The organism is Citrobacter sp. RHBSTW-00881, assembly GCF_013728515.1.
GTDB classification, from domain to species: domain Bacteria; phylum Pseudomonadota; class Gammaproteobacteria; order Enterobacterales; family Enterobacteriaceae; genus Citrobacter; species Citrobacter braakii.
Window position 1 is genome coordinate 4,720,946 of sequence record NZ_CP056269.1, and the last position, 57,671, is coordinate 4,778,616.

Annotated in this window: 49 protein-coding genes, 5 tRNA genes, 3 rRNA genes and 1 pseudogene (2 of these 58 running past the window's edge); 26 read left to right on the forward strand and 32 right to left on the reverse strand. The window is 51.5% G+C overall.

Annotation, left to right across the window (positions count from 1 at the left end):
* The 8 genes from hflK to nnr all read right to left on the reverse strand — a co-directional run.
* Positions 1-407, reverse strand: the 5' portion of a protein-coding gene (gene hflK / locus HV311_RS22725) for an FtsH protease activity modulator HflK (RefSeq protein ID WP_016151416.1). 847 nt of this gene lie to the left of the window's left edge; 407 of the gene's 1,254 nt are visible here — the first part of the coding sequence; it begins with the start codon at positions 405-407; the stop codon falls past the left edge of the window.
* A 189-nt stretch (positions 408-596) separates the two neighbouring features.
* Entirely contained in the window at positions 597-1,877 is a 1,281-nt protein-coding gene (gene hflX / locus HV311_RS22730; RefSeq protein WP_016151415.1) for a ribosome rescue GTPase HflX, read from the reverse strand.
* A gap of 74 nt (positions 1,878-1,951) precedes the next feature.
* Entirely contained in the window at positions 1,952-2,260 is a 309-nt protein-coding gene (hfq, locus tag HV311_RS22735) for an RNA chaperone Hfq (RefSeq protein WP_003025584.1), read from the reverse strand.
* Between the two features lie 84 nt (positions 2,261-2,344).
* Positions 2,345-3,295, reverse strand: coding sequence for a tRNA (adenosine(37)-N6)-dimethylallyltransferase MiaA (gene miaA, locus HV311_RS22740; RefSeq protein ID WP_016151413.1), 951 nt, complete (start codon positions 3,293-3,295; stop codon positions 2,345-2,347).
* The gene (gene mutL / locus HV311_RS22745) at positions 3,288-5,150 is read right to left on the reverse strand and encodes a DNA mismatch repair endonuclease MutL (protein WP_191220502.1); all 1,863 of its coding nucleotides are present in this window, start codon (positions 5,148-5,150) and stop codon (positions 3,288-3,290) included. The genes miaA and mutL overlap by 8 nt, the downstream gene beginning before the upstream one ends.
* 9 nt (positions 5,151-5,159) lie before the next feature.
* On the reverse strand, positions 5,160-6,491 hold the full coding sequence (gene amiB / locus HV311_RS22750; protein WP_065554875.1) for an N-acetylmuramoyl-L-alanine amidase AmiB: 1,332 nt from the start codon (positions 6,489-6,491) through the stop codon (positions 5,160-5,162).
* Between the two features lie 16 nt (positions 6,492-6,507).
* A complete protein-coding gene (gene tsaE / locus HV311_RS22755; protein WP_016151410.1) occupies positions 6,508-6,969 on the reverse strand; it encodes a tRNA (adenosine(37)-N6)-threonylcarbamoyltransferase complex ATPase subunit type 1 TsaE in 462 nt (153 codons plus the stop codon).
* Positions 6,941-8,488, reverse strand: a complete 1,548-nt coding sequence (gene nnr, locus HV311_RS22760) for a bifunctional ADP-dependent NAD(P)H-hydrate dehydratase/NAD(P)H-hydrate epimerase (RefSeq protein WP_191220503.1) — start codon at positions 8,486-8,488, stop codon at positions 6,941-6,943. The genes tsaE and nnr overlap by 29 nt, the downstream gene beginning before the upstream one ends.
* Here nnr and queG point away from each other — a divergent pair.
* A complete protein-coding gene (queG, locus tag HV311_RS22765; protein ID WP_191220504.1) occupies positions 8,487-9,626 on the forward strand; it encodes a tRNA epoxyqueuosine(34) reductase QueG in 1,140 nt (379 codons plus the stop codon). The genes nnr and queG overlap by 2 nt on opposite strands.
* A 269-nt stretch (positions 9,627-9,895) precedes the next feature.
* Here the strand turns inward: queG and HV311_RS22770 are convergent.
* The 4 genes from HV311_RS22770 to orn form a co-directional block, all read right to left on the reverse strand.
* Positions 9,896-9,971, reverse strand: a tRNA-Gly gene (locus tag HV311_RS22770).
* Between the two features lie 43 nt (positions 9,972-10,014).
* Positions 10,015-10,090, reverse strand: a tRNA-Gly gene (locus HV311_RS22775).
* Positions 10,091-10,246: 156 nt separating this feature from the next.
* Positions 10,247-10,322 (reverse strand) — tRNA-Gly (locus HV311_RS22780).
* Positions 10,323-10,562: 240 nt separating this feature from the next.
* Positions 10,563-11,108 (reverse strand): oligoribonuclease, encoded by a 546-nt coding sequence (gene orn / locus HV311_RS22785; protein ID WP_016151407.1) that lies wholly within the window; start codon positions 11,106-11,108, stop codon positions 10,563-10,565.
* Between the two features lie 105 nt (positions 11,109-11,213).
* Between orn and rsgA the strand changes: the two genes are divergently transcribed.
* The 3 genes from rsgA to mscM all read left to right on the forward strand — a co-directional run bounded on the left by rsgA (position 11,214) and on the right by mscM (position 16,659).
* Complete coding sequence (rsgA, locus tag HV311_RS22790; RefSeq protein ID WP_019078196.1) at positions 11,214-12,266, forward strand: small ribosomal subunit biogenesis GTPase RsgA; 1,053 nt, start codon at positions 11,214-11,216, stop codon at positions 12,264-12,266.
* A gap of 92 nt (positions 12,267-12,358) precedes the next feature.
* Positions 12,359-13,327 (forward strand): archaetidylserine decarboxylase, encoded by a 969-nt coding sequence (gene asd / locus HV311_RS22795; protein WP_016155504.1) that lies wholly within the window; start codon positions 12,359-12,361, stop codon positions 13,325-13,327.
* A 17-nt stretch (positions 13,328-13,344) separates the two neighbouring features.
* Complete coding sequence (mscM, locus tag HV311_RS22800) at positions 13,345-16,659, forward strand: miniconductance mechanosensitive channel MscM (protein WP_191220505.1); 3,315 nt, start codon at positions 13,345-13,347, stop codon at positions 16,657-16,659.
* 50 nt (positions 16,660-16,709) lie between these two features.
* Here mscM and HV311_RS22805 read toward each other — a convergent pair whose 3' ends face one another.
* The 4 genes from HV311_RS22805 to epmA form a co-directional block, all read right to left on the reverse strand.
* Positions 16,710-17,024, reverse strand: a complete 315-nt coding sequence (locus tag HV311_RS22805; protein WP_191220506.1) for a YjeO family protein — start codon at positions 17,022-17,024, stop codon at positions 16,710-16,712.
* Entirely contained in the window at positions 17,024-17,740 is a 717-nt protein-coding gene (locus tag HV311_RS22810) for a hypothetical protein (RefSeq protein ID WP_191220507.1), read from the reverse strand. Before HV311_RS22810 ends, HV311_RS22805 begins: the two co-directional genes overlap by 1 nt.
* 301 nt (positions 17,741-18,041) lie before the next feature.
* On the reverse strand, positions 18,042-19,544 hold the full coding sequence (gene yjeM / locus HV311_RS22815; RefSeq protein ID WP_191220508.1) for a glutamate/gamma-aminobutyrate family transporter YjeM: 1,503 nt from the start codon (positions 19,542-19,544) through the stop codon (positions 18,042-18,044).
* A gap of 214 nt (positions 19,545-19,758) precedes the next feature.
* On the reverse strand, positions 19,759-20,736 hold the full coding sequence (epmA, locus tag HV311_RS22820; RefSeq protein WP_181598645.1) for an elongation factor P--(R)-beta-lysine ligase: 978 nt from the start codon (positions 20,734-20,736) through the stop codon (positions 19,759-19,761).
* Positions 20,737-21,060: 324 nt separating this feature from the next.
* Between epmA and frdA the strand changes: the two genes are divergently transcribed.
* From frdA to frdD, 4 genes are read left to right on the forward strand one after another with little or no spacing between them, the layout of a single operon-like run.
* The gene (gene frdA / locus HV311_RS22825; protein ID WP_016151402.1) at positions 21,061-22,851 is read left to right on the forward strand and encodes a fumarate reductase (quinol) flavoprotein subunit; all 1,791 of its coding nucleotides are present in this window, start codon (positions 21,061-21,063) and stop codon (positions 22,849-22,851) included.
* Complete coding sequence (gene frdB / locus HV311_RS22830) at positions 22,844-23,578, forward strand: fumarate reductase iron-sulfur protein (protein ID WP_016155500.1); 735 nt, start codon at positions 22,844-22,846, stop codon at positions 23,576-23,578. Before frdA ends, frdB begins: the two co-directional genes overlap by 8 nt.
* Positions 23,579-23,588: 10 nt before the next feature.
* Positions 23,589-23,984, forward strand: a complete 396-nt coding sequence (gene frdC / locus HV311_RS22835) for a fumarate reductase subunit FrdC (protein ID WP_016151401.1) — start codon at positions 23,589-23,591, stop codon at positions 23,982-23,984.
* Positions 23,985-23,994: 10 nt separating this feature from the next.
* Positions 23,995-24,351 (forward strand): fumarate reductase subunit FrdD, encoded by a 357-nt coding sequence (frdD, locus tag HV311_RS22840; RefSeq protein ID WP_003025535.1) that lies wholly within the window; start codon positions 23,995-23,997, stop codon positions 24,349-24,351.
* 44 nt (positions 24,352-24,395) lie between these two features.
* On the opposite strand, the gene ampR is transcribed toward frdD, so the two are convergent.
* Positions 24,396-25,268 (reverse strand): LysR family transcriptional regulator AmpR, encoded by an 873-nt coding sequence (gene ampR, locus HV311_RS22845; RefSeq protein WP_191220509.1) that lies wholly within the window; start codon positions 25,266-25,268, stop codon positions 24,396-24,398.
* 131 nt (positions 25,269-25,399) lie between these two features.
* On the opposite strand from ampR, the gene blaCMY reads away from it, so the two are divergent.
* Complete coding sequence (gene blaCMY / locus HV311_RS22850; RefSeq protein ID WP_191220510.1) at positions 25,400-26,545, forward strand: CMY-2 family class C beta-lactamase; 1,146 nt, start codon at positions 25,400-25,402, stop codon at positions 26,543-26,545.
* Positions 26,546-26,638: 93 nt separating this feature from the next.
* On the forward strand, positions 26,639-27,172 hold the full coding sequence (locus HV311_RS22855; RefSeq protein ID WP_016151398.1) for a lipocalin family protein: 534 nt from the start codon (positions 26,639-26,641) through the stop codon (positions 27,170-27,172).
* Here the strand turns inward: HV311_RS22855 and sugE are convergent.
* Positions 27,169-27,486, reverse strand: coding sequence for a quaternary ammonium compound efflux SMR transporter SugE (sugE, locus tag HV311_RS22860; protein WP_016151397.1), 318 nt, complete (start codon positions 27,484-27,486; stop codon positions 27,169-27,171). The genes HV311_RS22855 and sugE overlap by 4 nt on opposite strands.
* 256 nt (positions 27,487-27,742) lie before the next feature.
* Here sugE and HV311_RS22865 point away from each other — a divergent pair, with 256 nt between their 5' ends.
* Positions 27,743-28,342 (forward strand): helix-turn-helix transcriptional regulator, encoded by a 600-nt coding sequence (locus tag HV311_RS22865; protein WP_046275848.1) that lies wholly within the window; start codon positions 27,743-27,745, stop codon positions 28,340-28,342.
* A 30-nt stretch (positions 28,343-28,372) separates the two neighbouring features.
* On the opposite strand, the gene ecnB is transcribed toward HV311_RS22865, so the two are convergent.
* From ecnB to efp, 3 genes are all read right to left on the reverse strand, one after another.
* Positions 28,373-28,519 carry a lipoprotein toxin entericidin B gene (gene ecnB / locus HV311_RS22870; protein ID WP_016151395.1) on the reverse strand — a complete coding sequence of 49 codons (147 nt, stop codon included), beginning with the start codon at positions 28,517-28,519 and terminating at the stop codon, positions 28,373-28,375.
* A 107-nt stretch (positions 28,520-28,626) separates the two neighbouring features.
* Positions 28,627-28,761 carry a lipoprotein antitoxin entericidin A gene (ecnA, locus tag HV311_RS22875; RefSeq protein WP_016151394.1) on the reverse strand — a complete coding sequence of 45 codons (135 nt, stop codon included), beginning with the start codon at positions 28,759-28,761 and terminating at the stop codon, positions 28,627-28,629.
* 57 nt (positions 28,762-28,818) lie between these two features.
* Positions 28,819-29,385, reverse strand: a complete 567-nt coding sequence (efp, locus tag HV311_RS22880; protein ID WP_003025478.1) for an elongation factor P — start codon at positions 29,383-29,385, stop codon at positions 28,819-28,821.
* Positions 29,386-29,426: 41 nt separating this feature from the next.
* Here efp and epmB point away from each other — a divergent pair, with 41 nt between their 5' ends.
* Positions 29,427-30,455, forward strand: coding sequence for an EF-P beta-lysylation protein EpmB (epmB, locus tag HV311_RS22885; RefSeq protein ID WP_047358982.1), 1,029 nt, complete (start codon positions 29,427-29,429; stop codon positions 30,453-30,455).
* Between the two features lie 183 nt (positions 30,456-30,638).
* Positions 30,639-31,502, forward strand: coding sequence for a YjeJ family protein (gene yjeJ / locus HV311_RS22890; protein ID WP_191220511.1), 864 nt, complete (start codon positions 30,639-30,641; stop codon positions 31,500-31,502).
* An 86-nt stretch (positions 31,503-31,588) separates the two neighbouring features.
* Here the strand turns inward: yjeJ and HV311_RS22895 are convergent, their stop codons facing one another.
* From HV311_RS22895 to HV311_RS22905, 3 genes are all read right to left on the reverse strand, one after another.
* On the reverse strand, positions 31,589-31,942 hold the full coding sequence (locus HV311_RS22895) for a DUF4156 domain-containing protein (protein WP_016151391.1): 354 nt from the start codon (positions 31,940-31,942) through the stop codon (positions 31,589-31,591).
* A 251-nt stretch (positions 31,943-32,193) separates the two neighbouring features.
* Positions 32,194-33,840 (reverse strand): chaperonin GroEL, encoded by a 1,647-nt coding sequence (gene groL, locus HV311_RS22900; RefSeq protein ID WP_003025464.1) that lies wholly within the window; start codon positions 33,838-33,840, stop codon positions 32,194-32,196.
* A 43-nt stretch (positions 33,841-33,883) separates the two neighbouring features.
* The gene (locus HV311_RS22905) at positions 33,884-34,177 is read right to left on the reverse strand and encodes a co-chaperone GroES (protein WP_000027827.1); all 294 of its coding nucleotides are present in this window, start codon (positions 34,175-34,177) and stop codon (positions 33,884-33,886) included.
* A 275-nt stretch (positions 34,178-34,452) separates the two neighbouring features.
* Between HV311_RS22905 and yjeH the strand changes: the two genes are divergently transcribed.
* The gene (gene yjeH / locus HV311_RS22910; protein WP_095715376.1) at positions 34,453-35,718 is read left to right on the forward strand and encodes an L-methionine/branched-chain amino acid transporter; all 1,266 of its coding nucleotides are present in this window, start codon (positions 34,453-34,455) and stop codon (positions 35,716-35,718) included.
* 48 nt (positions 35,719-35,766) lie between these two features.
* Here yjeH and HV311_RS22915 read toward each other — a convergent pair whose 3' ends face one another.
* On the reverse strand, positions 35,767-36,243 hold the full coding sequence (locus HV311_RS22915; protein ID WP_016151389.1) for an FxsA family protein: 477 nt from the start codon (positions 36,241-36,243) through the stop codon (positions 35,767-35,769).
* Between the two features lie 338 nt (positions 36,244-36,581).
* Here HV311_RS22915 and aspA point away from each other — a divergent pair, with 338 nt between their 5' ends.
* From aspA to HV311_RS22945, 6 genes are all read left to right on the forward strand, one after another.
* Positions 36,582-38,018 carry an aspartate ammonia-lyase gene (gene aspA, locus HV311_RS22920; RefSeq protein WP_016151388.1) on the forward strand — a complete coding sequence of 479 codons (1,437 nt, stop codon included), beginning with the start codon at positions 36,582-36,584 and terminating at the stop codon, positions 38,016-38,018.
* 115 nt (positions 38,019-38,133) lie between these two features.
* Positions 38,134-39,435, forward strand: coding sequence for an anaerobic C4-dicarboxylate transporter DcuA (gene dcuA / locus HV311_RS22925; RefSeq protein WP_191220512.1), 1,302 nt, complete (start codon positions 38,134-38,136; stop codon positions 39,433-39,435).
* Between the two features lie 131 nt (positions 39,436-39,566).
* Positions 39,567-39,914: a divalent cation tolerance protein CutA gene (gene cutA / locus HV311_RS22930; RefSeq protein WP_003025447.1), complete on the forward strand. Its 348-nt coding sequence runs from the start codon at positions 39,567-39,569 to the stop codon at positions 39,912-39,914.
* Positions 39,890-41,599 (forward strand): protein-disulfide reductase DsbD, encoded by a 1,710-nt coding sequence (locus HV311_RS22935; protein WP_191220513.1) that lies wholly within the window; start codon positions 39,890-39,892, stop codon positions 41,597-41,599. The genes cutA and HV311_RS22935 overlap by 25 nt, the downstream gene beginning before the upstream one ends.
* A 36-nt stretch (positions 41,600-41,635) precedes the next feature.
* A complete protein-coding gene (locus HV311_RS22940; protein WP_191220514.1) occupies positions 41,636-42,211 on the forward strand; it encodes a transcriptional regulator in 576 nt (191 codons plus the stop codon).
* 309 nt (positions 42,212-42,520) lie between these two features.
* Positions 42,521-42,596: transfer RNA gene (locus HV311_RS22945), tRNA-Phe, on the forward strand.
* A gap of 578 nt (positions 42,597-43,174) precedes the next feature.
* Here HV311_RS22945 and rrf read toward each other — a convergent pair.
* From rrf to HV311_RS22965, 4 genes are all read right to left on the reverse strand, one after another.
* Positions 43,175-43,290: ribosomal RNA gene (gene rrf, locus HV311_RS22950) — 5S ribosomal RNA — on the reverse strand.
* Positions 43,291-43,385: 95 nt separating this feature from the next.
* Positions 43,386-46,292 (reverse strand): 23S ribosomal RNA (locus HV311_RS22955).
* A gap of 220 nt (positions 46,293-46,512) precedes the next feature.
* A tRNA-Glu gene (locus HV311_RS22960) sits at positions 46,513-46,588 on the reverse strand.
* A gap of 85 nt (positions 46,589-46,673) precedes the next feature.
* Positions 46,674-48,215, reverse strand: a 16S ribosomal RNA gene (locus HV311_RS22965).
* The 16S, 23S and 5S rRNA genes sit together here with 1 tRNA gene alongside, the layout of an rRNA operon.
* A 597-nt stretch (positions 48,216-48,812) precedes the next feature.
* Between HV311_RS22965 and HV311_RS22970 the strand changes: the two genes are divergently transcribed.
* From HV311_RS22970 to HV311_RS22995, 6 genes are all read left to right on the forward strand, one after another.
* Positions 48,813-50,444: a sensor histidine kinase gene (locus tag HV311_RS22970; RefSeq protein WP_016155492.1), complete on the forward strand. Its 1,632-nt coding sequence runs from the start codon at positions 48,813-48,815 to the stop codon at positions 50,442-50,444.
* On the forward strand, positions 50,441-51,160 hold the full coding sequence (gene dcuR, locus HV311_RS22975; RefSeq protein WP_016155419.1) for a two-component system response regulator DcuR: 720 nt from the start codon (positions 50,441-50,443) through the stop codon (positions 51,158-51,160). Before HV311_RS22970 ends, dcuR begins: the two co-directional genes overlap by 4 nt.
* Positions 51,161-51,457: 297 nt before the next feature.
* Positions 51,458-51,760 carry a hypothetical protein gene (locus HV311_RS22980; RefSeq protein ID WP_131341598.1) on the forward strand — a complete coding sequence of 101 codons (303 nt, stop codon included), beginning with the start codon at positions 51,458-51,460 and terminating at the stop codon, positions 51,758-51,760.
* Between the two features lie 118 nt (positions 51,761-51,878).
* The gene (gene dcuB, locus HV311_RS22985; RefSeq protein ID WP_003031873.1) at positions 51,879-53,219 is read left to right on the forward strand and encodes an anaerobic C4-dicarboxylate transporter DcuB; all 1,341 of its coding nucleotides are present in this window, start codon (positions 51,879-51,881) and stop codon (positions 53,217-53,219) included.
* Positions 53,220-53,315: 96 nt separating this feature from the next.
* Positions 53,316-54,962: a class I fumarate hydratase FumA gene (fumA, locus tag HV311_RS22990; protein WP_016155418.1), complete on the forward strand. Its 1,647-nt coding sequence runs from the start codon at positions 53,316-53,318 to the stop codon at positions 54,960-54,962.
* 147 nt (positions 54,963-55,109) lie between these two features.
* A complete protein-coding gene (locus HV311_RS22995) occupies positions 55,110-55,727 on the forward strand; it encodes a DUF2238 domain-containing protein (RefSeq protein ID WP_019077832.1) in 618 nt (205 codons plus the stop codon).
* Positions 55,728-55,753: 26 nt separating this feature from the next.
* On the opposite strand, the gene HV311_RS23000 is transcribed toward HV311_RS22995, so the two are convergent.
* The 3 genes and pseudogenes from HV311_RS23000 to melA all read right to left on the reverse strand — a co-directional run.
* Positions 55,754-56,008: a SemiSWEET transporter gene (locus HV311_RS23000; protein WP_016155416.1), complete on the reverse strand. Its 255-nt coding sequence runs from the start codon at positions 56,006-56,008 to the stop codon at positions 55,754-55,756.
* A 2-nt stretch (positions 56,009-56,010) separates the two neighbouring features.
* Positions 56,011-57,441, reverse strand: coding sequence for a melibiose:sodium transporter MelB (gene melB / locus HV311_RS23005; protein WP_191220515.1), 1,431 nt, complete (start codon positions 57,439-57,441; stop codon positions 56,011-56,013).
* Between the two features lie 92 nt (positions 57,442-57,533).
* A pseudogene (melA, locus tag HV311_RS23010) lies at positions 57,534-57,671 on the reverse strand (alpha-galactosidase) (it continues 1,218 nt past the right edge of the window).

The following is a 57,671-nucleotide window of genomic DNA, read 5'->3' on the forward strand; positions in this document are numbered from 1 at the left end:
TTGACCGGGGTCACTTCGTCGACAAAGGTCGGTTTCCAGTTCAGACCCGGCTCAACCAAATGGCTGAATTTACCGAAGCGTGTCACCACGCCGCGTTCCGCTTCTTTAATGGTGTAGAAACCGCTGGCCGCCCAGATAATGACGATAGCTGCCGCTGCGATAGTAAAGACTCGACCACCTAATTGCGGACGCGGGCCTTGCGATGAGCTACCGCCGCCAGAACCAGCACCTTTACCGCCACCCAGACCACCGAGCTTTTTACTCAGTTTGCGGAAGATATCATCCAGATCGGGAGGTCCCTGATCGCGACCACCTTTGTTTCCATTTCCCTCAGGGTTGCCGCCAGGTTTGCTGCTTCCCCACGGGTCGCGGTCTTGTCCGTTATTACCGGGCTGATTCCACGCCATTTTTGTGCTCCATATTTGTTATGCGATGCTATACCTGCGTATTTTGCGCTGCCGATGCGTTGGCTACGCCCCTTAATCTCAGTCACATAGTTAACTATGCTCCTGAAGATTTCAGGACTTGCCACCTTCATGCTGCACAAAACCCACAAGGTATAGAGGCGAAAAAATCTTCAGGCCATATCCGTCAGGTCAGACAATATAGTCTTCCAGTGCCGGTTCTTGTTTACAGAGGCGACGCCAGTCTACGATCGGCATACGAACCTGCAGACCCACGCTGCCGTCCTCCTCCATCCACTCTCTTTCTATTGCCTGAAGTTGGTAAAACCGGCTTCTCAGACGCCCTTCCTGCGGCGGCAAACGCAACGTATGCTGCGCCACCTCACCGGAAAGTCGCTCAGTCAAAGCCTGAAAAAGCTGTGGTATACCTATTCCCGTTTGCGCTGAAACCCAAACGCGAATGGGTTTATTCTCTTCATCTCTGTCGATACGTGGTTCAAAATCATCCAGCATATCGATTTTATTCATCACCAGCAGAGTCGGGATCTCATGCGCATCGATCTCTTCGAGCACCGTGTCGACGGCCTCGATGTTTTCCTGCACACGAAAATCTGCAGCATCAATAACATGCAGCAGCAATGTCGCCTGACGCGTTTCCTGCAGGGTGGCTTTAAACGCCGCCACCAGGTCGTGCGGCAAATGACGGATAAACCCTACGGTATCCGCCAGCACGGTTTCACCGACGTCCGCTACGTCTATACGGCGCAGCGTTGGGTCCAGGGTCGCAAACAGCTGATCCGCTGCGTAAACCCGGGCTTCGGTGATCTGGTTGAACAGGGTGGATTTTCCGGCGTTGGTATATCCCACCAGTGATACGGTTGGGACATCCGCTTTCTTGCGCGACTGTCGCCCCTGCTCACGTTGCTTTTCAACTTTTTCCAGGCGCGACTGTATTTGCAAAATGCGATTACGCAGCAAACGACGGTCGGTTTCGAGCTGGGTTTCACCCGGACCGCGCAAACCAATCCCGCCCTTTTGCCTTTCAAGGTGGGTCCAGCCACGGACCAGACGAGTAGCCATATGGCGCAACTGCGCCAGCTCAACCTGCAACTTACCCTCATGGGTGCGCGCACGCTGGGCAAAAATATCTAAAATAAGACCTGTCCTGTCGATAACAAGACACTGGCACAACTGTTCCAGGTTACGTTCCTGGGCGGGGCTTAGAGCATGATCAAAAATCACCACCGCAGCGCCAGTCGCTTTTACGGCTTCCGCAATTTCGATTGCCTTACCTTCACCAACAAAATACTTCGGGTGCGGTGCTTTACGGCTCCCGGTAATCACCTGCATTGCTTCGACACCGGCGGAAGAAACCAGAGATTCAAACTCCTGGAGGTCTTCCATATCTTTGTCTTGCGAAAAATAGATGTGTACCAGTACCGCCTGCTCACCGGCATCATAACGGTCAAACAAGCGTCAACCCCTTAATATATATCAACGGGGAACGCAGGATCGCTGGCTCCCCGTGTGTAAAACAGCTAACAACCTTATTCGGTTTCTTCGCTGTCCTGTTGCGCAGATGAACCTTGCGCGTTGCTACCGTGATGGTAGTTGCTGCCAGTGCCGCCGGTGGCATTATTGCTGTGATGAGAAACCGGGCGAGACGGGACAACAGTAGAAATCGCGTGCTTATAAACCATCTGGCTGACCGTGTTTTTCAACAGGATCACGAACTGATCAAAAGACTCGATTTGACCTTGCAGCTTAATACCATTCACCAAATAAATAGAAACTGGAACACGTTCCCGACGCAGTGCGTTCAGGAACGGATCTTGTAAAGATTGCCCCTTAGCCATTCTCTCTTTTCCTTATATGCTTATTTGTACTTTGAACCTTTCGATTCTGAAAAATTGCGCACGATACGTTTCAATTGTACACATTCAGTTCGCGATAGCACCAACAACCTGTAATACTTCGTTTCGCGCCTGGTCAGGCTTTTCACTGTCAAGCCAGTGCACCCCTTCCCAACCACGCAACCAGGTTACCTGTCGCTTCGCCAACTGCCTCGTGGCGCAAACACCTCTATAAACCATTTCATCGTATGAAATTTCGCCTTCAATGTATGACCACATCTGGCGATACCCTACACAACGAATGGAAGGCAAATCCGTATGCAAATCTCCACGGGCAAATAGCGCCCGGACTTCTGCTTCAAAACCTGAAGCCAACATCTGATGAAAACGCTGCTCAATTCGCTGATGGAGCAGTTCACGGCTCGCCGGGGCGATAGCAAACTGATGCACCTGATACGGCAAAGCATCTCCTGACGTTTGCGTCAGCTCCGTTAAAGTTTTACCCGAAATGAAAAAAACTTCCAGTGCCCGGGAAAGTCTTTGCGGATCATTTGGATGAATACGCGCCGCAGCCACCGGATCTATTTCCTGAAGCTGTCGGTGTAACGCGTCCCACCCATGCTCTGCCGCCTGCTGCTCAATTCTGGCCCTGACTTCCGGATCTGCCGACGGTAACGGCGACAGCCCTTCAAGCAAGGCTTTGAAATATAACATTGTGCCGCCCACCAGCAGCGGAATACGCCCCGCGGCGGTGATATCAGCCATCTCGGCTAACGCATCGCGGCGAAAATCCGCAGCAGAGTACGCCTGGGACGGATCGCGGATATCCAGCAACCGGTGCGGCGCGGCCTGTAATTCATCTGCATCAGGCTTGGCTGTACCGATATCCATCCCCTTGTAAATAAGGGCGGAATCAACGCTTATCAACTCTACAGGCAAAACTTTACGCAATTCAATTGCCAGTGCCGTTTTACCGGAGGCCGTCGGCCCCATCAAAAAAATCGCCTTTGGCAGGCTCGCCTTACGGGTATCACTCATGTTTCAGGGCATTCATTACCGAATGTAAATCAACAGGTTGTAACAAACCACCCGGCGGCGCCTTCACGAGTTGTGGGCAAAGCCGCTCAACATCCGCTAACAGCGTAATCGCCTGAGCCATGCTCCACTGCGGATGCTCGCTAATCAGATTACGTGCAATCCACTGTGCAATATTGCCCGGTTCGAATTCGGACTGCTGCGCCAGGTAGCCTATCAGTTCAGGAATCAAGATTTGTAAATTTTGTTGGCGTAAGGGTAAAGGCACCGCCCGGATGGTCACATGCTGTGCATCCAGTTGATATTCAATACCCAACTCAGCCAGTTGGCTCTGCCCTTTTTGCAGCGCCGCTTTTTCATCAGCGTTTACTTTTAGACGTAAAGGGATCAGTAACGGCTGAGCGCAAACGACGCCCTGGTCCGGCGTTAACTGCGCCTGACGTAGCCAACGTTCCGCCACCGGCAATGCCAGCAACCGAATATGACCATCGCATTCGAGTAATGCGCAGTCCGTACCGACAATGGTTAGCACCCGCCCAAAGCCCTGACTGTTGCCGGTCAGAGGTGCTGATGGCGTTTCAGAAACCGGCGTTTTACGCGGCGGAACCGGCGTCTGTAGCAGTTGCTGATAAATCTCACTCTGCTGCTTTTGATATCCAGGTTGGGCATGAGGCCAGCTGGCCCCCGTCTGACGGCCACCACTACTGCCAGCGCCAGCAGATGCTGAGTAACGCGGCGTCGCAGGTTCACGCGCCGGGGCCGGTTCGGCAAAATGGTTACGTCCGGCCGCGACGCGGTTTTCCGGGATGTGCCTTGGCGCGGGCTCGTCGTCATCAGCCAACGGCAGCGGCGTTTCAAGCTGCTGTTGCAGGACGCTCAACACACCCTGGTAAATAAAATCATGCACCAGGCGTGATTGATGAAAACGGACCTCATGTTTGGCGGGATGTACGTTAACATCCACCTGATGCGGGTCGATTTCCAGATACAACACAAAAGCGGGCTGCTGATCGGCTCCCAGCTTATCTTCACAGGCCTGACGAATAGCATGGTTGATCAACCGGTCGCGCATCATCCGGCCATTCACATAGCAGTACTGGATTTCCGCCAGCGCCGCCGTCGTGTGGTTAGGATCGGCCACCCAACCGCGCAGCGTTAAATCGCCATGCTGCCATTCAATCGCCAGCGCATGTTCCAGAAACGGCGTGCCGCAAATCGCGCCCAGTCGGCGCTCTTGCTGCCCATCCGCAGCCACTGCCCGGTACTGGCGCACCACTTTGCCGTTGTGCGACAAATTAATCGTCACATCAAAACGTGCCAGCGCAATACGGCGGATTATTTCGTCGATATGATTAAATTCCGTTTTCTCGGTGCGCATAAACTTGCGCCGCGCCGGGGTGTTGTAGAACAGATCTAACACCTCCAGCGTGGTTCCCACCGGATGCGCAGCGGGTTTAACCGTCACATCCATGTCGCGCCCTTCGGCATAGGCTTGCCAGGCTTCAGGTTGTTCTTGCGTACGCGACGTCAGGGTTAAACGAGAAACGGAGCTGATACTGGCCAGCGCTTCGCCGCGAAACCCGAGGCTCACGATGGCTTCGAGATCGTCAAGCGAGGAAATTTTACTGGTGGCATGACGTGCCAGCGCCAGCGCCAGCTCGTCTTTTTTAATCCCGCAGCCGTTGTCACGAATACGGATAAGCTTCGCGCCGCCGCGCTCAATATCAATATCAATGCGCGTCGCACCGGCATCGATACTGTTTTCCACCAGCTCCTTCACCACTGACGCAGGCCGTTCTACCACCTCGCCTGCGGCAATCTGGTTCGCCAGCTGTGGCGGTAGAACCTGAATCGGCATGGCTAATCCTTAATTTGTTAACGTGTTACCAGGCGATACCGCACTGGCGGTTTGCGCCTGTGTGCCCTGAGGCCCGGTTTGCATCGGGTGCGCCTGGAAATAGTTACGCAATCCTTTGTAAATTGCCTCGGCCAGCTGCTGCTGGTAGTCATCACTCGCCAACAAACGCTCTTCGCTGTTGTTACTGATAAAGCCGGTTTCAACCAGCACTGACGGGATATCAGGCGAACGTAATACCCCAAGGCTGGCGTGTTCCGGACGACGCTTATGCATCGAGCCAATACGTTCTAACTGGCCGATCATGCTGGTCGCTACATCATACCCAACGCGTTGCGAATGACCGAACTGCAGATCCAACACGGCCTGGCTGAGATAAGGATCGGACTGGCTGTTTGCCAGCACATCGCCCGCCCCACCCAACAGTTCCGATTGCTTTTCGTGCTGTTCCAGCCAGCCGGCCATTTCACTGTTTGCCCGACGGTTTGACAGTACCCAGACGGAAGCACCTGTGGCATCCCGGTTTGGTGCGGCATCTGCATGTATAGAGACCAGGAAGTTGGCGTTTTGTTTACGCGCAACGTCTGAACGCCCCATCACCGAGATAAAGTAATCGCCATCACGGGTGAGTACGCCTTTAAACATCGGGTCATCATTGAGCAAACTGCGCAGTTTGCGCGCCACGGCAATCGTGACGTTTTTCTCACGTGTGCCACCGGGACCAATAGCGCCAGGATCCTGCCCGCCGTGTCCGGCATCAATGGCGATAACTACTTTTTCGCCGTTACTGGTACTGGCGCGCGCCGCAGGTCGTGTGGAGGTATTACTGTTGGTTACCATCGTGGTGCGATCGTTTTCCGCTTTAAACGGATTACGCGCAGGCTCGGCAGGGCGCGGGGCGATAACCGGCGCTTCAACACGCTTCGCAACCACTGGAGGTGGTGGAGGCGGCGGTGGCGCATCAGCTTTGATGGTAAACACGACGGTATAATTGCCGCCGTTCTGGCGTTTTACGGCTTCGGCTTTGCCGTTCTCGGTTAAATCCACAACCAGGCGCAGAGACTGCGCATCTTTTGGCGTGCCGGAACGGATAGATTTCACCAGATTATTGCCGCTAAACAGCAGCGGTAACCCCTGAATCACACCGGTTTGTTTAATATCCAACGCGACGGTTCGTTTCCCGTCCTGCGAAACTGCGTATTCAGGATCGCCAATAAAGCTCAGCGTAATCCGCGCTTGTTGATCGCCATTGGACACCTGAAGATCGGAGAGGCTGGCGGCCCCTGCCTGCGCGCACAGCAGGACCAGTGTTGCCATCAGCCAGTTTCTGATGCGATAAATCATCCCGCCACCCTTAAGGTTAATCGGCTAAACGCGCCAGCAATAAATCACCCGATGAGGAGACTGCGCTTATGCGCGCCTCTCGACCTTGCGCCTGATATTCAATGTGTATTTCGACGTCCGGGTCTGGCAGTACACCTTTACCTTGTTGCGGCCATTCCACCAGGCAGATGGCGTCATTGGCAAAATAATCGCGGATCCCCATAAATTCCAGCTCCTCTGGGTCCGCAAGTCGGTACAGATCGAAGTGATATACCATCAAATTATCGAGCGAATAGGGTTCAACCAGCGTATAGGTGGGGCTTTTTACATTTCCTTTGTGACCTAACGCCTGCAGGAATCCCCGGCTGAAAGTGGTTTTACCCGCCCCCAGGTCGCCGTACAAATAAATTACCGTCGCGCCATCACAGGCTTTGGCTACCCGCAGTCCCAGGTCTAAAGTCGCCTGCTCATCAGGTAGTGGAATTACTCGATTCATCATGATAAACGTCAATCACATCAGGGTTAACAATACGCTGTAGCGTGGTAAAGAGATCTGTTGCCAGCATGCCGCGCGTACCAAAACGCGCCGCCAGCACATCCGCCGCCGCACCGTGCGCGACACATCCCGCACATGCCGCATCATACGGGGTAAGCTTCTGTCCGAGCAATGCGCCAATAATACCGGAAAGCACATCACCCATTCCGCCGCTGGCCATTCCAGCATTGCCGGTATCAATAATACCCAATTCGGCCTGTTCGGCAGCAACAACCGTACCCGCGCCTTTCAGCACGACGACGCCTCCGTACCGTTTTACCAGACGTTGTGCGCAAAGTAATCGATCGTCTTCAATTTCTGCAATGGAACAGCCCAGAAGTCGCGCGGCTTCACCAGGATGCGGCGTGATCACGCGATTGTGACGTTTATCGGGGTTGATTGCCAGCAGGTTCAGCGCATCCGCATCCCAGAGCATCGGTTTGCGAAAATTCTCTACCTTTTGCAGCGCTTTTTTACCCCATTCCTGCTGACCAAGCCCTGGTCCTATCACCACAACATCCGCCCACGCCAGGCTCTCTTCCAGAGTCTGCGGCGTCAGCGCATCGACCATCAGTTCCGGTCTGGCAGTCAGAATAGGCGCAATATTTTCACTTCGGGCTAGCACTTTGACCAACCCGGCTCCTGCACGCAGCGCCGCTTCACCGGCCATGCGTATTGCGCCAGCCGTGCCGTGGTCACCACCGATGATCACCAGCCGACCGTGGGAGCCTTTGTGCGAGGTGGGTCGACGCGGCGTTAACCAGTGTACAAGCTGTTGAGCATCAAACCGTTGCAGCGGCGCGTTCTGCCCCGCCAGCCAGTCGTCCAGACCGAGTGCGTTAACATGCAGGCGTCCGGTGACATCGCGCGCTTTACCGGTTAGCAGACCTGGCTTCAACGCAATAAAGGTCACGGTGTGCGCAGCATTGATAACCGCACCCGGCGCCGCGCCCGTCTGCGCCAGCAGGCCGGATGGAATGTCTATCGCCACGACAGGGGCAGGATGGTGATTGGCACGTTCGATCAATGCCGAGAGAGGCTCACGCGGCGCGTGTTTTAAGCCCGTGCCTGACAGCGCATCAATAATGATGTCCACGCGATCTGGCCAATTGATATCCGCAGCATGAATGACGCCACCGGCGTTAAGCCAGGCGTCGCGCGCCTGCTGTGCTTCCTCAGGGAGCGCTTTATCACTCTCCTGCGCCAGCAACGTAATATCAAGCCCCTGAGCTTTGGCAAGCCTTGCCACCACGTAACCATCACCACCGTTGTTGCCATGACCACATAGCACCAGCCAGTGCTGAGCGTTTGGATATGTCTCGCGGGTGACCTGAAACGCCGCCTCTCCCGCCCGTTGCATCAGCTCGTACAACGTCAGTCCTAAACTGTCTGCCGCCTCTCGCTCCATCCGCCTGATGTCATCGGCGTGCCAAATGGAGTGTGGTATACTTGCGGGGTTTTTCTTCATTGTATGGTCCGTCATGTCAGAGCCCCTCGATCTCAATCAGTTAGCGCAAAATATTAAGCAGTGGGGGCTGGAGCTTGGCTTTCAGCAGGTCGGTATTGCCGATACCGACCTCAGCGAAGCGGAGCCCAAACTGCAGGCCTGGCTGGATAAACACTATCACGGCGAGATGGACTGGATGGCCCGTCACGGCATGATGCGCGCCCGACCTCACGAATTATTACCCGGTACGTTACGTGTCATCAGCGTACGTATGAACTATCTTCCTGCCAATGCGGCCTTTGCCAGCACGTTGAAAAACCCCTCTCTGGGTTACGTCAGCCGTTACGCGCTTGGGCGCGACTACCATAAACTGCTGCGTAACCGCTTAAAAAAGCTGGGAGAGAGGATTCAACAGCACTGCGTTTCGCTGAATTTTAGACCGTTTGTCGATTCTGCGCCCATTCTTGAGCGTCCATTAGCGGAAAAAGCCGGGCTTGGCTGGACAGGTAAGCACTCACTTATCCTCAATCGCGAAGCTGGTTCATTTTTCTTTCTCGGGGAATTACTGATCGATTTGCCCCTGCCGGTCGACAACCCAGTAGAAGAAGGATGCGGGAAATGCGTCGCCTGTATGACCATCTGTCCCACCGGAGCCATCGTTAAACCCTACACGGTAGATGCGCGCCGCTGTATCTCTTATCTCACTATCGAACTGGAAGGCGCGATCCCGGAAGAATTTCGTCCCCTGTTGGGGAATCGAATTTACGGCTGCGATGATTGCCAGCTCATTTGCCCGTGGAACCGATACTCGCAGTTGACGACAGAGGATGACTTCAACCCACGCAAACAACTTCATGCTCCAGAGTTAATAGAGCTGTTTAGCTGGAGCGAAGCGTGGTTTTTAAAAGTCACGGAGGGGTCTGCTATTCGTCGTATTGGTCACCTGCGCTGGCTGCGAAATATCGCCGTTGCGCTGGGTAATGCCCCATGGGATGAAGCCGTTATTCACGCGCTGGAAAGTCGCAGAGGTGAGCACCCACTTCTCGACGAACACATAGAATGGGCGGTTGCTCAGCAAATCGAGAAGCGAAATGCCTGCGTAGTTGAAGTGCAGTTACCGAAGAAACAACGTTTGGTCAGGGTCATTGAAAAGGGTCTGCCGCGTGACGCTTAAGTCATCCACAGCTTGTGTATAAAAATAAAAACACATTGATATTCAAGAGGGAAAAAATCGTCAAGTGATCGCATTAACAATTTGAAATGATAATTAATTCAATATTTTCAAAGAGTTAAAATGATACTATTCACCCGACTAAGTTTTTTGCATTCCAGGAATAATACCCGAACCTGTGGATAAGTCTGTTTACAAGAGTATGTCAATGACGAAACAAAACGTCCCCAACGTATTTATTCGCTGTGGATATTTTTATTGGGGTAAGAATTTGGAGCGGGAAACGAGACTCGAACTCGCGACCCCGACCTTGGCAAGGTCGTGCTCTACCAACTGAGCTATTCCCGCTTGGGTGTGTCTGTGCTTTGTAGACATAAGCACTTTCAAATTTTGGAGCGGGAAACGAGACTCGAACTCGCGACCCCGACCTTGGCAAGGTCGTGCTCTACCAACTGAGCTATTCCCGCTTAATCTTCGTCTTTCGAACCGCTACTGCGTTGGCTGCCTTCATTCGCCTAAGTCACTTACTTTAGTAAGCTCCTAAGGACTCATTCAGTTGCCGCCTTGTCGCAATTCGAAAATCTGCGATTGGTGGTCTGTGCTTTACAAGCACTTTCAAATTTTGGAGCGGGAAACGAGACTCGAACTCGCGACCCCGACCTTGGCAAGGTCGTGCTCTACCAACTGAGCTATTCCCGCAAATTTGTACTGCTTTTGCTGCTGCCGTAACGTGTAATTCTCTGTCGTTACGGGAGGCGCATTATACGAGAAATCCGTTTAGCTGCAACCCCCCTAAAAGCGATTTTTTCGTTTTTCTGTTTAAGTGCTGAATTTATCGGCAAGTCGTCTAATTTAGCGACAATCCTACCTCAGTGCAAGCACGCAGGAACGATATTCGTAGGTCGGGTAAGCCACAGCGCCGCCCGACCATCCACAAAATCAAAGCTTAATAAAATGTTCGCGATAGTAAGCAAGCTCAGCAACAGATTCACGAATATCGTCCATCGCCTGATGCGTTCCCTGCTTGGTGAAGCCAGCAAGAATTTCCGGCTTCCAACGACGCGCCAGTTCTTTCAGCGTACTGACGTCAAGATAGCGATAATGGAAATACGCCTCCAGCTCCGGCATGTATTTAAACAGGAAACGACGATCCTGACCGATGCTGTTGCCGCAGATAGGTGATTTCCCTTCTGGAACCCACTCTTTCAAAAAAGCCAACGTAGCCAGTTCAGCTTCACGATCCCCCATGGTGCTCGCCTTCACGCGATCCACTAGCCCACTACCGGTATGCGTACGTACGTTCCAGTCATCCATTAATGCCAGTTGTTCGTCGGACTGGTGCACCGCAATTGTCGGTCCTTCAGCCAGAATATTCAGGTTGGCATCCGTCACCAGCGTGGCTATCTCAATTATGCGATCGCGCTCGGGATCCAGACCTGTCATCTCCAGATCGATCCAAATCAGGTTGTTTTCATTGGCACTCATGCTATTTTCCACCCTTCAGCGTCACATTCAGTGTGACTATATTCATCTAAAATTGCGTGTATCATAAATGTTTTGCCCATTATGGGCGACCAGGAGTCAGTCCGATTGAGTAAGAATAAACTCTCCAAAGGCCAACAGCGCCGTGTGAACGCCAATCACCAGCGTCGTCTGAAAACGTCCACGGAGAAGCCAGACTACGACGACAACTTGTTTGGCGAAACCGCTGAAGGCATCGTTATCAGCCGTTTTGGCATGCATGCCGACGTGGAATCTGCTGACGGTGAGATTCACCGCTGCAACATCCGCCGTACAATTCGCTCGCTGGTGACCGGCGATCGCGTTGTCTGGCGCCCGGGAAAAGCAGCAGCAGAAGGCGTGAATGTCAAAGGCATCGTTGAGGCAGTACACGAGCGTACCTCGGTACTGACACGTCCCGACTTTTACGACGGGGTAAAACCCATTGCCGCCAACATCAACCAGATCGTTATTGTCTCAGCCATCTTACCCGAGCTGTCACTCAATATTATCGACCGGTATCTGGTAGCCTGTGAAACGCTACACGTTGAACCAATTATCGTCTTGAATAAGATCGATCTGCTGGATGACGAAGGCATGGCCTTTGTTAACGAACAGATGGATATTTATCGCCACATTGGCTATCGCGTGTTGATGGTATCAAGCCGCACTAAAGACGGCCTGAAACCGCTTGAAGAAGCATTAACCGATCGCATCAGCATTTTTGCCGGTCAGTCGGGCGTTGGTAAATCTAGCCTGCTCAATAATCTTCTCGGCCTGCAGGAAGAGATCCTGACCAACGATGTCTCCGACAACTCTGGCCTTGGACAGCACACCACCACTGCCTCTCGCCTGTATCATTTCCCGCACGGTGGTGACGTTATCGACTCCCCTGGCGTACGTGAGTTCGGGTTGTGGCATCTGGAGCCGGAACAAATCACACATGGTTTTGTCGAATTCCATGACTACCTAGGCCACTGCAAATACCGCGACTGCAAGCATGATACCGATCCAGGCTGCGCTATCCGTGAGGCCGTAGAAAAAGGGGCAATAGCCGAAACTCGGTTTGAAAATTATCACCGCATCCTGGAAAGCATGGCGCAGGTAAAAACACGTAAAAACTTTTCTGATACAGACAACTGACAACTAAGCTAAGCATCGCTAGAATCGTCCCCCTTTTTTCAGGATCCGGCCCGTATGCCGGATCGGGAACAAATTATGGCCTGGAGGCTACCTTGTTAAACTCATTTAAGCTTTCGCTACAATACATTCTGCCGAAACTATGGCTCACTCGCCTGGCGGGTTGGGGTGCGAGCAAACGAGCAGGATGGCTGACTAAACTGGTTATCGATCTGTTCGTGAAATATTACAAGGTCGATATGAAAGAGGCGCAAAAGCCGGATACCGCCAGCTATCGCACCTTTAACGACTTCTTTGTTCGCCCACTGCGCGACGACGTTCGCCCGATTAACACCGATCCAAACGTACTGGTCATGCCTGCTGACGGCGTGATTAACCAGTTAGGAAACATCGAAGAAGACAAACTACTGCAGGCCAAAGGGCACAGCTATACCCTTGAAGCACTGCTGGCCGGCAACTACCAGATGGCGGACAAATTCCGCAACGGTACGTTTGTGACCACTTACTTATCTCCACGCGATTACCACCGTGTACATATGCCGTGTAACGGTATCCTGCGTGAAATGATGTACGTGCCAGGCGATCTCTTCTCTGTAAATATCCTGACTGCGCAAAACGTTCCAAACCTGTTTGCACGCAACGAACGCGTAATCTGTCTGTTTGATACCGAATTTGGCCCGATGGTGCAGATTCTGGTCGGCGCGACCATCGTCGGCAGTATTGAAACCGCATGGGCTGGCACCATTACCCCACCGCGTGAAGGCGTCATCAAACGCTGGACCTGGCCGGAAGGTGAAAGCGAAGGGTCGGTGGCGCTGCTGAAAGGTCAGGAAATGGGCCGCTTTAAGCTCGGTTCCACCGTTATCAACCTGTTCGCGCCTGGCAAAGTTAACCTGGTTGAGCAGTTGCAGGACCTTTCAGTGACCAAAATCGGCCAGCCAATGGCCATCTCGACCGAGACATTCGTGACGCCAGAGGCAGAACCAGCCCCGCTTGCGAAAGAAGAGATTGAAGCAGAACACGACGCCAGCCCGCTGGTTGACGACAAAAAAGACGAAAGTTAAACATAGGAATCGCTGCTGTGCGCCTGATTATCACTTTTCTGATGGCCTGGTGCCTCAGCCTGGGGGCGTACGCTGCGACGGCCCCCGATGCCAAACAACTCACCCAGGAACTGGAGCAGGCAAAAGCGGCGAAACCTGCTCAGCCAGAAACCGTCGAGGCGCTCCAGTCCGCGCTGAATGCCCTCGAGGAGCGTAAAGGTTCTCTCGAGCGTACCCAGCAATATCAGCAGGTTATTGATAACTTCCCCAAGCTGTCCGCAACATTACGCGCGCAGCTTAGCAACCTGCGCGACGAACCGCGCAATGTGCCAACCGGACTCACCACCGATGCGTTAAACCAGGAGATCCTCCAGGTCAGCAGCCAACTGTTGGAAAAGAGTCGTCAGGCCCAGCAGGAGCAGGATCGCGCCCGGGAAATCGCCGACTCGTTAAGCCAGCTTCCTCAACAGCAAACCGATGCCCGCCGCCAGCTAAATGAGCTTGAGCGACGTATTGGTACCGCCAACGCTAATCCCGCGCAGAATCAGGCGATGCAGGCTGAATCCGCCAAACTCAAAGCCCTGGTCGATGAACTGGAGCTGGCGCAGCTTTCCGCTAATAACCGCCAGGAGCTGGCGCGTATGCGCTCAGAGCTGGCGGAAAAACAGAGCCAGCAGCTCGATACTTACTTGCAGGCTTTGCGCAACCAGCTCAACAGTCAACGTCAGCGTGAGGCAGAGCGAGCGCTGGAAAGCACCGAACTGTTGGCGGAAAACAGCGCGGGACTGCCGGAAGGTATTGTCGACCAGTTCAAGGTTAACCGCGAACTGTCTCAGGCATTAAACCAGCAGGCGCAACGTATGGACCTGGTCGCCTCGCAACAGCGTCAAGCCGCCAGCCAAACGCTGCAGGTGCGCCAGGCATTGAATACGCTGCGAGAGCAGTCTCAGTGGCTTGGGGTCTCAAATATGCTGGGAGAAGCGCTGCGCGCGCAGGTATCCCGTTTACCGGAAATGCCCAAGCCTCAGCAGTTGGATACCGAAATGGCGCAGCTTCGCGTGCACCGTATGCGCTATGAGGATCTCCTCAACAAACAGCCGCAGTTGCGTCAGATTCATCAGGCCGATGGACAACCGCTGACCGCTGAACAGAGCAGCATTCTCAACGCCCAGTTACGCACCCAGCGTGAGCTGCTGAACTCTTTGTTACAGGGCGGCGATACGCTGATCCTTGAGCTGACCAAGCTCAAAGTCTCTAACAGCCAACTGGAAGATGCGCTAAAAGAGGTCAACGAAGCAACGCACCGCTATCTGTTCTGGACCTCGGACGTTAGCCCCATCTCCCTCTCCTGGCCTGTCGACATCGTCCAGGATCTGCGGCGTCTGATCTCATTAGATACGTTTAATCAGTTGGGCAAAGCCAGCATCATGATGCTGACCAGCAAAGAAACGCTGCTGCCGCTTTTCGCGGCATTGGTGCTGGTTGGCTTTAGCCTCTCTTCGCGCAAACACTTCACCCGTTTTCTGGAGCGTTCATCTGCGCGGGTCGGAAAAGTCACCCAAGACCACTTCTGGCTGACGATACGCACGGTGTTCTGGTCGATACTCGTCGCTTCTCCGTTGCCGGTGCTGTGGGCAACGCTCGGTTACGGATTGCAGGAAGCCTGGCCTTATCCATTAGCTGTCGCTATCGGCGATGGCGTTACCGCCACGGTGCCCATGCTGTGGGCAGTAATGATTTGCGCCACCTTTGCGCGCCCCAACGGTCTGTTCATTGCCCACTTTGGCTGGCCGCGTAACCGCGTCGCGAAAGCCATGCACTATTACCTGATGAGTATCGGGCTGATTGTGCCGCTGATCATGGCGGTGATTATGTTTGATAATCTCAATGACCGGGAATTCTCCGCCTCACTGGGGCGTCTGTGCTTTATTCTGATTTGCGGTGCGCTGGCGGTCGTAACCCTGAGCCTGAAACGCGCCGGGATACCGCTGTACCTCGATAAAGAAGGCAACAGCGATAACATGGTCAACAGCATGCTGTGGAATATGCTGATGGGCGCACCGCTGATTGCCATTCTCGCTGCGGCAGTGGGCTATCTCGCCACGTCGCAAGCTTTACTGGCGCGTCTGGAAACGTCCGTAGCTATCTGGTTCTTGTTACTAGTGGTGTATCACGTTATCCGCCGCTGGATGCTGATCCAGCGCCGCCGGCTGGCGTTTGACCGCGCCAAGCATCGACGTGCCGAAATGCTGGCGCAGCGCGCACGGGGTGAAGAAGAATCAGCGCATTCCACCAGCCTTGAAGGCACGATTGATGTTGATGAAAGCGAAGTGGATCTGGATGCTATCAGCGCGCAATCACTGCGCCTGGTGCGCTCTATCCTGATGCTTATCGCCCTGCTCTCGGTCATTGTGCTGTGGTCAGAAATTCATTCCGCTTTCGGCTTCCTGGAAAATATCTCGTTGTGGGATGTCACCTCCACGGTGCAGGGTGTGGAAAGTTTAGAGCCGATAACGCTGGGTGCAGTGCTTATCGCAATCCTGGTGTTTATCATCACTACCCAATTAGTGCGCAACCTGCCCGCGCTGCTGGAGCTGGCGCTGCTGCAACATCTCGATTTAACCCCCGGCACCGGTTACGCCATCACCACCATCACCAAGTACCTGCTGATGCTGATTGGCGGTCTGGTTGGCTTCTCAATGATCGGTATTGAGTGGTCCAAACTGCAATGGCTGGTAGCGGCTCTCGGTGTCGGTCTGGGCTTTGGTTTGCAGGAGATCTTCGCCAACTTTATTTCCGGCCTGATTATCCTGTTTGAAAAACCAATCCGCATTGGCGACACAGTGACGATTCGCGATCTTACCGGTAGCGTGACGAAAATTAATACCCGCGCCACGACCATCAGCGACTGGGACCGCAAAGAGATCATCGTCCCCAACAAAGCCTTTATCACCGAGCAGTTTATCAACTGGTCGTTATCGGATTCGGTCACCCGTGTGGTATTAACCATCCCGGCACCGTCGGAGGCTAACAGCGAGGAGGTTACGCAGATCCTGCTTACTGCCGCACAACGCTGCTCACTGGTTATCGATAACCCGGCGCCAGAAGTCTTCCTGGTTGACCTGCAGCAAGGGATTCAAATCTTCGAACTGCGTATTTATGCCGCTGAGATGGGGCATCGTATGCCGCTGCGCCACGAAATCCACCAGCTGATTCTGGCAGGCTTCCGCGAGCACGGTATCGATATGCCGTTCCCACCGTTCCAGATGCGTCTGGAGAGCCTCGGCGGTAAGCAAACGGGAAGAACCTTAAGTTCTGCGGGCAGAAGCAGTCGCCCGGCGGGGAGTTTGTAAGTCATGCCACAATAAGACGTGAGGTGTGCTTACACTACCCAGCGTCTTATTTACCAGCATAATTGATATCTAATGATAAAACGCCATAACCAAAAAAGCAGGAGAGTCGCCATGACAGAATATTGCCAGATACCGCGCTGTCTTCTCCATACGATCGCATAGATAAAAGGAATAAACAGAGGTAATGTTAAGATTATGCCCACAGAACGAACATCGTCGTCCTCAATATAATCCATGACATCACAGACATTATTGATTCCCCTGCCGTCAATAAACCATTCCTTGTCCTGAGTTGAAAACATAATTATCAATATAATGCTAACTATGCCCCAGATGAAATTCAATGTAAAAGACTTCCAACTCATTAGCCGCCTCGCATAATTTTAAGTATTGCATCTTTCTTTTCTATAATTCGACGACCATATTCACTATACTCACGATCCGGAAAACCGGGTTGTTCACTAATAGATTGGATAATATCCTTTTTATTTCTCATGGTTCCACGATTATATCTAGAACCAGCCAATATTATTTGTTCATCTGTCAAGTACATAGTATCAGAATCTGGATTGTCATATAAAATAAGATCGCGTAAATGGAATGCTACAACCCGAATATTAAAGTGGTTATCAAGCAAACACTGCGACAAGCGGAATTGCTGAAAATGAGTCAGTTTATCTGGGTGAATACCTATTGTTCTTGCTGCAACGCCTATCTGGATAGCAACTGAACCGACAGATGTAGCATTCGACCATTCATTGCTGCTCTTTCCCAATACTTCTTCAATTACCTGTCTAAATTGCAGAACACCAACACCTTTAAATCTCTCTGGAGTTCCGCCAACTTCTGCGACAGCAACACCTGCAAGGAGTAATTCTGGGACTCTTGCTTCATAAGCACATTGTTTTATAATAGTTCTATGGTGAATTAACCAAGCCGTTTTATAATACCAAAGATATGATTTCCCAGTCATAAAACGCCAATTGGTAGGCAGGGCATACCAACGGAAAAAATCCAACCCGTTCCAATGAGGAAAACCATATTCGTCTATCTCACAAAATGGCGGAGAGTTGATCATCATAAAAATTTAATCACCAAGGCAATGTAAACATTGACCTAACAATAGCCATGATTCTCAACCAGTAATGAGACAGACATCACAAGCATAAAAGGAAAAATCAGAAGTTATATTTTTTAAAATAAATTCATAGCAGCAATCATTTCCAATTATACAATATCACCCCAAGATGATTGTCATAATAAATATATCAAAAGATATACACACGAATATCATTTTGATAAATTATAAAAATGATTTAATACGAACAAAGCCCGGACGGTATCCCTATCGGGCTTTGCGGAAATTCAATATTTATCTTTCCTTAGTCTGTCACCCACCGGGGGAGTTTCACCATACGACGGCTGTAGTTCTGATAAATCGCCATTGCCAACAGCGAGAAGAAGATCGGGCCTCCGGTCATCCACAATGCGCTGTTCCAGTCCCCAGCTTCAATCACCGGCTGGATGATGGTGAACACATTGGCAAACGTCACCACCAGCACAACCACCGATGTGGCCAGTAACGTCGCCGCTCGGGTTTTAAAGACAACAAACGGTCTTTCCAGGCCCGTACGGGCTTTAAAGAACGGAAACGCCAGCGCGAGGAACAGATACGGCAGCGTCATCGAGACGTTCGCCATCAGCGTCAGTTTGTTATATAACGCTGAAGCCGTATCGCCGCCAAACGAAACCAGCAGGATAAACAGGCTCACCAGCAGGCACTGCAACCACATTGCCGTCGTCGGCATCCCCACGGCATTTAGTTTGGTCATCGGCGCTGGCCACAGCGCCTTCGGCGTTCCTTGAATAATCGCTTTTAGTGGCGAATAGCTGAGCGTGAAAAAAGCGCCGGTATAAGCGAGAAACATAGAAAGCCCGGTGATACGCGCGAACCACACCCCCGTCGCCATCGCGGTTTCAGGGGAAAGATGCAGCGCGTTACCTAACGTCATCCCGAGGCTTTTCATCAGGATATACGTTATATTGCCGAGGTTGACCGAGCTATTGCTTAATACTTGCTGCCAGTTGGTGCTAACGCCCCATAAAAATATGGCCAGTGAATAACCGACAGAAATGACAATCGCGGCAAAGACAATGCCTTTCGCAAAGTTCTTTTCTGGCTTTTCTGTTTTATCAACTAATCCCCCCACGGCTTCTATTCCGCCGTATGCAAAAATGGCAAACACAACAAATGACAACATGGCCAGACCGGACTGATATCCCGGATTAGGCGAGGAGATGAAATTAATATCCTGCGCAAAGTGACCACCAGTTAATAACAAAATAGCGACACTCACTAACAACAGAACTAAATTAAGACACATTACGGCAATTCCGCCTACTGCCGTAATACGAGCAATCTTATTAATACCCCGGGAGGCCACGCAGGTTACCAGAATCATCCAACCGACGGCGAGCAACCCGACGACCTGCGTAGGCTCAAGCCCCGCAAAACGCCAGTGCTGCGTCATGTCTGCGCCAAATAAGAAGGTTGAAAAAGGTACCCAGACTTTCGCTGCGGTGCTTACCATCCATATCACATAGGAAGAAAACCACATAAACGTGCCGATAAACGCATAGCGTGGCCCAACGCTATTATTCATCCACGAATAGATTCCGCCCTCTTCTTTCCGATAGGCAGCCCCCATTTCCGCCATCATTAAAGCAAATGGGATAAAGAATAATAATGCAGAAAATATATACCACGGAATCGCGCTATACCCCATTAAATAGAATGCGGAGGGGCTATTCGCAAAACCGAAAACAGACGTAAATATCATGAGGATGAGACCTATAAGGCTCATCTTTTTTATTGTTTGGGTCATTAAACCATCCCTTACTCTGGCAAGCGTTTAACAAACGCCACTCACCGGTTGGCACTGCCCTCTTTTCAGAGTTCAGCGATAGAAAAATCAACACAGAATTGATACCTGAACGATATCAAATATCCAGGAGTAAATTGTGGCCATTAGAGGGTAAATGAAAAAATATGCTACAAAGTGGCTATTTCACCGCCACTTTGTATTGAAGGAGAGTGCGTTACGCGCGATCGACGGTAAATGCGATAACCTCGGCCAGGCTCTCTGCGCCCAGCGCCAGCATCACCAGACGGTCAACGCCCAGCGCTACACCAGAGCAATCCGGCATACCCACTTTTAACGCTTCAAGCAGGTTAGTGTCGATAGGCTGCTGCGGCAAGCCACGTGCGGCACGTTTGCGGTTATCCTGTTCAAACCGCTGCTGCTGTTCGCGCGCGTCGGTCAATTCATGGAAACCATTCGCCAGCTCAATACCTTTGTAGTAAACCTCGAAACGTTCAGCCACGCGGTGATCTTCGGTACTGATTTGCGCCAGTGATGCCTGGCTGGCCGGGAAATGATACACAAACGTCGGTTTGTCTTTGCCAATATGCGGCTCAACGCCCATCGTAAACAGCAACTGCAGTAAGGTGTCCCGGTCTTCTTCGGTATCGGCGATATTACTGAGATCCAATTTCGCCGCCACTTCCCGCAGTTGGGTTTTATCTGCAGACAGCGGGTCTATCTCCAGATGGCGCTGGAAGGCTTGCTGGTAAGAGAGACTTTCCGCAGGTGAGCAGTCCAGCACCTGCTGGAGCAAATCATCCACTTCATTCATCAGGCGATACATATCGTAGTGCGGACGATACCACTCGAGCATGGTGAATTCAGGGTTATGATGACGCCCCATCTCTTCATTACGGAAGCTGCGGCACAGTTGATACACAGGGCCGCATCCTGCCACCAGCAGGCGCTTCATATGGTATTCCGGGCTGGTCATTAAATAGAGATTTATTCCCTGGGAGTGTCCAGGGCCGACGAAACGCGTTTCGAACGGGAACAGATGGATGTCCGTTACCGTTGCCTGACTCATACAAGGGGTCTCAACCTCAAGCACGCCACGATCGGCAAAAAAGCGGCGAATCTCCGCTATAATTGCTGCACGTTTTAACAGATTGGGGATGGACGCGCTCGGCTGCCAGGTTGCCGTTTCGCTCATGGTTGTTTCTCCGATTTAAGACAAGGGCACGAAGTCTACTCGTATCGCGTTAACGAGACAAATTTCGCGCGCCAATAATCCACACTGGCAATTGGATAAAAAAAGCGACATGGGGTGGTTTAGTAATTAAATTAATCAAATTCAATGATAATTCCCCCCTTTGACACGCTAAAAAAATCGAACACGTCAAATTTCCCGCACATCCCTGAGACTATACTATTGTACCTATAAAGGAGCAGTGGAAACGCGTTCATAACCTGTTTGAAGCCGATGAAGCATCTGATTTCAGGCAGGAATGAAATAACAACAATCTGGAGGAATGTCGTGCAAACCTTTCAAGCCGATCTTGCCATTATAGGCGCCGGTGGCGCGGGATTACGTGCTGCAATTGCTGCCGCACAAGCAAATCCCAACGCTAAAATCGCACTGATCTCAAAAGTGTACCCAATGCGCAGCCATACCGTTGCTGCCGAAGGCGGCTCTGCTGCTGTCGCGCAGGATCATGACAGCTTTGACTACCATTTTCACGATACGGTAGCAGGCGGAGACTGGCTGTGTGAGCAGGATGTCGTGGATTACTTTGTCCACCACTGCCCAACTGAAATGACGCAACTGGAACAATGGGGCTGCCCATGGAGCCGCCGTGAAGACGGTAGCGTCAACGTACGTCGCTTCGGCGGTATGAAAATCGAGCGTACCTGGTTTGCCGCGGATAAAACCGGCTTCCACATGTTGCATACGCTGTTCCAAACATCTTTGCAGTTCCCGCAGATTCAGCGCTTTGACGAACACTTCGTTCTGGATATCCTGGTTGATGATGGCCATGCTCGCGGCCTGGTTGCCATGAACATGATGGAAGGCACGCTGATGCAGATCCGTGCTAATGCTGTTGTGATGGCAACGGGCGGCGCAGGTCGTGTTTACCGTTACAACACCAACGGCGGCATCGTAACTGGCGACGGTATGGGCATGGCGCTGAGCCACGGCGTTCCGCTGCGTGATATGGAATTCGTTCAGTATCATCCGACGGGTCTGCCAGGCTCTGGTATCCTGATGACCGAAGGCTGCCGTGGTGAAGGCGGTATCCTGGTCAACAAAAACGGCTACCGTTATCTGCAAGATTACGGCATGGGTCCGGAAACCCCGCTGGGCGAACCGAAAAACAAATACATGGAACTCGGTCCGCGCGACAAAGTTTCTCAGGCTTTCTGGCACGAATGGCGTAAAGGCAACACCATTTCCACCCCGCGTGGCGATGTGGTTCACCTCGACCTCCGTCACCTCGGCGAGAAAAAACTGCTCGAACGTTTACCGTTCATCTGTGAACTGGCGAAAGCCTACGTGGGTGTCGATCCGGTTAAAGAGCCGATCCCGGTACGTCCTACCGCGCACTACACCATGGGCGGTATCGAAACCGATCAGCACTGTGAAACCCGCATTAAAGGTCTGTTCGCTGTGGGCGAATGTTCCTCTGTTGGTCTGCATGGCGCTAACCGTCTGGGTTCTAACTCCCTGGCGGAACTCGTGGTCTTCGGTCGTATGGCCGGTGAACAGGCTGCAGAACGTGCTGCAACGGCTGGCGCTGCAAACAGTGCCGCGCTCGATGCGCAGGTTGCTGGCGTTGAAAAACGTCTGAAAGATCTGGTTAACCAGGAAGGTAACGAAAACTGGTCTAAGATCCGTGACGAAATGGGCCTGTCCATGGAAGAAGGTTGCGGTATCTACCGTACACCGGAACTCATGCAGAAAACCGTTGATAAACTGGCGGAGCTGCAGGAACGCTTCAAGCGCGTACGTATCACTGATACCTCCAGCGTCTTCAACACCGACCTGCTGTACACCATCGAACTGGGTCACGGTCTGAACGTTGCTGAATGTATGGCGCACTCTGCTCTGGCGCGTAAAGAATCCCGCGGCGCGCACCAGCGTCTGGATGAAGGCTGCACCGAGCGTGACGATGTGAACTTCCTCAAACACACCCTCGCCTTCCGCGATGCTGACGGCACGACTCGCCTGGAATACAGCGACGTGAAAATCACCACTCTGCCACCGGCTAAACGTGTTTACGGTGGCGAAGCGGAAGCAGCCGATAAGAAGGAGAAGGCGAATGGCTGAGATGAAAAACCTGAAAGTTGAGGTGGTGCGCTATAACCCGGAAACCGATACCGCGCCGCACAGTGCTTTCTACGAAGTTCCTTATGATGAAACCACGTCACTGCTGGATGCGCTGGGCTACATCAAGGATAACCTGGCACCGGACCTGAGCTACCGCTGGTCCTGCCGTATGGCGATCTGCGGCTCCTGCGGCATGATGGTCAACAATGTACCTAAACTGGCGTGCAAAACCTTCCTGCGTGATTACACCAGCGGCATGAAGGTTGAAGCGCTGGGCAACTTCCCGATTGAGCGCGATCTGGTCGTCGACATGACGCACTTTATCGAAAGCCTGGAAGCGATCAAACCGTACATCATCGGTAACCCGCGTACACCGGATCAGGGTCCAAACACCCAGACTCCGGCGCAGATGGCGAAGTATCATCAGTTCTCCGGTTGCATCAACTGTGGTCTGTGCTACGCCGCGTGCCCGCAGTTCGGCCTGAACCCAGAGTTCATTGGACCGGCTGCGATTACGCTGGCGCATCGTTACAACGAAGATAGCCGCGACCACGGTAAGAAGGAGCGTATGGCTCAGTTGAACAGCCCGAACGGCGTCTGGTCCTGTACTTTTGTGGGCTACTGCTCCGAAGTCTGCCCGAAACACGTCGATCCGGCTGCGGCCATTCAGCAGGGTAAAGTTGAAAGTTCAAAAGACTTTCTTATCGCTACCCTGAAACCACGCTAAGGAGTGCACGATGACGACTAAACGCAAACCCTATGTGCGACCAATGACGTCCACCTGGTGGAAAAAGCTGCCATTTTATCGTTTTTACATGCTGCGCGAAGGCACGGCGGTTCCGGCAGTCTGGTTCAGCATTGAACTGATTATCGGCCTGTTTGCACTCAAGCATGGTGCAGAGTCCTGGATGGGCTTTGTCGCCTTTTTGCAAAACCCGGTGGTGGTGATCCTGAATATTATCGCCCTGGCAGCAGCGCTGCTGCATACCAAAACCTGGTTTGAGCTGGCGCCAAAAGCTGCCAACATCATCGTAAAAGACGAAAAAATGGGGCCAGAGCCGATCATCAAAGGTCTCTGGGCAGTTACTGTGGTTGCGACAGTAGTAATACTGTTTGTTGCCCTGTTCTGGTAAGGAGTCCGGAATGATTAATCCAAATCCAAAACGCTCTGACGAACCCGTATTCTGGGGCCTGTTTGGTGCAGGCGGTATGTGGAGCGCAATCATTGCGCCGGTGATGATCCTGCTGGTCGGCATTATGCTGCCGCTGGGCTTTGTTCCTGATGCTTTCAGCTATGAACGCGTACTGGCATTCGCTCAGAGCTTCATCGGACGTGCGTTTCTGTTCCTGATGATCGTTCTGCCGCTGTGGTGTGGTTTACACCGTATGCACCACGCGATGCATGACCTGAAAATCCACGTGCCTGCGGGCAAATGGGTATTCTACGGACTGGCAGCTATCCTGACCGTTGTAACGGCTATTGGGATCCTGACCATCTAATCGCATGCGCTAATTATCAGGCCCGCCAATGGCGGGCCTTTTTATTAGTGCAGCATCCCGGTCAACCAGCGGGAAAACTCACGCATCGCGGACGTCTCCGGACGAGATTGTAAACGCGTTATCCAGTAACTCCCCAGATCAATCTGCGTTAGAAAAGGCTGCACGATACGTTCACTACTGAGCAAATGCGTGAACATTCTTACCGGTGCAATTGCCACACCAATCCCCGCCTGCGCGGCTTCCAGCATTGAGACGGACGAGTCAAACACCACCACGTTGTGCGTCGGTGACGGAGGCGCTTCTCCGGCGGCCTGCATCCAAAGCGTCCATTCATCACGCCGATACGATCGTAATAACGGAAATTTCAGGATGTCCACAGGTGCTTTAATCTGCGAGGCCAATGTCGGTGAACACAGCGGAGACATCAGCGCGCTACACAAATATTGCGCATCGGTATCGTGCCAGGCTCCTCCTCCGTAGCGAATAGTATAATCCAGCCCTTCGGCGGCGGGATCCACACGGTTATTGTGGGTGGAAATATGCAAATCAATATGCGGACAGTGGCGCTTAAAATTGCTCAACAGAGGGAAAAGACAGCCGACCGCAAAGGTCCCCACCACGCCAATTTTAAGTTTTTCCTGAGTCTGTTTAGTGGCAAAACGATCCAGCACCCCCGCCATACGATCGAAAGAGTCATTAAGTACAGGTAACAGACTTTCCCCTTCAGTCGTCAACATTAACCCTCGAGAACCACGCACAAAAAGCTGACAATTCAGCTGTTGCTCCAGCGCTTTCACATGCTGGCTTATTGCAGAATGCGTCACGTTGAGCTCAATCGCAGCGCGGGTAAAGCTGAGATGTCTGGCCGCTGCTTCAAAAGCCCGCAGCGAGTTAAGGGGGATATAGCTACGCGTCATTATCTGGCCTGTTAGAAAAACTTATATCTGCTGCTAAATTTAACCGTTTGTCAACACGGTGCAAATCAAACACACTGATTACGTCTGACGGGCCCGGACACCCTTTCGCTTTTAATTACGGAACTGATTTCATGATGAAAAAATCGATATGCTGCGCGCTGCTGCTGACAGCTTCTTTCGCCACGTTTGCCGCCGCAAAAACAGAACAACAAATTGCCGATATCGTTAACCGCACCATCACACCGCTGATGCAGGAGCAGGCTATTCCGGGTATGGCCGTTGCGATTATCTATCAGGGGAAACCTTATTACTTTACCTGGGGTAAAGCCGATATCGCCAATAACCGTCCAGTCACGCAACAAACGCTGTTTGAACTCGGATCGGTCAGTAAAACGTTCAACGGTGTGCTGGGCGGCGATGCTATCGCCCGCGGCGAAATTAAGCTCAGCGATCCGGTCACGCAGTACTGGCCTAAACTGACTGGTAAGCAGTGGCAAGGTATCAGCCTGCTGCACTTAGCCACCTATACGGCAGGCGGCCTGCCGCTTCAGGTTCCGGACGACGTTACGGATAAAGCCGCGTTACTACGCTTTTATCAAAACTGGCAGCCGCAATGGGCCCCAGGCGCTAAACGTCTTTATGCTAACTCCAGCATTGGTCTGTTTGGCGCCCTGGCGGTGAAACCCTCGGGCATGAGCTACGAAGAGGCGATGACCAAACGCGTCCTGCACCCCTTAAAACTGGCGCATACCTGGATTACGGTTCCGCAGAGCGAACAAAAAGATTATGCCTGGGGTTATCGCGAAGGAAAACCTGTGCATGTATCCCCTGGCCAACTTGATGCTGAAGCCTACGGGGTGAAATCGAGCGTTATCGATATGACCCGTTGGGTTCAGGCCAACATGGACGCCAGCCAGGTTCAGGAGAAAACGCTCCAGCAGGGCATCGAGCTTGCGCAGTCACGTTACTGGCGTATTGGCGATATGTACCAGGGCCTGGGTTGGGAGATGCTGAACTGGCCGGTGAAAGCCGACTCGATAATTAGCGGTAGCGACAGTAAAGTGGCACTGGCAGCGCTTCCTGCCGTTGAGGTAAACCCGCCCGCGCCTGCCGTGAAAGCCTCATGGGTGCATAAAACGGGCTCCACTGGCGGATTTGGCAGCTACGTTGCTTTCGTTCCAGAAAAAAACCTTGGCATCGTGATGCTGGCAAACAAGAGCTACCCAAACCCTGTTCGCGTCGAGGCCGCCTGGCGCATTCTTGAAAAACTGCAGTAACGGACAAGGAGGCCCTGGATATTGGGCTTCCTTTCTTTCTCTTTTTTTCCTGCTGTCATCTACACTTAACAAAAATCCAGCAAGGAAAATCCCATGCGCATTCTGCCCGTCGTTGCTGCAGTTACGGCTGCATTTCTGGTTGTCGCTTGCAGCACCCCAACACCACCGAAAGGTGTTACCGTAGTAAATAACTTTGATGCCACACGCTATCTGGGCACCTGGTATGAAATTGCGCGTTTCGACCATCGATTCGAGCGCGGACTGGAAAAAGTGACTGCTACCTACAGCCTGCGCGACGACGGCGGTATCAATGTTATTAACAAGGGCTATAACCCGGACAGAGGAATGTGGCAGAAAACGGAGGGGAAAGCCTACTTCACTGGCGACCCAAACCGCGCTGCGCTCAAGGTCTCGTTTTTTGGCCCCTTCTATGGCGGGTATAACGTGATTGCCCTCGACAGGGAATATCGTCACGCGCTGGTTTGCGGGCCGGATCGCGACTACCTGTGGATCCTTTCACGGACCCCTACTATTTCAGATGAAATGAAACAGCAAATGCTGGCCATCGCGACCCGGGAAGGGTTTGAGGTGAATAAGCTGATTTGGGTAAAACAGCCTGGTGCTTAGTGGGTGCTCAGCTTGAGGCCAATAATACCGGCCACAATCAGCCCGAGGCTCAGTAACCGCGCCGGGCTGGCAGATTCACCCAGCAGCAGAATCCCTGTAATGGCCGCCCCGACTGCGCCGATACCCGTCCATACGGCATAGGCGGTTCCTACAGGCAACGTACGCATTGCCCAGGAGAGCATGGCGATACTGACGATCATTGCCACAATAGTGATAATGCTTGGCGTCAAACGCGTAAAACCGTGGGTATATTTCAGGCCAATCGCCCAGACAACTTCGAGCAGACCTGCAATTAATAAAACGATCCAGGACATATCAGGCTCCAGAACAATGGGGCCGTCCCCGGTGAAAGAAGCGTTTGCAGGTCGTCCTGCAAAGCTGATGTGTGAAATGGCATTTTTGCCCGAGAGAAAATGAATTTCAACCTTTTTATTCGCTGCCCGCTAAAAGCAAGAATTAAGCATAATTAGCGGCGTAGTTCCCGCATTTGGCACTCATCGGAGTTCTCTATGATGAAGGGCTTTCTGAATCCGGAAAGTCGATTGCCTCTCTTCTGAATGCGAAAAGGTTATGCTTAAAATTTTAGTGATTGACCGGTGCCACTTTACCCGCACAGGGATTGAGGCCTTGCTTAATCATTCTGGCAGGTTCAGCTCCTCATTTCTTGTGTCAGGGATCAATAATCTCCTGTTAGCAAAAGAGCATATTTTGCAGTGGAAGCCGCATCTGGTGATCGCGGATTTATACAGTTTTATTAGCGAGACGCATACCAGTCCGCCAATTAAACCCTTTTTCATGAGCTGCGGCGTCATCCCGCTGATTTTACTGCAATCAGTTGAAAGACAGCACACCTCAATGGCTTCCTCTCAATCCGTCGCCTATTCGGTCTTAACCAAGCACACCACGCTAAACGCGCTCTCACACACGATTCAGGAGGCGCTACAGCTTCGCCCCACATTAGAAATAGCCGAAAACGCGACTCCGCTGCTTACGCCGCAGGAGGAGAAAGTATTGTCAATGTGGATGGATGGTGTGAGTAACAATGCGATAGCCGCCGCACTCAGCATTCATGGCAAGACGGTCTACACCTATAAACGGAATATCCGCATGAAACTGCACATGGGGAACCGCTTCTCACCGTTTCTCTCACTCCCCGGGAAGGGGAATTAACGGTACGACGTGACGTCGTACCGTTCATGATTATTGTTGAGCTTTTGTCGCTGCACCAGAGATTGCGCTACCGCCCTCAGAGATATCCTGCCCAACACCTTTCGTGGTATTGCACGCAGTCAATACTGAAGAAAGAACCAACACAGAAAAGATCGCTGCAATTGTCTTTTTAACCATAACGTCTTCCTTTTCTAGCCAATATTGTTTGTGTATAGCTCATTAATAATAGACAAGATCCGCAAGTTTGATGGATAAACAACCGTTTTTAAGACTATGAGAGAGTGTTAGCTGGCGGCGTGAGAGATTGAATTGCCAAGATGTTTGATGTCTTCACCGAAGCCGCGCGCGGTATTACAACCCGCCAGGAGAGTGCTGGTGAAAAGGATGAGCATTACAAGACTGAGAAGACGTTTCATCATTCCTGCCCTGGAAAAAGTATGGCGCAGTAACCTGCGCCATAAGATCAAATAGATATCTTATTTTACGCGAGAAACGTATTCGCCGGAGCGAGTATCCACTTTGATCACTTCACCGATCTGTACGAACAGCGGAACTTTAACGACTGCGCCAGTAGACAGAGTAGCCGGTTTGCCGCCAGTACCAGCGGTATCGCCTTTCAGACCTGGGTCGGTTTCAACGACTTCCAGCTCAACGAAGTTTGGCGGAGTCACGGAGATCGGCTGACCGTTCCACAGGGTCACGATGCATTCAGCCTGGTCCAGCAGCCATTTAGCGTTATCGCCTACCGCTTTCTCGTCTGCAGCCAGCTGTTCGAAAGTGGTGTTATTCATGAAGTGCCAGAACTCACCGTCGCTATACAGGAAGGTCAGGTTCATGTCGGCTACGTCTGCGCCTTCAGCGGAATCGGTAGACTTGAAGGTTTTCTCTACGCGAGTACCGGTCAGCAGGCGACGCAGCTTAACGCGCGCAAATGCCTGGCCTTTACCTGGTTTAACGAATTCGCTGGCTTCAACCGCATAAGGTTCGCCGTCCAACATGATTTTAAGACCAGCACGAAAATCGTTGCTATAGTACGTTGCCATAAGGCCCTCTGAAAATTGTTAACTGGTAGCTAAGCCACAAAATGGCGCATATTGTAACCCTAAATACCCCATCCAGAGAAGATTGGTTATCGCAACTTGCCGATGTTGTAACCGATCCTGATGAACTTCTGCATCTTTTGAATATAGACGCAGATGAAAAACTGTTGGCCGGACGCGACGCGAGACGACTTTTCGCCCTGCGCGTACCGCGCGCCTTTATTGCTCGTATGGAAAAAGGCAATCCGGACGATCCGCTTTTGCGTCAGGTACTTACTTCTCAGGAAGAGTTTGTTGCTGCACCTGGCTACTCGACCGATCCGCTGGAAGAACAGCACAGCGTGGTCCCCGGTTTGCTGCATAAATATCGCAATCGGGCGCTGTTGTTGGTTAAAGGCGGTTGCGCGGTAAATTGTCGCTATTGCTTCCGCCGACACTTCCCGTATGCCGAAAACCAGGGCAATAAGCGCAACTGGCAGGTCGCCCTGGACTACATTAGCGCGCATCCTGAGCTGGATGAGATTATCTTCTCCGGTGGTGATCCGCTAATGGCCAAGGACCATGAACTGGACTGGTTACTCACGCAACTGGAAGCCATCCCGCACATTAAGCGTCTGCGCATTCACAGCCGTTTGCCGATTGTGATCCCCGCGCGCATTACTGAAGGACTGGTCCAGCGCTTTGCGCGCTCCTCCCTGCAGGTTCTGCTGGTCAACCACATTAACCACGCCAATGAGGTCGATGAGGCGTTTCACCAGGCGATGGTCCGACTGCGTACCGCTGGCGTCACGCTACTCAACCAAAGCGTTTTGCTGCGTGGCGTGAACGATAACGCACAAACGCTGGCGAACCTGAGCAACGCCCTGTTTGATGCGGGGGTGATGCCCTATTACCTGCACGTACTGGACAAAGTGCAAGGTGCCGCCCACTTTATGGTCAGCGACGATGAGGCACGTCACATTATGCGTGAACTGCTGACGTTGGTTTCCGGCTATATGGTCCCCAAACTGGCGCGAGAAATTGGCGGAGAGCCAAGTAAAACGCCGCTGGATCTGCAACTACGCCAACAATAACCATTATTGAGTGTCCGATTCCGGACACTCACCACGATTACTTATTATTTAAATCCTCACAAGTGGAGCCACGCTTTTAATCTGTGCTATTTTAATTAGCGCTATAAAGTCATTAATTCATAATTTGTATAATTAGAGCAAAATCCAGAATATTAATAAATATATGGTTAGGGAGAACCTTTTATGGCTATAAGTATTAAGGGCATTAATACCGGTGTTATTCGTCAAAAGAATGAATTTATTGCTTTAGCATTAAAGATAAAAGAACCAAGGAATAAATCGTCGTTATTTTTTCTTTCTCCGCTTGGGCTAAGAGATCTGCTTATCGCCCTGGAAAGCAGGCTATCCGCTAAACATCAGCTTAGCGAAGAAGAGCATGCGCAATATGAGAAGGAATGCGATAAAGTCAGCCAAAAGATGCACGAAAATATTCCTTTGATTCAGGAAGATGAGCTAAAAAATGCCGACATTAATCGTCGCATAAATTCGCTGATGTTAGTGGATGACAAAGGCGAAAACTTAACATTTTCTCTGACACTGCATGATGGACAAACGTGTGAATTACTGATTAATGAACTACAGATTCGGGTGCTGGTCCATGCTGTTATTCATGCAATAAATAATGCTGGCATGCGGGAATTAGCGCTACGAATTACATCGCTGCTGGATTTCCTGCCGCTGTACGATGTTGATTGCCAGGCAAACGACAATCTGGAATACGACTCTTATACGCACCCCGAATGGAAACAAAGCCTGTTTCATCATTATCTGGCGATTATTTACCGCTATACAGATGATCAAGGAAAAGCCCAGTTCTGTGGTTCGGTAGTAAAAACTCGCGCCCCTTCCGGCAGCAAAGAGGCCGAAGCCATTACTCGCCGTCTTCTCGATTTCAGCCCACGGCTGAAAAAGCTTGCTGGTGTACCGTGCCAGGTGTTTGTCAGAACGTTAACGGGTGATAAGGCGCAAAAGCTCAATCAGGATCAGTGCCTGCGCGCGCTGCATCATTTACGCGCTCAGTCTGTGCATAACGCTCAAAATGCCTGATGTTTCTGCGCTTATCAGGCCGACGAATTTGTATCGTAGGCCTGATAAGACGTTGTAGCGTCTCCATCAGGCATCAACAGCATTTATCAATTTGGGCACTTATAAACCTGCCCAGTCATTTCACTGGCAGTAGGAACAAAGCTGGACAGCATTCCCTGTGATGGGCTGCTGACGCCATAAATCACGTTACCACCCATTGCCGCAGCCTGGTTACGCAGATCGTTTGCTGCGCCACGCATAGAGCCACCCTCTTCGCCGTGCTGGCCAGAAAGCCAGTTGCTTTGCGTACCGGTTGCAGTGCCAATCAGTTGACACTCTGCGCCAGGCTTCTCTTCGACGAAGCGTACGCTTTGCCCGGCTGAACTCAGTTCGTTGCTGGAGCTACAACCCGCCATCAGTAGCGCGGCACCAACGATCCCTGCTAAATATTTCACGTGCATGTCATTCCCCATAATCAATGAGCTGGACGTTATGTCCGTAGCTGAATCATATACTAAAAAGATGACCAAAAGAAAAACCCCCGGACATTTCTGCCCGAGGGTTTCTCATTTTTCGCGAGATACGTATTTAATCAAATAATTCAAGTTGCAGGCAGGCGGCAGTTCATGAATCCCCCAGTGCTTACATGAGTAAGTGACTGGGGTAAACGAACGCAGCCAATGAACCTGCGGCTTGAAGTATGAAGATTAAATTACATCATGCCGCCCATTCCACCCATGCCGCCCATACCACCAGCAGCACCTAAGTCAGGCGCATCGCCTTTCGGCAGGTCAGTAACCATGCACTCGGTGGTGATCATCAGACCCGCAACAGAAGCCGCGTACTGCAGAGCTGAACGCGTTACTTTGGTTGGATCCAGGATACCCATGTCGATCATGTTACCGTATTCTTCAGTTGCAGCGTTGTAACCGTAGTTACCGTCACCCGCTTTCACGGTGTTAGCCACTACAGACGGCTCTTCGCCGCAGTTCAGTACGATTTGACGCAGCGGAGATTCCATTGCGCGCAGCGCAACTTTGATACCTACGTTCTGGTCTTCGTTCTGACCTTTCAGACCGGCAATTTTAGACGCTACGCGAATCAGCGCAACACCACCACCAGCAACCACGCCTTCTTCTACCGCAGCACGAGTCGCGTGCAGGGCATCTTCAACGCGGGCTTTCTTCTCTTTCATTTCAACTTCAGTCGCAGCACCAACTTTGATAACCGCAACACCGCCTGCCAGTTTCGCTACGCGCTCCTGCAGTTTTTCACGGTCGTAGTCGGAAGTTGCTTCTTCGATCTGCTGACGAATCTGAGTCACGCGACCCTGGATTGCAGCTTCGTCACCCACGCCATCAATGATGGTGGTGGTGTCTTTGTTGATAACAACGCGTTTCGCCTGACCCAGATCTTCCAGAGTTGCTTTTTCCAGCTCCATACCGATCTCTTCAGAGATAACGGTACCACCGGTCAGGGTAGCGATATCCTGCAGCATCGCTTTACGACGGTCGCCGAAGCCAGGCGCTTTAACCGCCGCGACTTTCACGATACCGCGCATGGTGTTAACAACCAGAGTTGCCAGCGCTTCGCCTTCAACATCTTCAGCGATGATCAGCAGTGGTTTACCGGCTTTTGCTACTGCTTCCAGCACCGGCAGCATTTCGCGGATGTTGGAGATTTTCTTGTCAGCCAGCAGGATGAACGGGCTTTCCAGTTCTACTGCGCCAGTTTCCGGCTTGTTGATGAAGTAAGGAGACAGGTAACCACGGTCGAACTGCATACCTTCAACCACGTCCAGTTCGTCCTGCAGACCGGTACCGTCTTCAACGGTGATCACGCCTTCTTTACCGACTTTGTCCATCGCTTCAGCGATCAGTTTACCTACGGTTTCGTCGGAGTTAGCGGAGATAGTACCAACCTGAGCAATAGCTTTAGAGTCAGAGCACGGTACGGACAGTGCTTTCAGTTCTTCAACGGCAGCAGCGACAGCTTTGTCGATACCACGTTTCAGATCCATCGGGTTCATGCCCGCAGCAACGGCTTTCAGACCTTCAGTGATGATGGACTGCGCCAGTACGGTTGCGGTGGTGGTACCGTCGCCTGCAGCGTCGTTCGCTTTAGAGGCAACTTCTTTCACCATCTGCGCCCCCATGTTTTCGAACTTGTCTTCCAGTTCGATTTCACGGGCTACGGAAACACCATCTTTAGTGATGGTCGGTGCACCGAAAGATTTATCCAGAACTACGTTACGGCCTTTTGGACCGAGGGTAACTTTCACTGCATCTGCCAGTACGTTTACGCCGCGCAGCATTTTCACACGAGCGTCGTTACCGAATTTTACGTCTTTAGCTGCCATTTTCTCTTTCCCTTAAATTCGTATGTTCAGTGTCGTTCGCGGATTAAGCTTCAACAATTGCCAGGATGTCACTTTCAGACATGATCAACACTTCTTCATTGTCGATCTTCTCAGATTTAACACCGTAGCCATCGTTGAAAATAACGATATCGCCGACTTTAACGTCCAGCGGCTGTACGGTACCGTTGTCCAGGATGCGGCCCTTACCGACAGCGATGATTTCGCCACGAGTTGATTTACCTGCTGCAGAACCGGTCAGTACGATGCCGCCAGCAGATTTAGATTCAACTTCTTTACGTTTGACGATCACACGATCATGTAACGGACGAATACTCATTGATAGCTCTCCTTTGAGAAAGTCTTTATCAGTTATGGGTGACGCCGGCCCGTGAACGGTTTCCCGGCTAGTGACCAGAGAAATGGGGATGGGGCTTTGTACCTTCAAGGGGGCAAGCGAAAAAAAATTTATATCAGCAGAAAATTCCGTCAAAACGCCGACGCGCATCACATTTTATAACGATTTCAGTCACGTCGTCATAAGCAAATACGATTGTGATACCATCAAAAATCTGCGCTGTAGCCCGGTCAATGGGCATAACCGGATAACAACTTATGAGCGGACTGAAACAAGAGCTGGGACTGGCTCAGGGCATTGGCCTGTTGTCGACATCATTGCTAGGTACAGGCGTTTTCGCCGTCCCTGCGCTAGCCGCGCTGGTGGCTGGCAACAACAGCCTGTGGGCCTGGCCGGTGCTGATTGTTTTAGTCTTTCCCGTGGCGATTGTCTTTGCCGTACTGGGCCGTCATTTTCCCAGCGCGGGTGGCGTGGCGCATTTTGTTGGTATGGCCTTTGGCTCACGCCTGGAGCGCGTCACCGGATGGCTATTTTTGTCGGTGATTCCCGTCGGCTTGCCTGCGGCATTACATATTGCCGCCGGATTTGGTCAGGCGATGTTTGGCTGGCATGACGAACAGCTTCTGTTGGCAGAGCTCGGTACGCTGGCATTGGTTTGGTATATCGGCTCCCACGGTGCCAGCTCTAGCGCTAATCTGCAAACGGTCATTGCCGGATTGATTGTTGCCCTCATTGTCGCCATCTGGTGGGCGGGCGATGTGAAACCTGGCGAAATCCCCTTCCCTGCGATAACCGAGATTGAGCTCCCCGGACTGTTCGCCGCGCTGTCGGTGATGTTCTGGTGTTTTGTTGGCCTTGAAGCGTTTGCCCATCTGGCATCTGAATTCAAAAACCCGGAGCGGGATTTCCCGCGCGCGCTGATGATCGGCCTGCTGCTTGCGGGCTCTGTTTATTGGGCATGCACCGTCGTCGTGCTTCATTTTGGCGCCTACGGTGAGCAAATGGCGGCGGCGGCCTCACTGCCAGAGATCGTCGTGCAGTTATTTGGCGTACAGGCACTGTGGGTCGCCTGCATCATTGGTTATCTGGCCTGTTTTGCCAGTCTCAACATTTATATTCAAAGCTTCGCCCGGCTGGTCTGGTCGCAAGCGCAATATAAGCCGGAGAGCCATCTGGCGCGTCTGTCTCCCCGTCACCTTCCGCGCAATGCGCTAAACGCCGTATTGGGCTGCTGCGTGATCAGTACGTTGTGCATCTATATGCTGAAAATCAATCTCGATGCGTTAATCGTCTATGCTAACGGCATCTTTATTATGATTTATTTGCTGTGCATGCTGGCGGGATGTCGATTACTGAAAGGGCATTATCGCATGCTGGCGGTCATTGGCGGTCTACTGTGTCTGCTGCTGTTGGCAATGGTTGGCTGGAAGAGCCTGTATGCGCTGATTATGCTGGCAGGGCTGTGGCTGTTTTTACCCCGCAGGCCGGATAAGGCGACGTTGACGCCGTCATCCGGCAGATAAGCATTTTGCCGGATGGTGCTCACGCTTATCCGGCCCGCATACTGATGCTTAATCCCGAGGATCGTCTTTATGATCAATACGGTTGCGATCGTCGTCTTTGCGCTGAAATTCGCCATCAAAGGTCTCACCGCCACCGGTTCCGGCGCTGAAACCACCGCCCGGCATACGCGAAAAACGCAAATGCGGCAGCAGTTTCATCGTCAGATGTTTTTGCACCGGGGGTAATAAAAGAAGAAGACCGAGGAAATCGGTGAAAAAACCGGGCAGTACCAACAGCAAACCAGCAATGATCAGCGACACGCTCTTGATCATTTCTGCAGCAGGACTTTCACCAGCCGCCATTTTTTGTTGCATCAGTAAAAAGTTTTTAAATCCCTGGTTACGAACCAGAGACATACCGATAACCGACGTAAAAATAACCAAAATCAGCGTCATCAGGACACCCAGGACATGGGCAACCTGAATAAAAATAGATATCTCTATGTAAACATAGAGAAAAATGGCAAGTAATGGTATCCAGCGCAAAGGGTTCTCCTGTCAATAACAGTCGTTTTTTTCAACGCCTGTCCGATGAATTATGTGACTCGCATCAATTAGATGTTGAGGTGGTTAGCAAAATTTCAAGTCGCTTGTACACTTATTTTTAGTATTAATCCTAAAGGGGTGATCCATTTCACAGAATAATAAATAAGGGGTAAATTCCACGCTTTAAGTGATCCAGATTACGGTAGAAATCCTGAACCAGCATATGATCTCGAGTATCAGACCGATGCAGGGGATAATCGTCGGTCGAGAAACAATCGAAATCACATATATCCTGTGTGTTTAGTCAAATCATTGGCAGCTTGAAAAAGAAGGTTCACATGTTAAACAACATTCGTATCGAAGAAGACTTGTTGGGTACCAGGGAAGTTCCAGCGGACGCCTACTACGGTGTTCACACTCTGAGAGCGATTGAAAACTTCTACATTAGCAACAACAAAATCAGCGACATTCCTGAATTTGTTCGCGGTATGGTAATGGTTAAAAAGGCAGCGGCAATGGCCAACAAAGAGCTGCAAACCATTCCTAAGAGTGTGGCAAATGCCATCATCGCGGCGTGTGATGAAGTCCTGAATAACGGAAAATGCATGGATCAATTCCCGGTAGATGTTTACCAGGGTGGTGCGGGTACCTCCGTCAACATGAACACCAACGAAGTGCTGGCCAATATCGGTCTGGAACTGATGGGTCACCAGAAAGGTGAATATCAGTACCTGAACCCGAACGACCACGTTAACAAATGTCAGTCTACCAACGACGCTTACCCAACTGGCTTCCGTATCGCGGTATACGCATCCATCATCAAACTGATCGATGCCCTGAACCAGCTGCGTGAAGGCTTCGAACAAAAAGCTGTTGAATTCCAGGACATCCTGAAAATGGGCCGTACCCAGCTGCAGGATGCTGTACCGATGACCCTCGGTCAGGAATTCCATGCTTTCAGCGTACTGTTGAAAGAAGAAGTGAAAAACATTAGTCGTACCGCTGAGCTGCTGCTGGAAGTTAACCTCGGTGCAACTGCAATCGGTACGGGTCTGAACACGCCGAAAGAATACTCCCCGCTGGCAGTACAGAAACTGGCTGAAGTCACTGGCTTCGCCTGTGTTCCGGCAGAAGACCTGATTGAAGCAACTTCTGACTGCGGCGCATACGTTATGGTTCACGGCGCACTGAAACGTCTGGCTGTTAAGATGTCCAAAATCTGTAACGACCTGCGTTTGCTCTCCTCTGGCCCACGTGCTGGTCTGAACGAGATCAACCTGCCGGAACTGCAGGCTGGTTCTTCTATCATGCCAGCAAAAGTGAACCCAGTTGTTCCAGAAGTCGTAAACCAGGTTTGCTTTAAAGTCATCGGTAACGACATCACCGTTACTATGGCATCTGAAGCTGGTCAGCTGCAGCTGAACGTAATGGAGCCGGTCATTGGCCAGGCAATGTTTGAATCCATTCACATTCTGAGCAATGCTTGCTACAACCTGCTGGAAAAATGCGTTAGTGGTATCACTGCTAACAAAGAAGTCTGTGAAGCGTTTGTATTCAACTCCATCGGCATCGTTACTTACCTCAACCCGTTCATCGGTCACCACAACGGCGACATCGTCGGTAAAATTTGTGCCGAAACCGGTAAGAGCGTACGTGAAGTTGTCCTGGAACGCGGTCTGTTGACCGAGTCTGAACTGGACGATATCTTCTCTGCACAGAACCTGATGCACCCTGCTTATAAAGCAAAACGTTATACTGATGAAAGCGAACAGTAATCGTGTAGGGTAGTACCGGAGAAGGCACGTCATGATGACGTGCCTTTTTTCTTACTCGAAGTTACTTAAAAACAACAATTTAATATCAACTTGTTAAACAACAAGGAAGGCTAATATGATAGTTTTAGAACTTATCATCGTTTTGCTGGCAATCTTTTTAGGTGCCAGACTTGGGGGTATCGGTATTGGATTTGCAGGTGGGCTGGGTGTTCTGGTTCTTGCCGCTATTGGCGTAAAACCAGGTAATATTCCGTTCGATGTTATTTCCATTATCATGGCGGTTATCGCTGCCATCTCTGCCATGCAGATTGCCGGTGGTCTGGACTATCTGGTTCATCAAACTGAAAAACTGCTGCGTAAAAACCCGAAATTCATCACGATCCTTGCACCAATCGTGACCTATTTCCTGACTATCTTTGCCGGTACCGGCAACATTTCACTGGCAACTCTGCCGGTTATCGCTGAAGTCGCGAAGGAACAAGGTATCAAACCTTGCCGTCCGCTCTCTACCGCAGTGGTTTCTGCACAGATTGCGATTACGGCGTCGCCAATCTCCGCAGCCGTGGTTTACATGTCTTCCGTAATGGAAGGTCATGGCATCAGCTACATTCACCTGCTGTCCGTGGTCATTCCGTCCACTCTGCTGGCCGTTCTGGTGATGTCCTTCCTGGTAACGATGCTGTTCAACTCCAAACTGTCTGACGACCCGATTTACCGTAAGCGTCTGGAAGAAGGTTTGGTTGAACTGCGTGGTGAAAGACAAGTTGAAATCAAAGCTGGCGCGAAAACCTCCGTTTGGTTGTTCCTGCTGGGCGTGATTTGCGTAGTTGTATACGCCATCATCAACAGCCCAAGCCTCGGCCTGGTCGCTAAACCGCTGATGAACACCACCAACGCAATCCTGATCATCATGCTGAGCGTCGCGACGCTGACTACGATCGTCTGCCGCGTTGAAACTGACTCCATCCTGAACTCCAGCACCTTTAAAGCGGGTATGAGCGCCTGTATTTGTATCCTGGGTGTTGCATGGCTGGGTGACACCTTCGTATCTCACAACATTGACTGGATCAAAGATACTGCAGGTAGCGTAATTCAGGGTCATCCGTGGTTGCTGGCTGTCATCTTCTTCTTTGCTTCTGCGCTGCTGTACTCTCAGGCTGCAACTGCTAAAGCACTGATGCCGATGGCTCTGGCTCTGAACGTTTCCCCACTGACTGCTGTTGCGTCTTTCGCCGCTGTTTCTGGCCTGTTCATTCTGCCAACCTACCCAACTCTGGTTGCGGCGGTGCAGATGGATGACACCGGTACAACCCGCATCGGTAAATTCGTCTTTAACCATCCGTTCTTCATCCCAGGTACTCTGGGCGTGCTTTTGGCTGTCTGCTTCGGCTTCTTGCTGGGCAGCTTCATGCTGTAAGACTTTACTGCAGGGTGCCTTCGCGCCCTGCAGTTCCTCCTCCTCATCATCCCGCTTTAACTAACATCCTTCCCTCGTCCGTTGTATAGTGACCACTCTTTAGCTGGTTACTCTGTTCTTTCGAGGTGTTTATGCTTGATGTAAAGAGTCAGGATATTTCCATCCCCGATACCGTTGTGGTGCTCTGTACCGCCCCGGATGAAGCAACCGCCCAGGATCTGGCCGCCAAAGTGCTGGCGGAAAAACTGGCTGCCTGCGTGACGCTGCTGCCTGGCGCGACCTCCCTCTATTATTGGGAAGGTAAACTGGAGCAGGAATATGAAGTCCAGATGATTTTAAAAACCACCGTCACACACCAGCAAGCCCTTCTCGACTGCCTGAAGTCACATCATCCATACCAAACGCCTGAACTTCTGGTTTTACCCGTCACTCACGGAGACTTTGATTACCGCTCATGGCTCAACGCATCCTTACGCTGATCCTGCTGCTGTGCAGCACATCTACCTTTGCCGGATTATTTGACGCGCCTGGCCGCTCGCAGTTTGTTCCTGCCGATCGGGCGTTTGTTTTTGATTTTCAGCAAAACCAACACGATCTGAACCTCTCATGGCAGGTTAAAGATGGCTACTATCTGTATCGCAAACAGATAAGCATTACGCCATCTCAGGCCGATATCGCCGAGGTAAAACTACCGCCAGGCGTCTGGCATGAAGATGAGTTTTATGGCAAAAGTGAGATTTACCGTAAACAATTGACTATCCCGGTCACGGTCAATCAGGCTAAATCTGGCGCAACATTAACGGTCACATACCAGGGCTGTGCCGACGCCGGTTTTTGCTATCCGCCTGAAACTAAAACGGTGCCATTAAGTGAAGTGTCTGCCGATACCAGGGCGACACCTGCGCCAGTTCCTGCCACCGATACTTTGCAAGAGAGACCACAACCCGCAACCCAGCTTCCCTTCTCTGCGCTGTGGGCATTGCTAATCGGAATTGGCATCGCGTTTACACCTTGCGTATTGCCGATGTATCCGCTGATTTCCGGTATCGTGCTGGGCGGCAAACAACGCTTATCAACCGGACGCGCGCTGCTGCTGACGTTTATCTACGTCCAGGGAATGGCGCTCACTTATACCGCGCTGGGTCTGGTTGTTGCCGCCGCTGGATTGCAGTTCCAGGCTGCGCTACAGCATCCTTACGTCCTGATTGGCCTTGCCGTCGTCTTTACGCTGCTGGCCCTTTCGATGTTTGGCTTGTTCACGCTGCAACTCCCTTCATCGCTGCAAACACGCCTTACATTGATGAGTAACCGTCAACAAGGCGGTTCCCCCGGTAGCGTCTTTGCGATGGGGGCGATTGCCGGCCTCATCTGTTCTCCTTGTACAACAGCCCCGCTAAGCGCGATTTTGCTGTATATCGCTCAGAGCGGGAACATGTGGCTGGGAGGCGGCACGCTGTATCTGTACGCGCTGGGGATGGGATTACCTCTGATGCTAATTACCGTATTCGGTAATCGTCTGTTACCTAAAAGCGGCCCATGGATGGAACATGTCAAAACCGCTTTTGGCTTTGTCATTCTGGCGCTCCCCGTCTTCTTACTCGAACGCATCATTGGCGACGACTGGGGCGTTCGCCTGTGGTCGCTGTTGGGCGTCGCATTCTTTAGCTGGGCATTTATCACCAGCCTGCAGGCAAAGCACGCCTGGATGCGCATCGTGCAGATTATCCTGTTAGCTGCAGCGCTGGTAAGCGTTCGGCCATTGCAGGACTGGACGTTCGGCGTGCCGCATGCTCAAACCCAGACACACCTTAACTTCACGCCTGTGGCTTCGGTGGATGCGCTAAATCAGGCGCTGGCACAAGCTAAAGGCAAGCCCGTGATGTTGGATCTGTATGCTGACTGGTGCGTGGCCTGCAAGGAGTTTGAGAAGTATACGTTTAGCAATCAGCAGGTTCAGCAAGCGCTAGGCGACACAGTGCTTTTGCAGGCGGATGTGACTGCAAATAATGCCCAGGATGTCGCTCTGCTGAAACATCTACAGGTTTTAGGTTTGCCGACTATTTTGTTCTTTGACGCCGAGGGGAAAGAGCATCCGGAGGCTCGGGTAACCGGCTTTATGGATGCCGCGACCTTCAGCGCACATTTGCGCGATCGCCAACCGTGAGCGACACTTGCAACAGGAAATACGGAGGAGAATACCGTGCAACGTGAAGATGTCCTGGGAGAAGCCCTGAAATTACTTGAGGTTCAAGGGATAGCCAATACCACACTGGAAATGGTGGCCGATCGTATCGATTATCCTCTTGATGAACTACAACGCTTTTGGCCCGACAAAGAGGCCATTCTGTACGATGCGTTACGTTACCTCAGTCAGCGGGTGGATATCTGGCGGCGTCAACTTTTGCTGGATGACACCCTGAGCGCTGAACAGAAATTACTGGCACGCTACACCGCGCTGTCCGAATGCGTGAGCAATAATCGCTATCCAGGCTGCCTGTTTATCGCCGCCTGTACGTTTTACCCCGATCCCGGGCATCCGATCCATCAGTTAGCCGATCAGCAAAAAAAGGCAGCACATGACTTCACCCATGAGCTGCTGACGACGCTGGAAGTTGACGACCCTGCAATGGTCGCCAAACAGATGGAACTGGTGCTGGAGGGCTGTCTGAGCCGCATGCTGGTGAATCGTAGCCATGCTGATGTCGAAACGGCACACCACCTGGCTGAAGATATCCTGCGCTTTGCTCAGTGCCGTATGGGCGGTGCGCTGACCTAAGCAAGCATGCCCGCAAGGCCGAAATGAGTCAACACACCAGCGGGTCCTGCCGCAGCAATTGCACCGTTAGTTACTGGAAACGTCGGAAAGGCTTGTGCACAACTTGCGGTAGTGTGCGGGAGTAATACAGGCCGCGTAACGTTTTCGTCAGCCTTTGCTCATATAGAAGGTCAGATAGGTAAATTGCCTGGAAGTTTTGTGCAAACTTCAGGCATAATCGCACAGATTGCCGCAATATTAAGCGGTTGAACATCTTTTCCCGAAATTTGATTGACTGGCAGACGTGAATACGGTTTAATGCGCCCCGTTGCCCGGATAGCTCAGTCGGTAGAGCAGGGGATTGAAAATCCCCGTGTCCTTGGTTCGATTCCGAGTCCGGGCACCACTATTCAAAGAACCCGTCCTAGAGGCGGGTTTTTGCTTTTATAGTTTCTGATACTTTCCAACCGATCATCTCTCAATATCTTTACTGCTCTACCCCTCACAAAATCCATATGTAAGATTAGTCGTGCCTGTTAACAAGCTGACATCTGGGTTCTATAAGAAGATGGGGTTTAACGTGATGGGATGTACAGAGGTCCGCGATCCTGAGCGACAGTACCTGTTACTCAATCCCGTGCACGGATAGCATGCAATGTGCTGCCGGGAGAGTCTGGTGTGCTGCGCTTCTCAGGCCTGCACACCGGTTACAACATGATGGGCTGGATAAAATGGTACGCTGCATCCGGCAGTTCTCACTCCCTGCAGACGCAAAAAAGCCCATCCGGCAGGATGGGCTTCTTCACTTGTTTGATGCCTGGCAGTTTATGGCGGGCGTCCTGCCCGCCACCCTCCGGGCCGTTGCTGCGCAACGTTCAAATCCGCTCCCGGCGGATTTGTCCTCCTCAGGAGAGCACTCACCGACAGACCACAGATAAAACAAAAGGCCCGGTCTTTCGACCGGGCCTTTTGCTTTTATTTGATGCCTGGCAGTTCCCTACTCTCGCATGGGGAGACCCCACACTACCATCGGCGCTACGGCGTTTCACTTCTGAGTTCGGCATGGGGTCAGGTGGGACCACCGCGCTACAGCCGCCAGGCAAATTCTGTTTATCAACACGCTTTTCGCATGTCGATGTAATCTGTAATCAAGCTGAATATCGTGTCTCTTTCGCCAAAACATCTTCGGCGTTGTAAGGTTAAGCCTCACGGTTCATTAGTATCGGTTAGCTCAACGTATCGCTACGCTTACACACCCGACCTATCAACGTCGTCGTCTTCAACGTTCCTTCAGGACCCTTAAAGGGTCAGGGAGAACTCATCTCGGGGCAAGTTTCGTGCTTAGATGCTTTCAGCACTTATCTCTTCCGCATTTAGCTACCGGGCAATGCCATTGGCATGACAACCCGAACACCAGTGATGCGTCCACTCCGGTCCTCTCGTACTAGGAGCAGCCCCCCTCAATTCTCCAGCGCCCACGGCAGATAGGGACCGAACTGTCTCACGACGTTCTAAACCCAGCTCGCGTACCACTTTAAATGGCGAACAGCCATACCCTTGGGACCTACTTCAGCCCCAGGATGTGATGAGCCGACATCGAGGTGCCAAACACCGCCGTCGATATGAACTCTTGGGCGGTATCAGCCTGTTATCCCCGGAGTACCTTTTATCCGTTGAGCGATGGCCCTTCCATTCAGAACCACCGGATCACTAAGACCTGCTTTCGCACCTGCTCGAGCCGTCACTCTCGCAGTCAAGCTAGCTTATGCCTTTGCACTAACCTCCTGATGTCCGACCAGGATTAGCTAACCTTCGTGCTCCTCCGTTACTCTTTAGGAGGAGACCGCCCCAGTCAAACTACCCACCAGACACTGTCCGCAACCCGGATTACGGGTCTACGTTAGAACACCAGCCATTAAAGGGTGGTATTTCAAGGTTGGCTCCATGCAGACTGGCGTCCACACTTCAAAGCCTCCCACCTATCCTACACATCAAGGACCAGTGTTCAGTGTCAAGCTATAGTAAAGGTTCACGGGGTCTTTCCGTCTTGCCGCGGGTACACTGCATCTTCACAGCGAGTTCAATTTCACTGAGTCTCGGGTGGAGACAGCCTGGCCATCATTACGCCATTCGTGCAGGTCGGAACTTACCCGACAAGGAATTTCGCTACCTTAGGACCGTTATAGTTACGGCCGCCGTTTACCGGGGCTTCGATCAAGAGCTTCTCCTTACGGATAACCCCATCAATTAACCTTCCGGCACCGGGCAGGCGTCACACCGTATACGTCCACTTTCGTGTTTGCACAGTGCTGTGTTTTTAATAAACAGTTGCAGCCAGCTGGTATCTTCGACTGATTTCAGCTCCATGAGTAAATCACTTCACCTACATATCAGCGTGCCTTCTCCCGAAGTTACGGCACCATTTTGCCTAGTTCCTTCACCCGAGTTCTCTCAAGCGCCTTGGTATTCTCTACCTGACCACCTGTGTCGGTTTGGGGTACGATTTCGTGTTACCTGATGCTTAGAGGCTTTTCCTGGAAGCAGGGCATTTGTTACTTCAGCACCGTAGTGCCTCGTCATCACACCTCAGCGTTAACAAGACTCCGGATTTACCTGGAATCTCCGCCTACATGCTTAAACCGGGACAACCGTCGCCCGGCTAACATAGCCTTCTCCGTCCCCCCCTCGCAGTAACACCAAGTACAGGAATATTAACCTGTTTCCCATCGACTACGCCTTTCGGCCTCGCCTTAGGGGTCGACTCACCCTGCCCCGATTAACGTTGGACAGGAACCCTTGGTCTTCCGGCGTGCGGGTTTTTCACCCGCATTATCGTTACTTATGTCAGCATTCGCACTTCTGATACCTCCAGCAACCCTCACAGGCCACCTTCAACGGCTTACAGAACGCTCCCCTACCCAACAACACATAGTGTCGCTGCCGCAGCTTCGGTGCATGGTTTAGCCCCGTTACATCTTCCGCGCAGGCCGACTCGACCAGTGAGCTATTACGCTTTCTTTAAATGATGGCTGCTTCTAAGCCAACATCCTGGCTGTCTGTGCCTTCCCACATCGTTTCCCACTTAACCATGACTTTGGGACCTTAGCTGGCGGTCTGGGTTGTTTCCCTCTTCACGACGGACGTTAGCACCCGCCGTGTGTCTCCCGTGATAACATTCTTCGGTATTCGCAGTTTGCATCGGGTTGGTAAGTCGGGATGACCCCCTAGCCGAAACAGTGCTCTACCCCCGAAGATGAGTTCACGAGGCGCTACCTAAATAGCTTTCGGGGAGAACCAGCTATCTCCCGGTTTGATTGGCCTTTCACCCCCAGCCACAAGTCATCCGCTAATTTTTCAACATTAGTCGGTTCGGTCCTCCAGTTAGTGTTACCCAACCTTCAACCTGCCCATGGCTAGATCACCGGGTTTCGGGTCTATACCCTGCAACTTAACGCCCAGTTAAGACTCGGTTTCCCTTCGGCTCCCCTATTCGGTTAACCTTGCTACAGAATATAAGTCGCTGACCCATTATACAAAAGGTACGCAGTCACCCCATAAAGAGGCTCCCACTGCTTGTACGTACACGGTTTCAGGTTCTTTTTCACTCCCCTCGCCGGGGTTCTTTTCGCCTTTCCCTCACGGTACTGGTTCACTATCGGTCAGTCAGGAGTATTTAGCCTTGGAGGATGGTCCCCCCATATTCAGACAGGATACCACGTGTCCCGCCCTACTCTTCGAGTTCACAACACATGCACTTTTGTGTACGGGGCTATCACCCTGTATCGCCGGACTTTCCAGACCGTTCCACTACCACACATGCTGATTCAGACTCTGGGCTGCTCCCCGTTCGCTCGCCGCTACTGGGGGAATCTCGGTTGATTTCTTTTCCTCGGGGTACTTAGATGTTTCAGTTCCCCCGGTTCGCTTCATTACGCTATGTATTCACGTAATGATAGTGTGACGAATCACACTGGGTTTCCCCATTCGGAAATCGCCGGTTATAACGGTTCATATCACCTTACCGACGCTTATCGCAGATTAGCACGTCCTTCATCGCCTCTGACTGCCAGGGCATCCACCGTGTACGCTTAGTCGCTTAACCTCACAACCCGAAGATGTTTCGTAAAACACTTCAGTGTTGCGAAAATTTGAGAGACTCGGACACACCGCTTTTCATTTCTTGTTTACGGAGAAATGAAACAGTGTGTCGTTTCAATTTTCAGCTTGATCCAGATTTTTAAAGAGCAAATATCTCAAACGAGACTCGAAAGTCTGTTTTGAGATACTTCGGTCGGCGACTTTCACTCACACATACCAGCAAGTGGCGTCCCCTAGGGGATTCGAACCCCTGTTACCGCCGTGAAAGGGCGGTGTCCTGGGCCTCTAGACGAAGGGGACACTGAAGTCTCAATCGCAAGACGCCTTGCTATTTACTTTTCATCAGACAATCTGTGTGAGCACTACAAAGGTCGGTTCTTTAAGGTAAGGAGGTGATCCAACCGCAGGTTCCCCTACGGTTACCTTGTTACGACTTCACCCCAGTCATGAATCACAAAGTGGTAAGCGCCCTCCCGAAGGTTAAGCTACCTACTTCTTTTGCAACCCACTCCCATGGTGTGACGGGCGGTGTGTACAAGGCCCGGGAACGTATTCACCGTGGCATTCTGATCCACGATTACTAGCGATTCCGACTTCATGGAGTCGAGTTGCAGACTCCAATCCGGACTACGACATACTTTATGAGGTCCGCTTGCTCTCGCGAGGTCGCTTCTCTTTGTATATGCCATTGTAGCACGTGTGTAGCCCTACTCGTAAGGGCCATGATGACTTGACGTCATCCCCACCTTCCTCCAGTTTATCACTGGCAGTCTCCTTTGAGTTCCCGACCGAATCGCTGGCAACAAAGGATAAGGGTTGCGCTCGTTGCGGGACTTAACCCAACATTTCACAACACGAGCTGACGACAGCCATGCAGCACCTGTCTCAGAGTTCCCGAAGGCACCAAAGCATCTCTGCTAAGTTCTCTGGATGTCAAGAGTAGGTAAGGTTCTTCGCGTTGCATCGAATTAAACCACATGCTCCACCGCTTGTGCGGGCCCCCGTCAATTCATTTGAGTTTTAACCTTGCGGCCGTACTCCCCAGGCGGTCGACTTAACGCGTTAGCTCCGGAAGCCACGCCTCAAGGGCACAACCTCCAAGTCGACATCGTTTACGGCGTGGACTACCAGGGTATCTAATCCTGTTTGCTCCCCACGCTTTCGCACCTGAGCGTCAGTCTTTGTCCAGGGGGCCGCCTTCGCCACCGGTATTCCTCCAGATCTCTACGCATTTCACCGCTACACCTGGAATTCTACCCCCCTCTACAAGACTCTAGCCTGCCAGTTTCGGATGCAGTTCCCAGGTTGAGCCCGGGGATTTCACATCCGACTTGACAGACCGCCTGCGTGCGCTTTACGCCCAGTAATTCCGATTAACGCTTGCACCCTCCGTATTACCGCGGCTGCTGGCACGGAGTTAGCCGGTGCTTCTTCTGCGAGTAACGTCAATTGCTGCGGTTATTAACCACAACACCTTCCTCCTCGCTGAAAGTACTTTACAACCCGAAGGCCTTCTTCATACACGCGGCATGGCTGCATCAGGCTTGCGCCCATTGTGCAATATTCCCCACTGCTGCCTCCCGTAGGAGTCTGGACCGTGTCTCAGTTCCAGTGTGGCTGGTCATCCTCTCAGACCAGCTAGGGATCGTCGCCTAGGTGAGCCGTTACCCCACCTACTAGCTAATCCCATCTGGGCACATCCGATGGCAAGAGGCCCGAAGGTCCCCCTCTTTGGTCTTGCGACGTTATGCGGTATTAGCTACCGTTTCCAGTAGTTATCCCCCTCCATCGGGCAGTTTCCCAGACATTACTCACCCGTCCGCCACTCGTCACCCAAGGAGCAAGCTCCTCTGTGCTACCGTTCGACTTGCATGTGTTAGGCCTGCCGCCAGCGTTCAATCTGAGCCATGATCAAACTCTTCAATTTAAGTTTGATGCTCGTGAATTAAACTTCGTAATGAATTACGTGTTCACTCAGAGACTTGGTATTCATTTTTCGTCTTGCGACGTTAAGAATCCGTATCTTCGAGTGCCCACACAGATTGTCTGATAAATTGTTAAAGAGCAGTTGCGACGCGCTTTAGCGCTCTGTCGCGAGGTGGCGTATATTACGCTTTCCTCTTTCAGAGTCAACCCTCATTTTCAGGTTTTTCTCTTCAACCGAACCGGCTGTTTGTGTGAAGTGATTCACATCCGCCGTGTCGATGGAGGCGCATTATAGGGAGTTTCCCGCGGCCCGCAACCCTTAAATTGCAGAAAAATGACTGACCGCTGCATTCCACAGCAAAACCCCGCCTTATACCCATTTACACACAGAGTTATCCACAATCGTAAGCAAAATAGTGGTCAGCCTCCCTGAAAGAAGTGAAAGCAGATAAGGAAATCTCTATATAAAAAGAGACTCGCTCTACGTTATATATAGAAGAAAAGCCCAGGCAGCCCATGCCCCATCATCCCTACCACCTTTGAATTACGCATCCCATCAGGCGATAATACCCATACAAACCGTGATTCCAGGACCGTGATGAGACACTCTCTGCAACGTACTGCTATACGCAAACGCCCGATGAAGCTCGGCACTACCGTGATCCTCATGGTCAGTGCTGTACTCTTCTCCGTACTGCTTGTCGTTCATCTGATTTATTTCTCGCAAATCAGCAACATGACGCGCGATGCATTAGCGGGTAAAGCGCTTGCGGTCGCACGAACGCTGGCAAACTCCCCGGAGATCCGCCAGGGGCTAATGAAAAAGCCCGAGGAAAGCGGTATTCAGGCGATTGCCCAGGCGGTGAATAAGAGCAACGATTTTTTGTTCATCGTCGTCACCGATATGCAAAGCATTCGTTACTCCCATCCCGAAGCGCAGCGAATCGGTCAGCCGTTTAAAGGCGATGACATTTTGCTGGCCCTGCAAGGGAAAGAGAATGTCGCCATTAATCGCGGATTTCTGGCGCAAGCCCTGCGCGTATTTACCCCTATTTATGACGAGCATCACCGGCAGATAGGCGTCGTGTCGATCGGCCTTGAGCTAAGCAGGGTGACAGAGCAGATCAATAACAGCCGTGGCAGCATCTTTTGGTCCATCTTATTTGGCGTGCTGGTTGGGCTGCTCGGCACATGGGTATTTGTCAAAGTCCTCAAGCGTATTCTGTTTGGTCTGGAGCCTTATGAAATCTCCAATCTGTTCGAACAACGCCAGGCGATGCTGCACTCTATAAAGGAAGGCGTCATTGCCGTTGACGAGTGCGGTGAAGTGACGCTGATAAACCAGGCGGCACAAGAGTTGCTGGATTACCACAAATCGCAAGACGATGCCCAGCTCTCCACGCTCAGCCACGCATGGTCAAAAGTGGTCGATTTTTCACAGGTACTGCATGACGGAACGCCGCGTCGCGATGAAGAGATCATGGTGAAGGATCGGCTACTCTTAATTAACACGGTTCCGGTACTCAGCAACGGTAAAATCATCGGGGCCATTTCAACATTCAGAGATAAGACTGAAGTCCGAAAACTAATGCAACGACTGGACGGCATGGTCAACTATGCCGACGCACTTCGTGAACGATCCCACGAATTCATGAATAAATTGCACGTGATTCTGGGATTATTGCATCTGAAAAGTTATAAGCAGCTTGAAAATTACATCCTGAAGACCGCGAACAGTTATCAGGAAGAGATTGGCTCACTGTTAGGAAAAATAAAATCCCCGGTGATCGCAGGATTTTTACTCAGTAAGATTAATCGCACATCTGATTTAGGCCATAGCCTGGTGATCAGCAATGAAAGCCAGTTGCCGGAAAACAGCAACGAAGATCAGGTGGCTGTGCTGATTACCGTTCTGGGGAATTTGATTGAAAACGCCCTGGAGGCGCTAGGTCAAGAACCTGGTGGCGAGATCAGCGTATCCTTGCATTATCGACACGGCTGGTTGCATTGCGAAGTGAATGACGATGGTCCGGGGATTGCCCCCGAACACATTGAGCACATCTTTGAGAAGGGCGTTTCGTCAAAAGGAACCGAACGGGGCGTTGGTTTAGCGCTTGTTAAACAACAGGTTGAAAACGTTGGCGGCAATATTTCCGTCGAGTCAGAACCTGGGATCTTCACCCAATTTTTTGTACAGTTACCGTGGAATGGTGAGAGGGCCAGCAGATGATCAATGTCTTAATTGTCGATGACGATGCAATGGTAGCGGAATTAAACCGCCGTTATGTCGCGCAACTCTCCGGTTTTCATTGCTGCGGCACAGCCTCCACGCTGGAGAAAGCAAAAGAGATAATCTTTCATAGCGGTAATCATATCGATTTGATTTTGCTTGATATTTATATGCAAAAAGAAAACGGTCTGGATCTGTTGCCTGTATTGCACAGCGAAGGTTGCAAGTGTGATGTCATTGTCATCTCTTCCGCCGCTGACGCGACCACCATCAAAGACTCTCTCCACTATGGTGTCGTTGACTACCTGATCAAACCGTTCCAGGCGTCCCGTTTTGAAGAGGCGCTGACCGGCTGGCTACAAAAGAAAACCGAGATGGAAAAGCATCAGTACTATGAACAGTCTGAGCTTGACCAGTTGATTCACGGCAGCTCCTCCAATGAACAGGAAGCGCGGCGCTTACCTAAAGGATTAACGCCACAAACGTTACGCACGCTGTGCCAGTGGATTGATGAGCATCAGGATCAGGAATTCTCCACCGATGAACTGGCCAACGAGGTCAATATCTCGCGCGTTTCTTGCCGTAAATATCTTATCTGGCTCGTCAATTGTCACATCCTATTTACCAGCATCCATTATGGCGTAACCGGTAGACCGGTTTATCGTTACCGCGTTCAGGCTGAACATTACTCATTACTAAAACAATATTGCCAATAAAAACAATTTGGGATTATTTGTTATTTGAAAGTAACAATTATTAAAATAATGAAAAATCCCTTCTTTTCTGAATCATGCTGCAGAATTATAAATTTGCGTTAGATCAAATATATTTGTATCCAGCATGTTAAATGTATTATTTTAATATTGATTAACGTCACACTGTTTTTAATTTCAAAATCGCTAACAAAAGTTAATTAAGTATTATCTAGCTCGCAGAGTGTGTATTTTTACCCATAAAGGATTAGTCTGAAATTAACCAGACATACAAAATCTAGACTGGTAGCAATGGAGACCATGCTACGTACCATGGACACCGTACATTTTTGTGAGCAAATAAAAGTATCCGCACGCCAACCTCATCACATTATGAAATGGCGTGAGCGTGATCACACAAATAACCTACTCACCCATTCTGTCGGTGGTTCACGAAATAGCGGAAAACGCAAAACAGATAAATTACAGCGTCAACCGCAGCTCTCCATGTCCAGCTCTGCTTCCCATCGCCTGAGGATTCTCTCCTCTGATCAAAGCCACAGAAAAAAGCTAAATATCGCCATAACGTTAAAAAAACATTCTAGCAAGACATTTGAACATTAATCGCAAATACGGACATATCGAATACTGACCATTTTTTGATGCCTATTCCGGCAAAAAAGAATGTGGCACAGATCCATTTTTCAAAAAATTGACTGGTTTTTTCGCGAGGGTAAATAAAATGTTATTTAGTATACAACTTCTTATAATATTAATATGTTTGTTTTATGGTGCCAGAAAGGGCGGTATCGCGCTGGGTTTATTAGGCGGTATCGGCCTGGTCATTCTGGTTTTCGTTTTCCATCTCCAGCCGGGTAAACCACCTGTAGATGTAATGCTGGTTATTATTGCCGTGGTGGCCGCATCGGCAACCTTGCAAGCCTCCGGCGGCCTTGACGTTATGCTGCAAATCGCTGAAAAGCTGCTGCGCCGTAACCCAAAATACGTTTCCATCGTCGCCCCGTTCGTTACCTGCACCCTGACGATTCTCTGCGGTACAGGCCACGTGGTATACACCATCCTGCCAATCATTTATGACGTTGCCATTAAGAACAATATTCGCCCGGAACGTCCGATGGCGGCGAGTTCTATCGGTGCGCAGATGGGGATTATCGCCAGCCCGGTGTCCGTGGCCGTTGTATCACTGGTCGCAATGCTGGGTAACGTAACGTTTGAAGGCAAGCATCTTGAATTCCTCGACCTGCTCAGCATCACTATCCCGTCTACCCTGTTGGGTATCCTGGCGATCGGTATCTTCAGTTGGTTCCGCGGTAAAGATCTGGATAAAGATGAAGAGTTCCAGAAGTTTATTTCCGTCCCTGAAAACCACAACTACGTTTATGGCGATACCGCCACACTGTTAGACAAAAAGCTGCCGAAAAGCAACTGGCTGGCCATGTGGATCTTCCTTGCCGCTATCGCCGTTGTTGCCGTGCTCGGCGCGTTCTCTGAGCTGCGCCCTACCTTCAGCGGCAAACCGCTGTCAATGGTACTGGTTATCCAGATGTTCATGCTGCTGACCGGTGCGCTGATTATTATCCTGACGAAGACCAATCCCGCTTCAATATCTAAAAACGAAGTCTTCCGTTCCGGTATGATCGCGATTGTGGCGGTGTACGGTATTGCCTGGATGGCCGAAACAATGTTCGGCGCGCACATGACGGAAATCGAAGGTGTGCTGGGCAATATGGTGAAAGAGTATCCGTGGGCCTATGCAATTGTTCTGCTGTTGGTTTCCAAATTTGTAAACTCCCAGGCTGCGGCGCTGGCGGCGATTGTTCCGGTCGCACTGGCAATTGGGGTTGATCCAGCGTACATCGTTGCTTCCGCTCCGGCATGTTACGGTTACTACATTCTGCCGACTTACCCGAGCGATCTGGCGGCTATTCAGTTTGACCGTTCCGGCACCACCCACATTGGCCGTTTCGTTATCAACCACAGCTTCATTCTACCTGGGTTGATCGGCGTGAGCGTATCCTGTGTCTTTGGTTGGATCTTCGCCGCAATGTACGGTTTCCTGTAATTACAGTGCGCGTGCCGTCCGCTTTGGAACGGCACGCCACCGTCAAGACACAGAGAATTTTAAAATTCCTGAGAAAAATGAAAAGGCTGGAAGCAAATGTCAAAAGTTGAATTCACTTATCAGGCGGCTTTCCCACTGGGGGAAGACAAAACTGAGTACTACCTGCTGACCTCCGATCACGTCAGCGTCGGCGAGTTTGAAGGCGAAACAATCCTGAAAGTAGCCCCTGAAGCACTTACGCTACTGGCCCAACAAGCCTTCCACGATGCCTCCTTCATGCTCCGCCCTGAACACCAACAGCAAGTCGCCTCAATTCTCCATGATCCCGAAGCCAGCGAAAACGATAAATACGTAGCGCTGCAGTTCCTGAGAAACTCCGAAATCGCGGCTAAAGGCGTATTGCCAACCTGCCAGGACACCGGTACGGCAATTATCATGGGTAAAAAAGGTCAGCGCGTCTGGACCGGTGGCGGTGACGAAGCTGCACTCTCCAAGGGCGTATTTAATACCTATATTGAAGATAACCTGCGCTACTCGCAAAACGCGGCGCTGGATATGTACAAAGAAGTGAATACCGGCACCAACCTGCCCGCACAAATCGACCTGTACAGCGTGGATGGTGACGAATACAAATTCCTGTGCGTGGCCAAAGGCGGCGGTTCAGCGAACAAAACCTATCTGTATCAGGAAACCAAAGCGCTGCTGACGCCCGGCAAACTGAAAAACTTCCTGGTAGAGAAAATGCGCACGCTGGGTACCGCAGCATGCCCGCCGTACCACATTGCATTCGTCATTGGCGGCACGTCAGCGGAAAGCACCCTGAAAACGGTGAAGCTGGCCAGCACACACTACTATGACGCACTGCCGACTGAAGGTAATGCGCACGGCCAGGCGTTCCGCGATCTGCAACTGGAACAGGAACTGCTGGAAGAAGCGCAGAAACTCGGCCTCGGCGCCCAGTTTGGCGGGAAATACTTCGCGCACGATATCCGCGTGATCCGCCTGCCTCGCCACGGCGCATCCTGCCCGGTTGGTATGGGTGTGTCTTGCTCCGCAGACCGTAACATCAAGGCCAAGATTAACCGCGAAGGGATCTGGATCGAAAAACTGGAACATAACCCAGCCCAGTACATTCCGGAGTCGCTGCGCCAGGCAGGCGAAGGTGAAGTGGTTAAAGTTGACCTTAACCGCCCAATGAAAGAGATCCTCGCCCAGCTCTCTCAATATCCGGTTTCTACCCGTCTGTCGCTGAGCGGCACCATCATTGTCGGTCGCGATATTGCCCACGCGAAGCTAAAAGAACGTATTGAGTCCGGCGAAGGTCTGCCGCAGTACGTGAAAGATCACCCTATCTACTACGCGGGCCCGGCCAAAACACCTGCGGGTTATCCGTCCGGCTCTTTAGGGCCAACCACTGCGGGTCGTATGGACTCCTATGTTGACCTGCTACAGTCTCACGGCGGCAGCATGATCATGCTGGCAAAAGGTAACCGTAGCCAGCAGGTGACAGACGCCTGCCATAAACACGGCGGCTTCTATTTAGGTAGCATTGGTGGCCCGGCAGCGGTACTTGCGCAGCAGAGTATTAAACATCTGGAATGCGTGGAATACCCGGAGCTGGGTATGGAAGCTATCTGGAAAATCGAAGTCGAAGATTTCCCGGCTTTCATTCTGGTCGATGACAAAGGCAACGATTTCTTCCAGCAAATCGTCAGCAAACAATGCGCTAACTGCGCGAAGTAACCCATTCGGCCCGGCACTGGACTGACAACAGATTTTTGGCGTCAGTCCAGTGATCCCCCCGGGCCAACTTTATCCCCCCATTTACTGGCGTTGAATTTTTGCCGCTCACAGGGAATAGTAACCTTTTCCATTACTTGTGAATTCGCCATGCTCCGCACACTGAACTCCACAATCTTGCACTCTGGCGCGCTGCTCCTGGCGCTAATACTTATCTACACAGGTATCTCAGCCACGGAGAAAATCACCTGGCTGATGGAAGTTACGCCGGTCATTATTGTCGTCCCACTGTTGCTGGCGACCGTGAAGCGCTACCCGTTGACGCCGTTGCTCTACACGCTCATTTTCTTGCACGCCATCATTCTGATGGTCGGCGGTATGTATACCTACGCTAAAGTCCCTGTCGGTTTTCAGGTTCAGGAGTGGCTGGATCTCAGTCGTAACCCCTATGACAAGCTGGGTCACTTCTTCCAGGGTCTGGTGCCCGCCCTGACGGCAAGAGAGATTTTAGTGCGCGGTAATATAGTTCGTGGCCGCAAAATGCTGGCATTTTTGGTCTGCTGCGTGGCGCTGGCGATTAGCGCGATGTATGAGCTGATCGAATGGTGGGCGGCGCTGGCGATGGGTCAGGGAGCGGATGATTTTCTCGGGACGCAGGGCGACCCGTGGGATACCCAGTCGGATATGTTCTGCGCCCTGCTCGGTGCGCTAACCACGGTGCTCGTGTTGGCGGGCTGGCACAACAGACAGTTAAAAACTGCCGGATAGCGCTGACGCTTATCCGGCAATCAGCCTTACCCATTGCGAGACTTGATAACCAGAATCGGCAAGGCGAACAGGAGTGTCAGAAAGTTCGCCATGCTGACGGCAGTATCTTCAATCAATAATCCATAAATCAGCCACAACACCAGCCCACACACAAACATTACATACATTAAACCGGAGATACCCTGCGTGTTGCGGGTGGTAATGACCTTAATCGCTTGCGGTAAGAATGAGAGCGTCGTCAGGCTAGCCGCCAAATACCCAATCCACGAATGCCATTCCATAGCTACGCCTTCACATCACCTGGGGTGACTATCGCAATAGCAGGGATATCCGGTTGTTCATGCTGCTGCGGCACCTTACGGTACTTATCCAACAAATGAATCTGGACCCTGCGCAGCGTGTCGCCGTTCAGTCGGTAAAAGCGGAAGTAAAGGACTAAGGTCACCACAAAAAAGAGTGCAGGTAGCGCGATCATAATGAATTGCATACCAACAATGGTTTCTGCAGACTGCGCGACATTCGGCGCGTAATTAATCACCCCAAGTATCACTGCGATAAAGAAAGCGGCAAACGCTGACCCTCCTTTTACCACCATCGTCTGCACTGAATAAGCGATACTTTCACAACGTACATTCAGTTTGTATTCGCCGTAATCAACGGTATCCGCCACCATAATGACCTGCAACACCCAGAAAAGCGCTGAACCAATATTCAGTAAAATACCAGCAATAACAATGAGTAAGATATTATGGAAACCGGCTAACGCCATCACCAGCAGCACGATACAGCTGAGCACCGGCAGCACGGATGCCCCAGCCCACAGGATCCGTCGTGACAACGCTTTTACCAATCGAGGAAAGAAAATCAGCGTCAGCAGGTTTGCCGCTCCTGCGTAAGACATGTAGTACGGGAAGAGGCTTGCATCGCCAATCACATAAGTAAAATAGTAAATGGCAAAGCCAGCAATGATATTGGCGGCAATGTTGTAAGCCAGCGCCATGCCTAGCAGGCAGGATAACTGGTCGTTTTTATAGATGAGCCCAACGATCGCTTTCAGCCCAAGACGACTGCTGTCCGCCGTTGCCTCGCTATCTGACGAATAAACCTCATGCACATTACGCAGCGTAACAACGGTAGAAACGATAAAGAATGCAATCAGCACCAGCGTAAACATCTGGAAACCAAAGCCGCGATCGGCCCCGCCAACATAGCTCACAAAGGGCAGCGTCACCCCCGCGGTGACAAACACAGCAAGGCTTGCGAAGAAACGAGGGAACGGCACCAGTTGTTCACGCTCGCGTTTATCCAGCGTAATCGTTGGCACCAGCGACCAGAATGGAATATCCATAATGGTGTAGGTCATTCCCCATAATATATACGTCACGCAGACAAATACGACTTGCGCAGTACCCTCAAACAAATGTGCGCTAAAAAGCAAAAACAGTACCAATGAGTTCGCCAGCGTACCGAGTAAGATCCAGGGTTTAAATTTTCCCCACCGCGACCGGGTGGCGTTCACAATCCAGCCCATGATGGGATCGTTTACCGCATCCCAGATCCTTGCCGCCAGGAACAACGTTCCGACCAGCCCCACCGATAATCCCACCACGTCGGTGTAGTAATACATCAGGTACATGTACACAATACCGATGGCGAAATCCTTACCAAACGCTCCAAATCCGTAACTGAGTTTTGTTTTCAGAGAGATGCTCATAGGGTATCGGGTCGCCGTTACCAGCGCCCGCCTTCTGTTAGAGGAAACGTCAGAGGTTAAACGCCGGATGCTTTGCCCGGCGTGATGGTGTATTAACGGTGTAACCAGGCCGGCAGCCAGTCGCCATGAGACGCGATCAGATCGTCCACCAGCGCATAAATCTCCTCAATCCCCAATACCGCAGCGGTATGCGGATCCATCATCGCCGCGTGATAAACACGATCGCGATT

What these genes read in the sequence shown, in the direction of transcription:
- aspA (WP_016151388.1), top strand. Translation starts at nt 36,582, where the DNA reads ATGTTAAACAACATTCGTATCGAAGAAGACTTGTTGGGTACCAGGGAA.
- HV311_RS22905 (WP_000027827.1), bottom strand. Translation starts at nt 34,177, where the DNA reads ATGAGTATTCGTCCGTTACATGATCGTGTGATCGTCAAACGTAAAGAA.
- melB (WP_191220515.1), bottom strand. Translation starts at nt 57,441, where the DNA reads ATGAGCATCTCTCTGAAAACAAAACTCAGTTACGGATTTGGAGCGTTT.
- HV311_RS22805 (WP_191220506.1), bottom strand. Translation starts at nt 17,024, where the DNA reads ATGAGTTGGAAGTCTTTTACATTGAATTTCATCTGGGGCATAGTTAGC.
- HV311_RS22980 (WP_131341598.1), top strand. Translation starts at nt 51,458, where the DNA reads ATGCTACGTACCATGGACACCGTACATTTTTGTGAGCAAATAAAAGTA.
- dcuR (WP_016155419.1), top strand. Translation starts at nt 50,441, where the DNA reads ATGATCAATGTCTTAATTGTCGATGACGATGCAATGGTAGCGGAATTA.
- hfq (WP_003025584.1), bottom strand. Translation starts at nt 2,260, where the DNA reads ATGGCTAAGGGGCAATCTTTACAAGATCCGTTCCTGAACGCACTGCGT.
- yjeM (WP_191220508.1), bottom strand. Translation starts at nt 19,544, where the DNA reads ATGACCCAAACAATAAAAAAGATGAGCCTTATAGGTCTCATCCTCATG.
- ecnB (WP_016151395.1), bottom strand. Translation starts at nt 28,519, where the DNA reads ATGGTTAAAAAGACAATTGCAGCGATCTTTTCTGTGTTGGTTCTTTCT.
- ecnA (WP_016151394.1), bottom strand. Translation starts at nt 28,761, where the DNA reads ATGATGAAACGTCTTCTCAGTCTTGTAATGCTCATCCTTTTCACCAGC.
- nnr (WP_191220503.1), bottom strand. Translation starts at nt 8,488, where the DNA reads ATGACGGACCATACAATGAAGAAAAACCCCGCAAGTATACCACACTCC.
- HV311_RS22855 (WP_016151398.1), top strand. Translation starts at nt 26,639, where the DNA reads ATGCGCATTCTGCCCGTCGTTGCTGCAGTTACGGCTGCATTTCTGGTT.
- HV311_RS22935 (WP_191220513.1), top strand. Translation starts at nt 39,890, where the DNA reads ATGGCTCAACGCATCCTTACGCTGATCCTGCTGCTGTGCAGCACATCT.
- yjeJ (WP_191220511.1), top strand. Translation starts at nt 30,639, where the DNA reads ATGGCTATAAGTATTAAGGGCATTAATACCGGTGTTATTCGTCAAAAG.
- HV311_RS22895 (WP_016151391.1), bottom strand. Translation starts at nt 31,942, where the DNA reads ATGCACGTGAAATATTTAGCAGGGATCGTTGGTGCCGCGCTACTGATG.
- frdC (WP_016151401.1), top strand. Translation starts at nt 23,589, where the DNA reads ATGACGACTAAACGCAAACCCTATGTGCGACCAATGACGTCCACCTGG.
- HV311_RS22865 (WP_046275848.1), top strand. Translation starts at nt 27,743, where the DNA reads ATGCTTAAAATTTTAGTGATTGACCGGTGCCACTTTACCCGCACAGGG.
- orn (WP_016151407.1), bottom strand. Translation starts at nt 11,108, where the DNA reads ATGAGTGCCAATGAAAACAACCTGATTTGGATCGATCTGGAGATGACA.
- dcuB (WP_003031873.1), top strand. Translation starts at nt 51,879, where the DNA reads ATGTTATTTAGTATACAACTTCTTATAATATTAATATGTTTGTTTTAT.
- cutA (WP_003025447.1), top strand. Translation starts at nt 39,567, where the DNA reads ATGCTTGATGTAAAGAGTCAGGATATTTCCATCCCCGATACCGTTGTG.
- fumA (WP_016155418.1), top strand. Translation starts at nt 53,316, where the DNA reads ATGTCAAAAGTTGAATTCACTTATCAGGCGGCTTTCCCACTGGGGGAA.
- frdB (WP_016155500.1), top strand. Translation starts at nt 22,844, where the DNA reads ATGGCTGAGATGAAAAACCTGAAAGTTGAGGTGGTGCGCTATAACCCG.
- epmB (WP_047358982.1), top strand. Translation starts at nt 29,427, where the DNA reads ATGGCGCATATTGTAACCCTAAATACCCCATCCAGAGAAGATTGGTTA.
- HV311_RS22970 (WP_016155492.1), top strand. Translation starts at nt 48,813, where the DNA reads ATGAGACACTCTCTGCAACGTACTGCTATACGCAAACGCCCGATGAAG.
- sugE (WP_016151397.1), bottom strand. Translation starts at nt 27,486, where the DNA reads ATGTCCTGGATCGTTTTATTAATTGCAGGTCTGCTCGAAGTTGTCTGG.
- efp (WP_003025478.1), bottom strand. Translation starts at nt 29,385, where the DNA reads ATGGCAACGTACTATAGCAACGATTTTCGTGCTGGTCTTAAAATCATG.
- queG (WP_191220504.1), top strand. Translation starts at nt 8,487, where the DNA reads ATGTCAGAGCCCCTCGATCTCAATCAGTTAGCGCAAAATATTAAGCAG.
- miaA (WP_016151413.1), bottom strand. Translation starts at nt 3,295, where the DNA reads ATGAGTGATACCCGTAAGGCGAGCCTGCCAAAGGCGATTTTTTTGATG.
- tsaE (WP_016151410.1), bottom strand. Translation starts at nt 6,969, where the DNA reads ATGATGAATCGAGTAATTCCACTACCTGATGAGCAGGCGACTTTAGAC.
- HV311_RS23000 (WP_016155416.1), bottom strand. Translation starts at nt 56,008, where the DNA reads ATGGAATGGCATTCGTGGATTGGGTATTTGGCGGCTAGCCTGACGACG.
- amiB (WP_065554875.1), bottom strand. Translation starts at nt 6,491, where the DNA reads ATGATTTATCGCATCAGAAACTGGCTGATGGCAACACTGGTCCTGCTG.
- ampR (WP_191220509.1), bottom strand. Translation starts at nt 25,268, where the DNA reads ATGACGCGTAGCTATATCCCCCTTAACTCGCTGCGGGCTTTTGAAGCA.
- dcuA (WP_191220512.1), top strand. Translation starts at nt 38,134, where the DNA reads ATGATAGTTTTAGAACTTATCATCGTTTTGCTGGCAATCTTTTTAGGT.
- HV311_RS22810 (WP_191220507.1), bottom strand. Translation starts at nt 17,740, where the DNA reads ATGATGATCAACTCTCCGCCATTTTGTGAGATAGACGAATATGGTTTT.
- epmA (WP_181598645.1), bottom strand. Translation starts at nt 20,736, where the DNA reads ATGAGCGAAACGGCAACCTGGCAGCCGAGCGCGTCCATCCCCAATCTG.
- mutL (WP_191220502.1), bottom strand. Translation starts at nt 5,150, where the DNA reads ATGCCGATTCAGGTTCTACCGCCACAGCTGGCGAACCAGATTGCCGCA.
- blaCMY (WP_191220510.1), top strand. Translation starts at nt 25,400, where the DNA reads ATGATGAAAAAATCGATATGCTGCGCGCTGCTGCTGACAGCTTCTTTC.
- groL (WP_003025464.1), bottom strand. Translation starts at nt 33,840, where the DNA reads ATGGCAGCTAAAGACGTAAAATTCGGTAACGACGCTCGTGTGAAAATG.
- frdD (WP_003025535.1), top strand. Translation starts at nt 23,995, where the DNA reads ATGATTAATCCAAATCCAAAACGCTCTGACGAACCCGTATTCTGGGGC.
- yjeH (WP_095715376.1), top strand. Translation starts at nt 34,453, where the DNA reads ATGAGCGGACTGAAACAAGAGCTGGGACTGGCTCAGGGCATTGGCCTG.
- HV311_RS22995 (WP_019077832.1), top strand. Translation starts at nt 55,110, where the DNA reads ATGCTCCGCACACTGAACTCCACAATCTTGCACTCTGGCGCGCTGCTC.